This is a genomic window from Akkermansia sp. N21116 (genome assembly GCF_029854705.2).
Classification (GTDB): Bacteria; Verrucomicrobiota; Verrucomicrobiia; order Verrucomicrobiales; family Akkermansiaceae; genus Akkermansia.
Genome location: NZ_CP139035.1, coordinates 1,613,886 through 1,671,556, shown reverse-complemented (window position 1 = coordinate 1,671,556; position 57,671 = coordinate 1,613,886). Strand labels below are relative to the sequence as shown.

Below are 57,671 nucleotides of genomic sequence, written 5' to 3'. Positions count from 1 at the left end.
TGCAAAGAATAGAAAAAATACTTTGATCATGCCGGTGTTCGACAAATCCCGGAAAATTGGGTGAACGAGAAGGAGTATCATCCACCAAGGAAAAATCAAGTTGATAGGGCAATTGCCATTGATGCAGAAAATCGGATGACAACTTGTTTTTGCAGAAAAAAGCATGTGTCGAACATATCTGGGGGGAAAGAAGAAGATTCCTGTCTTCCCGTACCGCAAAGTAATCCAGCAAATCACCCTTTGTCCAACGGAATTCGGGATGAATCACCTCAAGCTGGAACCCCATGACTCCACAGGTTGCCTCACGAAGACGTTCTGCATAAAATTCCAGTCGCCATCTTCCGGCTGGGTTCCAGTGGCATCCCGCATCGCAATAGAATAGCAAGTCTCCGGGCATCAGCTCGTCAAACACGCGACGGATCAAGTAAGGCTTCCATACCCAATAGCCAAATCCTCTGCTTCCAAGATACATTCTCTCCCCGTAGGAAGAACGAAAAGAATCATCCAAATCATGCTCATTACAAACATGGATCTTATCAAAAAAACGCATGCCTTCAGCCTGGATACGCAGACGCTGGACTGCCTTGTACATGCGGGAATCGGCAAAACTCAGAAATACGGTTTTCATCGGAATAGGTATAAATGGGGGGATCAAACAGGTAATCAACCTTGATCCATCATTCCGCATGAACTCTCCGGGAGTCAAGAAACCTCATTTAGCATATCTCACAAACAACTTAATTGAAAAATATTACACAGCTAAACATGTTCCCGTCCCATCTCCGGTACACCAGTTTTTCCAATCGCCTTTCCATTTTCAGATGAACTGATCGGAACAATCAGCGTTCCGACTTACTGTGACGATCCGACCACACCTCTCTAAGGCAAAGAGTCACAAACAACCATAAAGCAGAAAACACACTGATCAGCAAACATAAATTGAATCCTAAAAAGTCCTGGCACCACCATATCCCAACAGTCAACAGGAGGATGGGAATACCGGATATTCTAAAATAAAGCAATTCCCCTTCATATTGGACAAAAGGCGATAAGCTTTTAATCAATAAAAAGCTATCTACCAATTCAAAAAATACAAAAAGCATCGTTCTCATCACAATTTTTTTACGATCATCAATGCATTTTCACTTTTGGGACTTGGGATAAATATGGTTCATCGTCAAATAAAGTCAAACAGGAAAATCGGTTTTCCCCAATCAAGAAAATCGAATCCCTAGAAACGTCGAAGCAGGAATTCCATTCACGCTTCTTCTACGATCCTTTTTTCAATACTCTTCGTAAAATTGTTCTGCGGAAGGGATGAAGAAAGATTGACCTTCCGGATTATTCGCCGGAATGATTACGAAGGTAATCGGCCAGATCGGCAATGGCAACGACAGGGTATCCGTGCGCTTCGGCGAACGCGACGACTTCGGGGAGGCGGGACATAGAACCGTCCTCGTTAGTCAATTCGCACAAGACACCAGACGGAGAACGACCAGCCAGACGAGCTAAATCGACAGTACCCTCCGTATGTCCGGGACGGGTCAGGACACCGCCGGAGCGAGCGCGAAGGGGGAAAATATGACCGGGATGCGACAAGTCTTCCGGACAAGCGCCGGGAGCGACAGCCGCACGAATGGTCGCGATACGGTCGGAAGCCGAGACTCCAGTCGTCACGCCTTCGGCAGCTTCAATGCTAATGGTGAAGGCAGTACCATAGCGGCTCGTATTGTTGGAAACCATAAGAGGCAGCCCCAGTTCATCCGCTTTTCCTTCCGTCAAGCACAGGCAGACGATGCCGCTGCAATGGCGAATCATTTGCGCCATCTGCGGTACAGTCATGCTATCGGCGGCAAAAATCAAGTCTCCCTCGTTCTCGCGATCTTCGTCATCGACAAGAAGAACCCCGCTGCCACGGCGGATGGAATCAACTGCACGCAGGACGCGTTCTTCGGAAGTCAGTCCAAATCGGGAAAGAGGAGAATTCATGACGATCTACAAAGGGTAATAATCCATTCGAAGTTACCGGGAACCGTGCTCCCGAACAAACGCCCCGTCAAGCCGATATCATGACTTGCCTGAATACTTCCCCACCCCTCGCTCCCCCCATTTGATGAACAAGAAGATAATTCCTCATTGAATATTTTGATTATTCAGACATTCTTCAAGATAGATAGCTCTCCGGCATGTGACGTATGGGACAAACGCAAACCGGCAAAGCCAGTTTCGATATATGTCCTCACCTTTCCAACAAATAACCAACCATGCCATGTATTCCAACTTTCAACGCATGCTCCCCTTTTACCTCTTCTGGGGGGGGATTCATCATCCCGGCAATATTTCTGCTCTATTTGGCAGAGCGCCGGATCGACATAATCCATCCATGGATTGCAAGTGCAAAAGCAAGTTCGGCCATTGCACTGATTTTTATGTTATTCTTTTATTTGACCGGCAGGATTGTTCAACTGTCATTCCTGCAAGAAAAAAACAATTGCATTTATCCAGATCTTTCTCTTATTGATCACGTTTGCTGCAAGTATTACTGGAATCTTTATCTGGACAAAAATTTTCTATAAATACGCCCTAAAACAATGCTGACGCTTACACTTTCTTCACGAATCGAGCTCGGTAAATCGTCTTTCCCATACCTTCCCAGTGGAGTTGAAAGTCCGTTTTGGGATAGAAGAAAGCATCTTCTTCCCAGGAGAGGCTGCTGAAAAGACCGCTACGCTCAATATGGTCGAGCACCCATTCATAGTATTCCTCATGATCAGTCTTGAAGAGGAATTCCCCTTCATTAGCCAAGGCGGTGTGAAGAACGGGCATCAGGCTATCCTGAATAAGACGGTTTTTGTGGTGACGCGTTTTCGGCCAGGGATCCGGACAAAGGTAGTGCAAACGCGAAATGGAGCCGGGTTCCAGAAACCACTCCAGAAAATAGGAGCTCTCGATGCGCAGAACGCGCACATTCTGCAATTCCTCCTTTTCCGCCTGAGTACAAACACCCCGCACACGCCCCAGCAAACGTTCGATCCCCAAAAAACGGCGTTCGGGGAAATGGGCCGCCATCTGCAAAAGGAAACCGCCATCGCCACACCCCAAATCAACCTCGAAAGGCTCGGGCGAACCGAATATATCCATCGGTGAATAACGGCAAAAAAAATCGTGAGGGACAAAGGCAACCGGCATCATGCGATAACAAACTGGAAAAAATGGTAATGACGCCCATAAAGTGCAGGACTTCACCCTGCGTGTCAAACAGGAAGATGGACGAACCTATAACGGATGTTCTTTTTGCATTGTGCAAATTCCACAACCGTCTTATACGATAATGGCATGAAAGAATGGCGCATGGTCAGCATCGCAGCCCTGCTGGGCATTTTTCTCCCCTCGTGTTCGTCGTCCCCCAAATCGGAAGACTATCCGGGCTATATGACTCGTCCCTACACGATCCGCGGTAAAAAATATGTACCGATGAGCGTCGAACGTGCCTTGTATTTTTCTCAAACGGGAATCGCTTCCCACTACGACGAATCCGGTTTTTGGGGGTTCAGTTCCGGAGAAACCTCCATCGGAGAAGATGTTCGTCCCTGGCACCTGCATGCAGCACACCCGTACCTGCCCCTTCCCTGCGAAGTTCGGGTCACATCGCTCCGTACCGGGAAATCCGTCAAGGTACGGGTCAACGACCGGGGGCCCTTCGTTAAAGGCAGAGTAATCGACCTGAGTTCCGCTGCCGCCAAAAAACTGGGATTCCGACATGCCGGGCTGGAAAAAGTCCACATTCAGGTACTCTCTGTCGGCGACGGTAAATGGAAACGCAAAAGCCCGGTTTTCCACTGACGTCCATATTTCCGTTTTCCCATCACAACAATTTCATGACCATGAACACGACATCCCCGTTAAAAATCGGCATCCTCGGAGCCGGTTCCATCGCTTCTACCATGGCTCATACTCTCTCCCGGATGGAGGGAGCCGAATGCGTCGCCATCGCTTCGCGAACTCCGGATAAAGCCCGGGAATTCGCGCACGCCCACGGTATAGCCCGTTCCTACGGTTCCTATGAATCCATGATGAAAGATCCGGACATCGAGCTGGTATACATTGCTACCCCCCACTCCCAGCACGCAGAAAACGCCGAGCTCTGCCTTAGCCACGGCAAGCACGTCCTATGTGAAAAAGCATTCACTGTCAATGCAACCGAAGCCGAACGCATCATTGCTCTGGCCCGTGCCCGGGGATTACTCCTTGCTGAAGCCATCTGGACGCGCTACATGCCTTCCCGCCGCATAATCGACGAGATCCTTGCCGGCGGAGCCATCGGCACGGCAACCTCGTTGTCGGCCAACCTAGGCTATTCCCTTGGACATGTCGGACGGCTGCAAGATCCGGCCCTGGCCGGAGGTGCCTTGCTTGATCTGGGTATTTACCCGCTCAACTTCGCCGCCATGTTTTTCGGCCACGACATTCGGGAGACCATCAGTTCCGCCATCATGACCGATCGTGGAGTCGATGCTTCCAACAGCATCACCCTCTGCTACGAAGACGGACGCATGGCCTGCCTCCACAGCAACATGCTGGCCATGACGGACCGCCACGGCTACATCTTCGGAGACAAAGGCTATATCTCCGTGACCAACATCAACAACTGCGAAGGAATTAACGTTTACAACCTCAAGCGCGAACTCTCCGCCCATTACGACGTCCCTCCCCAAATCAGCGGTTATGAGTACCAGGTAGAGGCTTGCGCACAGGCCATCCGAGATGGACGGACGGAATGCCCCGATATGCCCCACGAGGAAACCCTCCGCATGATGTGCCTCATGGATGCAATCCGGGCTTCCTGGGGCATGAGATTCCCCATGGAATAAAGCAGGATTAATTGGAGACGGTCACGGTCATCCCGACCGGACACAGCTCATACAGTTCTCTGGCAACTTCCTGCGGCAAGTGGATACACCCGTGTGACGCCAGCATGGGAGGATCCGGCACTTCTCCTTCATGAAGAGCACAGGAGCCGCTGAACCACATTGTGTACGGCATGGGAGCTCCGGAAAATTTGGCCCCGGCCGGTACGCTGTTCTTCCTCCTGTCCGCATACCGGACGACCTGCTTGCCGTCATCGTTGTAAATGCTGCCGTAAAGGGATGAATAATGAACGAGTTCCTTGCCATAGATTTTGAAGTTCCCCTTCGGGGTGGAGTGACCGGGAATACCCGTACTCAGGGGAAAGACAAGCGCCTTTTTTCCGTCGACGAACAGGGTACCCTTCTGGTTGTCGATCGAAACGTGCATCTTCAATGCTTTGCCGGAAGCATCGGCCATCAGAGCATTATCCCTGTAGTTCCTGCCATGGTAGGCAGGTTCCCCCGGAGAGGTCACCGCCAAGCCATTGTCCCCGTCCGTTCCCACCGAGGAGCAGGAGCTCCATAACACCAATCCCGCCACTGCGGCTACTGTCATCCATGCGTTTTTCATGTTTGATCCCTCCTTAATCAGTTCCAGAGGAAAAAGACCATTATGGCTTTCTCCGCCTACCTCTGAAACAATTTACCGCTATCCGACGTTGAAACCCTGACGCACAACATGACAAAACCCGGTATCATCAAGATACCGGGCTTATCAAACAGAGAGAAAACGTCAGGAGAACTCCTATCTATCAGGATTTCGGCTTATCCAGGCTCCACTCGTCCTTCCACTCGATCTTCATCTGGTGGCCGTCCCACTGAATCGGCAGCCATACATAACGACCATCGATAGCATTGGCCGGACGCCACTGGTCGGCAATGAACACATACTCCATTTTCCCGCGAACAGGAACCGGAAGAATAAACGTGCTTTGTCCTCCGAAAGTCGTATGGGAATTGGGACCTACACAAGGGTTCTTCAACTCTGTCCACGGGCCCAGAATATTTTTCGCATAGGCGGAACGTGCCGTATTGGGCGCCCAGCCCGTACAACCGGAGGCTATCAGGTAATAGAATCCGTCCTTTTTGCAAATGGCGGGAGCCTCCATAAAACGCCCCGGAAACACGCGGACGAACTTCCCGGAATGCGTCGTAAAGTCATCGGATAGTTCGGCAATATGCATCGTCCCGTTTTCCTCGGAGGAGAAAATGTGGTACCCTTTTCCATCCGTATCGACAAACAGGGTCATGTCGCGGGCCATCTGCCCCTTTTCAAAATCCCGTTTGAACATGGCATATTCATTCATGCCATCCGGATAATTGCTCGAATTCAGAGAAGGAGCCTTCGGCGCATTTTCCATGGTCTTCTCCTTCTCGGGCATATTCAGAGGCCATTTGCCCGGATTCGCACGCAGGGCGTGAAGAAATTTGTACGGACCGGTCACTTTGTCACTGACGGCAACCCCGCTCATGGCATCGCCATACCCATGGCCTTTGCGTTCCAGATGGAACCACATCACATACTTGCCGGTCTTTTTATTGTAGATCACCTTGGGACGTTCCAAAATACACCCTTTGGCAATAGGGCTATCCGGGGATTCCTCGACAGCCAGGGCAATCCCTTCATCCTTCCAGTTATACAAATCCCTGGATGAGTAGCAATGCACCCCTACTTGGGCATAATTACCGGCATCGCCTTCCACCTTGTGCTCGCCAAACCAGTAATACGTCTTCCCCACTTTGCAAAAACCGGCCCCATGACCATTAATGGCAACCCCTTTGTCGTCGTACCAAAGCTGCCCCGGTTTGAAAGAGGTATTCCCAACGGAAGGCAATGCGGCAAGACACGGGAGCAAGGAGCCGGCTAACAGAATGAATTGGATGATTTTTCTCATGATCTTGTCAAGATACGATAAGAAAACGGCAACCTTTCACAAGCAGATACGTTAAAATACGGATAAAACAGACACATTCCGGCAAAGTTACAAGCGTCATCAACAACAAACACGACAGGATGAAGCCAACTGGCATTGCCAATGGGAAGTCCTTGTGGTAACGTCAGACACCATGCGATATTGGAACTTTATCATTTTCATGCTGATTGCCATGTTCGGCATGATTCCGAAAGCCGGGGCAACCGAGCAAGACAATGACAACAAGATTTACTACACCGGGAAAGTCGTCGTCATTCCCATCGGTGAAGAAACCTTGGCCAATACTCAGAGCTTCGGCTTCATGAACCGTACCCTGAAACGGGCCAACGACGAACAGGCTGCGGCTATCGTCTTTGAACTCAACACTCCCGGAGGCCTCGCCTGGGAAACCAGCGAACTGATGATGAAAGGCCTCTATCCCATGAAAGTTCCAACCTTCGCCTTCGTCAACACCAAGGCCATGTCCGCCGGTGCCCTTGTTGCGTCCGCCTGCGATTCCATCTATATGGCCCCCGTATCTTCCATCGGCGCCGCAGGTATCGTCAATTCCACTGGTGAAGAAATGGACCCGATGATGCGCAAAAAGGTAGAAAGTGCCTTTTCCGCCTTCACCCGTTCCGTCGTGGAAGAAAAAAATCATAATTCGGAACTCATCCGGGCCATGATGATCCCTGCATCCAAAGACGAAACCTTCGGCCCCGTCAAACTGGCCAAAGGAGAACTCCTTACCCTGACAGGCAAAGAAGCAGTTTCTCCCGGTTCCGACGGCAAACCGTTGCTGGCCAAAGGTATCGTCAACAATGTCAAGGAACTGCTGGAGAGGGAACACATAACAGCCCCAGTCGTTACAGCTACGCCAACCGGATTCGAACGCATTGCCTTGTGGATCGCCTGGGCTTCCCCCTTCCTCATCCTGATAGGGATGGGGGCCGCCTATATCGAAATGAAAACTCCGGGATTCGGAATCGCCGGAGCCATTGCCGCCCTGGCATTTGCCCTCTTCTTTTTCGGCAATCACATCGCCGGCAACCTGGCAGGTTATGAAACGGCGGCATTGTTCGTCGTCGGATGCATCCTGTTGCTCGTTGAAATTTTTCTGGTTCCCGGAACCTTCGTTAGCGGACTGCTGGGCGTCTTGTTAATCATCGCCGCCCTGTTCAGCGGCATGATCAGCCTGGCTGACATCAATTCCCTGTTGCGGTCAGGAGATTTCTCCGTGGAATCCATCGCCAGCGTTTCCCTTCTTCCTTTGACCAAGCTTGCTGTCGGCATGGCGGGAGGCATGGTACTCATCATGTTGCTCATGCGTTTCCTGCCGGATTCCCCTCTCTTCCGCTCCCTGTCCAACAACTCCGTCAGCGGAGGCCAGGACGCAGGTGCCGCAGTCGGCGTCTCCGCTACCGGAGCTACCATCGGTTCTCTCGGAGAAACGGTTACGGAACTGAAACCGAACGGTAAAGCCCTCATTCATGGAGAAATTTACGAGGTTTGCTCTCGACAAGGACTACTCATCAAGGGTACCCCTGTTCGCGTCATTGAAAAACGCGCATTCGACCTCATCGTCGAAGCGGCCGATATCCCCGCGCCCCAACAAGAAGCAGGCAACCAGCCTGAACAATAAAATTACACCTCTCCATCCCTCACACACTACAGCCATGCCAGTTACCGTAGGATTCATCTCCCTTGGATGCGCCAAGAATCTCAACGACTCCGAAATCATGATCGGCCACCTCCAAAAGGCCGGAATGACCATGACGCCCGATCCGGATCTGGCAGATGTCGTCGTCGTCAACACCTGTTCGTTCATCGATAAAGCCAAAAAGGAATCCATCGACACTATCCTCGGAGTCGCCCAGGCCAAGGAACGAGGCGAATACCCCAAGGAACAAAAACTGGTTGTTGCAGGATGTCTCGCCCAGCGCTTTTCCAAGGAACTGCCCGATCTCCTGCCAGAAGTAGACGCATTCATCGGCCTGGATCAGATCACGGCCCTTCCGGACGTCATCACCAGCATCATGACTGGCACACTTGGAGATCGCAATCTCGTCTCCGACAAATCCACCTACATCCCGGACTACGACACCCCACGCTTTCGTCTGACACCCCGGCATAGCGCCTACATCAAAATCGCCGAAGGCTGCAATCACACCTGCACCTTCTGCGTCATTCCCCAAATCCGGGGCAGACATCGCAGCCGATCCCAGGAAAGCATCATCCGGGAAGCACGCATGCTCGTCGAAGCCGGAGTCAAAGAGATCAACCTCATCGCCCAGGACTCCACTTACTACGGCATGGACCGCTGGCAGGACGGCAACCGTCCCACTCCCCGCAGCGGAGTCGACTCCACCAAGGGAGAATCCCTCTCCACCCTGATCCGCGAACTCAATGCCATCCCCGGCGACTTCTGGATCCGCATCCTCTATACCCACCCCGCCCACTGGAGCGACGAACTCATCCGCACCATCTCGGAATGCCCGAAAGTCGCCCGCTATGTGGATATTCCCCTCCAGCACATCTCGGACAACATGCTCTCCTCCATGCAACGCCAAACCAATGGAGACTACATCCGAGATCTCCTCCGCAGAATGCGTTCCGGTGTCCCCGGCATGGCCATCCGGACCACCTTTATCACCGGTTTCCCCGGTGAAACGGAGGACGACCATCGGGAACTTATGGATTTCATCGAAGAATTCCGATTCGAACGTGCCGGCATCTTCACTTACTCCCGCGAAGAAGGCACCAAGGCATACAAAATGCCTAACCAAGTACACCACCGCACCAAAACGCGACGGGCCAACGAAGCCTCGGAACTCCTCGCTCGCATCGCCGACGAAATCGGTCAGGAACAAATCGGCAAAACCATCCGCGTTCTTGTCGAAGCCCCCGGTGTCGCACGTACGGCATGGGATGCTCCGGACATCGACGGCTCCGTATCCGTCCCGGAAGACCTTCCCGTCGGTCAATTCGCCGACGTCCGCATCATCGACGCAGTCGCCTACGATCTCGTCGCGGAAAAAGCCTGAAGCGCTTCTACACCAGATCCTCCATTCCTCATCCCGGTTCCGTTTTGTCCTGTTTGTCGGACGGAATCGGTCTTACTTTTTCTTTCCCTGTTCGTCTTTTACAAAAGAGATATGCCATCCGGAACCGGGACAAAACATGTGCAGTTCCTTTCCAATCAGGGCTAATGCATGGATCTCTCCATTAGATGTACGGAATGAATGGATATTGCCCCGCTCGGAAGATCTCACATAGCTTAAATCCTTATTGGAATAATTCGCCCCCCGGGAGCTATCAACTTTGAGCCACGAACCACCGTTTATCTCTTTCCAGGAGCCCATGAATCTGGGATCCGGCCATTTGGACGCTGAAGCGGCATTCCCCCTCTCAAGCGTCTCCCTGGTTTCGTTGATCAGATTGTTGATTGCAATGGCTCCATCCAAATCGCCGCGGGCGACCGCCTGCTTCTTTTGCTGCTCCAGAGCCGCAAGATATTTCCGATAGAGAGGCATGCATAGCCGGGCGCATTTCCCTGCATATTCAGACTTCAATTGATCCAGTTCTTTCCCACCCGGTCCTGCGGGGGCTTCTGCTACAAGATCCGTCTTTCCCCACTTGGAAAACTGACAGATTTTATCAGGCTCATATCTAAACCACAAACGATTGATCTCGCTACGAAACACCAGAATATCACCTTCCGAAAGCTCCGTATTGATTGAATCTCCACTGGGGCTCAAAGTTTCATGAAGCTTGGCCTGCAAATGAGAACCATCGGCATTAAGGGCGTGTACCAGCTTCGTTGCCTTTTCAAGCCACTGCCCCGGGATCACGAGAGAAGAGCCCGTCGACTTCCACAACGAGTCGGGAGTCGTATTCATGATTTCCAGTTCTGCCTTCAGACTCTTACACATATCGAAGTCGGAAAGAGCCACGTACTTCTGCAGCAATCCCTGCAACTGTTTTTTATATTCGGCAATCACAGGGCCACAAAGTTCGCTGCACTTGGAATTAAACGAAGAAACAAGCTTTGATGTAGCAGGCGGGACTTCGGCCTCCTGGGCTGATACTGTCCACCCCCCAAAGAGAGCTCCTACAACAATAGTAAAAATAACCGGTTTCATCTTCTAAAAATCCTTATCTTTCTAATATATCATTAAAAAATAACGTCAAGATCTTAGTATTCTTCCTCCACATCCCAACGCATCAGTCCGCATACCGTTACGGTACCTTCGTCGCAGTCGTACGCCACCCGGAAGCGGGGATAAACACATACAGACAATCTCCCGCAATGGCAAAAATACGGACTTCCCCCGACGAATGGAGAAAGGTATGGACATTGCCATGTTCGGAAGACTTCACGTAGGAAAACTCTTTGAGCGTTTCCCCATTTTCATTGTACAAGGAAATCGTTCTGGAGGAGTCAATCCTATATGAACACCCACTGTCGGCTTCCTTCCAGAGACCGGCAAGCCGTGAATCCGGCCATTTTTCCCTTGCGGATGCCGCCGTACTGGACAGCACTTTATCTTTCTCCTTCTCGATTCTTCTATGGATTGCCAGGGCGGCATCAAGATTGCCGCGACTTATTTCCTGCTTTCTCGCCTTGTGCAAAGACTGAATGTACTTCACGGAGAGAGGAGTACAAATCCGGGCACAGCGGGCACTGAACTCTGAACGCAATGCCCACAATACGTCCTGTGTCCCGGATTTTGTCTTTTCCATGCGACTGAGGGACCATTTGGTGAACTGGCACATTTTCCCCTGATCATACCTCACCCAAACACGGTTGCACGAACTCTTGAACACAATGACATCCCCCAGGGAAGAATCCGTATCAACAACGTCACCGGATTGCATCGCGTTCCCCTTGCCTTTAATCTGGTAGTGAACACCTCCAGAGACCAACTTATGAAAGATATCCCTATTAACCTCTAGCCACCAACCAGATACACCAAAAGAATCCGACTCCAGCAACAAACCGGGATTCTTGTCCAGTTCCGCTAAGGCGATCTTTGCACGTTTCCCCGTGGTAAAATCGGACGATTCTATGCTCTTGATCATCAAGTCTTGCAACTTCTTCCTATACTCCGCCACAACGGGAGCACTCAAATCATTGCACTGAGCAATATAGGAAGAGGTCATCTTTTCCACAGAAGGAGACATGTCTGCCCAGGACACGGAACTGTTCCCGAATACAAAATAAATAACTGAAACAATGCAACATACGGATTTCATAGGAACAGAACGGATAAAAACTTATTCAAGAAATATGAATTTTTTCACAACATATTTCAAAAAAAACATTCCATCCTACTCATTTTAATCCAAACATTTCGTTGCCGTTGCATGCCAGCCAGACGCACCGGGAGTAAACATGTGCACATTGCCATCCGCAACCCCGGCAATGAGCGTTCCCATTACCCGGTGCTGGAAAAAATGCAAGTCCCCGGCAGGACTTGATTTTTGGTAGGCATATGCTCTGACATACTTGTCCTGGGCATTTTTGACCACCAGGTTCCCTTTATTGTCAAATTGATAGGACCAACCACTCTTTTCTTTCCACGTACCAAGCAAACGTTTGTCCGGCCACGAGAAACCGGGCTTCCCTGCCCCTTCGAAACGAATGCCCCAAGCCTTTTTCAGCGATTCAATATATGTATGAAGCTTCAAGGCTTGATCGCCATGGCCCGCCTGCGACTCTTTTTCCTGTATCTGTAACAGATCTTGAATGTATTTTTCCTGCAAGGGAACACACTGGCGGTTGTACTTTCCCACATATTCGCAACGAAGAGAGGTCAACGGACTGGTTTCTTCCATTCCTCTGGATTTCTGTCTTTCATTTTCATCTTCAATCCGTTGTAGAGTGGAAAAGCTATTCCCGCAAAATTGAGCGACGGACTGATCCCCGTACAACAGCCACACCCGGCGATAATTTCCCGTAAAAACGAGAATTTCAGACGATGATTTGGCGGTATCCACAGACTCGTTCGTCGTCATTTTCTGTCCGTTCCCTCGAATCTGGTAATGAGTTCCCTCCGCATTCACCCAGTGTTTGATATTCAGCCGCTCTTCGTTCCATCGCCCTGTAAAAGCACACGCTGAAGCCTTCATCAAAAAATGGGGATCCTTTGCGGTATTCTCCAATTCATCCTTGATCTGGCGAGCCAAGTCGATATCCGACATCGCTATGCACTTCTGAAGCAAAGCCTGGAGTTTCGCCCGATAATCGGCAGTAATCCTGGCTCCCACTTCATCATATTCCCGATTGAACGATTCCGACAACCGAGAAGCGGACGAAGGGACATCCCCTTCAGCGCCTCGGGAGGCACAACAAAAGCAAAACAGGAACATGAAAAGAAACAGGAAGGATTTCATGATGTCGATTTCATTATCCAATGAACACAATCGGTAATCAGGAAGCGGAATACATGGCAATTCTCTGCCAGAAGGTATTGTTAGGCTCGAACATATACATCTTGTTCCCTACACGGGCAATATAACGGACAGGTTCATACAGGTTCGACCGAACCCGAAACACGTTGCCATGGGGAGATACGCCATCCAAAGTCAACGTCAATTGCGTCTTTCCGTCCTTGGTATGTGCCACCATATTTCCCCTGTTATCCAGTTTGTAATACCAATCGCTGGTTGTTTCCCTCCATACACCTGGGAAAGTTTTACGAAACCTTTCCGCATCGGAAAGAGCCGGGACATAAGCCATATATCGATTCGTCTTCGGCAAATTCTCCATATACCGGGAAAGTTCCATAGCTCCGTCGATATCCCCCCGGACCGCAAGTTCCTTCTGCATCTTTTGCAATAACTGAGTGAATTTGGAGGCCAATGGAGCGCACAGACGGGTGCAAATGGAATAGTGGGATGACAGCAAACCGTCTATATCAGCCATATCTCCCAGCATCGCCTCGGGAGACACCGAACCCGCTTTGCGATTCAAGCGGGTAATCCGATCATTCCCGAACATGACCGAGCGATCCGTTTCAAACCTGATCCAAACACACGATCCCTTTTCAGAGACCAGAATATCGCCCACCGACAAGAAAGGATCCAGCCCAAAATCCGGACGCACATCGGAAGACCATGCCCAATAATCATAATGCATCCGGTCAGAGCCGAGCCTATGTAAGCGGTTATTATGATGCTCCACCCAGTCTCCGCCGAAAAAGCCGGGACCGGCAGCCACATTCCAATAAACGGGATTGATAGGATCTGCCGTCCGTTTATCAAGCAGTTCCTTAATCTTAACCGCCCGATCCATCATTCCAAGAGCTACATACTTCTCCTGAAGAGCCTGCAGTTTGCGTACATGGTCTGCATCCGCCCGGGCACAGACGGAAGCACACCGTCCGATAAATTGAGATTCCAACGTAGCTACCTTCTCCGGAGCTGACTCCCCAGGGAAAGCGGCAACCAAAGCGCAACAGGCTAATATAAGGAATTTGAAATTCACCATGACTTATTATCAATATAGAAAAAAAGCGAGACAGGTCAATAAAAACAGCAAGTCGTTTTGCTCCCTTGGAGATCCCAAAAACAACATGGCATGCCTTGCATTCCGACAGACTCTTCTACATTAAGAATTCATCGTTTAGTGCGCTTAAATCATCAATCTTAGGACAAAAAAGGGACTGACCCGTTTGACGGCATTGAGGAAATACCGGACACGACGGTCAACCAGGAAGCCCTCTACCGTAACGGATACTGGATGAACTTTTAGTTGCTTTCTATGTAAGAAATACATTAACATCGCGTAATTAAAAAACAAAACGGATCTTTCTCTCCTCTGAAACGACACAAAAAAATGAAAAAAAACATATTCATCATCATGCTTGCCGCATGGGCCGTTTCTCCGCTAATGGGACAGGATGTTCAGCAAATTGCAGATACTCTTTCCATTCCGCAGATCAAAGCCGGAACAAAGCGATTTCCTATGCCAGTAGCTCCCGGTGCCCAGATTAAAATTTTGGGAGCTGACTATGAGCAAATCATTAACAGCAAGGGTGATATATCACCCGTCATTTCAGATACACCGGTCAATATCAGCTTCAAAGTAACCAAGGACGGCAAAGAGGCCATCAGCAAAGACTATGAAATCATACTCAAGGCCCCCGAAGCCGAACAGGGCAACCCCAAACCCCATGTCATTCCGGAGATTTTGCAATGGAAGGGAGGCCAGGGAGAATATAAACCGGGCGATACCATCACCATCGCCTGCCGGGAAAATGAGTTTTCGAAACTTGTTGCAGCCGATATGGAAGACGTGCTGGGCCGTAAGGTCAAGCTCGTTTCCCCAGGATCCAAAGCGGACATTTCTTTTTCCCTGTTGAAAGGAAGCAATATCGGCCAGGAAGGCTATAAACTTTTTGTAACTGCCAACGGTATCCGTATTGAAGCGGTTTCCATAACCGGTCTGTACTGGGGAACACGCACTCTTCTGCAAATGCTACGCCAGAATCCTGAAAGCGTGCCTTGTGGCGAAGCCGTGGATTTCCCCCGGTACCAGGTACGCGGATTCATGCTTGATATAGCTCGCACTCCCTACCCTCTCAGCTATATCAAGGAAGTAATCCGCACCATGTCCTGGTACAAGATGAACGATCTTCACCTGGTCATCAACAACAACTACATCTTTCATGAACAATACGTAGACAAGGGACTTGATCCATTCAAGGAAAGCTACTCCGCCTTTCGTCTGGAATCCAATATGAAAGGGAAAGACGGAACGCCCCTCACGGCAAAAGACCTGTTCTACACCAAAAAGGATTTCGCAGAGCTGATTGCTTACGCCAAGCGGCACGGCGTCCATATCGTACCGGAATTCGATACTCCCGGACACGCCCTCTCCTTCACACGGGTGCGTCCGGATCTCATTTACAAAGGCCCTATGAACCATGAAAAGCGCCGCTGCGAGATGTTGGATGCAGCCAATCCGGAGACTCTCGATTTTGTAGGCAAGGTATTTGACGAGTATTTGATGAAAGATCCCAAACTGGGACGTCCGGTGTTTGCCGGGTGCGATGTAGTACACGTAGGAGCAGACGAATTCTACGGAGACAAGGAAGACTACCGCCACTTCGCCGATTTCGTGCTCAATCATGCTCTCAAGCGCGGTTATACCCCGCGTATCTGGGGAAGCCTCAGCGCCAAACCCGGCAAGACGCCCGTCGTAGTCAAGGGCGTTCAAATGAACCTCTGGAGTGCGGGATGGATGAAGGCATGGGAAGCAGTCAACCTCGGTTACAACGTTATTAATACCAACGACGGCGCACTCTACATCGTCCCCTACGCCAACTATTACCGCATGGACAGAAACCACAAGGGAATCTACGAAAACTGGATTCCCAATCGCATCGGTAATGAAACACTGCCCTCCGGCCACCCTCAGCTTATCGGTTCCACCTTTGCCATCTGGAATGATGAAACAGATCTGAAGCATTCGGGATATGCCCCCTATGATATCTGGAACACGATTTCCGGTTCCATTGATGTACTCAGCCAAAAGATGTGGGGAAAAGCCAAAACTCCGGATTCTTTCGAACAGCATCGGGAACTTGTGTCTGCCATCGGAAATGCTCCCCGTACCAATCCACTCTATAAATGGAAGAACGCACAACCGTTCTCCATTACTCCCGGAAAATTACCCCAAAAACTAGCCCGACCCTCTCTCGGCCCCAATTACCACCTTACCATGGAGCTTGAGCTGGCCTCTGCTCCGCAAGGCAAGGAACAAGTCCTGTTATCCGCTCCGGAAGGCGAGTTACTGGCTGTCATGAAAGACGGCACCATCGGTTTCAGACGTGATGATTCCCTGGAATTTTCCTTCGGGGCCAAATTACCCGTCGGGAAAAAAGTCAAACTGGAACTCATCGGAGAGCCGGAGAAGACCCAGCTCCTGATTGACGGCCAGCCTGCCGGCACCATGGTGCTTAAAAGCTTCCGCAATCCGGATGAAAACTTTGCACCTCGGACCAAAGGACTGCGTTCTACCTTTATCCTGCCTCTGCAGGTTCTCGGTTCCTCCTTCCAAGGCAAAGTGTACAACCTCAGTGTTCTGCCATAAAAGTCAAGGCCACTGATTTTACTTGTTTCCAACTACCAACGCCGCTTCACGGAATAAATTCGTGAAGCGGCGTTGGTGCATCTCATAAAAAGCAAAACTCCCACCTTACACAATCTCTGTTTCCCTGCCTGGGTTGCTGCCATATTTTCAGGACATTAGTATTGAGATAGATGCACAGGAAGCATAGAGTTCTTGCCTGTATGAGCAGAATCGAACAATATGCCAATCCGCAAGTGCTGGATCTCGTGGCGTATGAACCGGGAAAACCGATCGAAGAAACAGCCCGCGAACTGGGTCTAAAACCCGAAGATATCGTCAAACTGGCTTCCAATGAGAACCCTCTGGGGCCGTCTCCGAAGGCTATCGAAGCCATTCGAAAAATTGCCGGGCAAGTCCATATCTACCCCGATGGCGCCGCATTCAGACTCCGCTCCGCCATCGCCGACCGTTACGGCGTCCGCTTTGAGGAAACGGCTGTCGGCAGCGGCAGCAGCGAAATCATCGAACTCGTCTGCCATGCCTTCTTGAACAAAGACACGGAGGTCGTTGCCGCCCGTCACGCTTTTTCCATGTATCCCATCATGGCCAAATTGTTCGGAGCCTCCTATGTAGAAGTCCCCAACAAACCGGATTGGACCCACGATCTGCAGGGTTTCCTCCATGCAATCACGGACAAAACGCGTATCGTCTTCATCACCAATCCGACCAATCCCATCGGCACAGTCGTCACCCAACAAGAAATCGACGATTTCATGGCCAAAGTCCCCGATCATGTCGTCGTTTGTTTTGACGAAGCCTACCACGAGTTCTGCGACTCTCCCGCAGACACGTTGAAATATGTCCGAGAAGGTCGCAACGTCGTTGTCCTGCGCACTTTCTCCAAGGTATACGGCCTCGCTGGTCTCCGCATCGGTTTCGGGCTGGCTCCCCAATCCATCTGTTCCCTTCTGCACAAGACAAGAACGCCCTTCAACGCTCATATCGTCGCCCAGGAAGCGGCTCTCGTCGCTCTGGAAGACCAAGAGCATATCCGCAGGACAGTTGACAATAACCGTAAAGAAATGAAGCGCTACGAGCAGGCTTTTGCCGACATGGGGCTGGAATGGATCCCGAGCCAGGGCAACTTCGTCCTCGTCAAAGTGGGAGAAGGTCGCAAGGTCTTCCAGGACATGCTCCGACAAGGCGTCATCACACGTGCCCAGGACGGATACGGCCTACCGGAATGGATCCGCATCACCATCGGCTTGCCGCAGGAAAATACCAAGTGCCTGGAGGTACTTAGAGCTGTCCTCGGCAAATAAGTCGTCATACATTCCCGCCCAACCGAAACAGACGAAAACAGAACCGCTTCCAATCATCCCCGGAGTCCGGCAAGGATCCGGGGATGTTTTTAAGCAGCCGGAGTCGGCAGAATCGTCCCTTTTTCCATCTTCCGAGCCACCAAACCGGCTCCAACCGTTGCCAGTCCACCGATCAGGAACACGGCCTGGGGGCCACCCGTATACGTCCAAATCAGCCCGCCGATAATGCCGTAGGCAATAGATGCCACATGGTTCACGGCGATTCCCGTGTAAATGCAAGAGCTGATATCCTCTGGTTTTTCACTGATGCGGGCCACATAGGTACTGCGGGCCATCCCCATGGCAAACAAGAGGTTGTCCAGAACGAAACAAGCAGTCACCACCCCAACTGCCCACTGATGGGAAAGAACAGACGGGGCAAAAGCATATGCCAGGCAAAGAAGGGAAAGAGCAATGCTATCGAAAATCGTCACATTGCGCTCACCATACTTCTTGATACTCCAACCAATCAACGGTTGAGTCACCAACCCGATGACCCCGGCCAGCAAAAGCGTACGTCCCATCTGAGTTGGGCTCTGTTGCAGAGTACTGACCATCAGCCAGAATCCGAATGTCAGATACAATTGTTTGCGGATACCGTGCAGAATTTCCAGTGAATAATACACCTTGTAGCGCTTGCGGAACATAAAACACTCCCGCCATCCCCTGCGCTTCGGAAACACAGGAGTTTTCACGCGGGAAAGAAACAATGCGGCAACCAGGCACACCAAAGCCGTCACCGTAAAATCAACCCCGAACGAAGTGTTGAATTTCCATTTAATCCACACCACCAGAGCCCCCAGCAATGAGGCAGCCGTTCCCAGCGCCTTCATCTGCCCCAGTCTGAGGCTCCTGTTTTCCGGACGTGCCGTGTGCATGACGATGGAATCAATCGTCCCCATCAGAATATGCTGACCAAGACTCACCAGCATGATCCATGCCGACAACGTCCACATGCTGCACGCATCATCCAGCCGGGAAAGTACCAGCATACCCGCCGTCATCAACAGACACGCCACGGAAGCTATGCGTACCTCATTCATAAAAAACAGGGCACTTGTCACAAATAGAGTCAAAATGCCCGGCAACTCACGGGGCAACTCCAGAAAACCACGTTCCTCGGCATTCAAATGATGAGCGTCACGCAAGAAATTACTAAACACCAAATCGTACATTCCCGCTCCGTACTGACCCAAAAATAAAGCGATCAGGACAAAAACCATCGTTTTGCGAATTACTGGACTGCCGGTCATTGCGGAGCGACTATCCCACAGCATCTTCCGAGAAGCAAAAGTATTTCATACAGCCTAACAGAAAGTCGTCTACCATTGTCTCATTTCCATGAGACTCTGGTCCCTCCATCCATCATACCTTGATTCCGCAGGACTTGTCGCCCTATGGAGGGAGGGGCTTCTCGCCAGGAAAGTCCTCTCCGGAAATACACGAGGCTACCGCAACCATCCTCAATTGGAACGGTTCAAACACCACCCCGATCCCGTCGATCTCCTCGACGGGTACCTCACCTGCGTTTACGAAGAAGCCATCCGCCGAGGATTCCGTTTCAACAAGGATAAAATCCACTGCCATGACCTCACCCGGCACATCCCGCTACCCGGCGGGCAGTTGGACTACGAATTCCGGCATCTCATGGGCAAACTGAAATTTCGCACCCCGCACCAATGGTTTAAACTCAGGGAAATATCCGTTGTACAACCGCATCCTTTGTTCTACATTATAGAGGGTTCCGTCTGCGACTGGGAAATTATCGATAGAAGCCGATCGTCATGAAACTGTTCTCCACCATCCGTTCTTCCATCCGCCGGGCAGGCGTCATCGACATTCATGTCCCGCCCATGCCGGACTTCGACCTGAACCGTTATACAGGGCATTGGTACGAAATCGCCCGCCTGGATCATTTCTTCGAACGCGGACTGGCACGAGTCACTGCCAATTACACCCGGAGGGAAGACGGCAAAATACTCGTCATCAACCGAGGATACGACCCTGTTCAAAAATGCTGGAAGGAAAACCAGGCTACCGCCATCCAACAAAAACCGTCGAACTACTTCCGCGTATATTTCGTCCCCCTCATCGGAGGGGCATATCGCATCCTCGGACTCGACAAGGACTACAAATGGGCCGTCATCTCGGGGGGGAGGTCCGATTATCTGTGGTTTCTCTCCAGAATGCCATCTGTTTCCTCCGAAACCTGGGACACCATGGTGGAAATCGCCAGAAACTCCGGATACAACATTGCCGAACTCATTCCTGTCAGCCAGGGAGCCCAACCGCCTTCCGACATGCCGGAAAACACTCCGTCCCATCGCATGACATAAGGCCTCATTTTGGACTTGTTCCAACCATCCGGGAACCGTAGCTTTCCCTGGTCGAGGACATGAATACTCCCCTTCCACACACCGTTCCCGGGTACTATCGTCTTTCTGCCTGCGCCTTCTACTTTATTCAGGGTCTCGTCTTCGCCAGCTGGGCAAGCCGCATTCCCGACATCAAACAAGCCCTTCATCTCAACGATGCCGCACTGGGCAGCCTCCTCTTCATTATCCCTTTAGGACAAATGACAGCCATGGCCTTTTCAGGTTATGCCGTCGGTAAATACGGCAGCCGGAAAATGGTCACCCTCGCCGCGATCCTTTACCCGGGTACCCTCGTTCTACTGGGGCTGGCACGAAATGTCACTGAATTGACGGCAGCCCTCTTCCTCTTCGGGATGGCGGCCAACCTTAGCAACATTTCCATCAATACACAGGGCGTCGGCGTCGAACGTCTCTACAAACGCAGCATCATGGCAAGATTTCACGGATTGTGGAGTCTGGCCGGATTTATAGGCGGTCTCATCAGTACCTGGATGGTCAGTTGTCATCTTAAGCCTCTGGAACACTTCTGTTTCATCTTTGCCTTCTGTATCGTCCTCCTTCTCGCCATGCATCCCTTCATGCTCCCCCGGGACCCTAAAACAAACGGAGCAACAACACCAAACGGCAAAAAGAAAATCTTCACCAAACCGGACAAATACGTCTTCCTTCTGGGAGTCATTGCTTTCGGCAGCATGGTCTCCGAAGGAACCATGTTCGACTGGAGCGGCGTTTACTTCGAAAGCGTCATCAATCCCGGCCCCGACCTTGTCCGCCTCGGTTACATTGCCTTCATGTGTACCATGGCTATAGGGCGCTTTACAGCCGACCGCCTGATCATCCGTTTCGGCGTCATCCCCATCCTCCAGATCAGCGGCGTCACCATAGCCGCCGGTCTCATTCTTTCCGTCCTTTATCCTCACATCATTGTCTCGTCGCTCGGATTTGCCCTCGTCGGCTTCGGCACGTCATCCATTATTCCCATGTGTTACAGTCTGGCCGGACGTTCCAAAGCCATGATCCCCAGCGTCGCCATCGCAACCGTATCCAGCATCGGTTTCCTGGGATTCCTGATCGGCCCCCCCATCATTGGCTTCATCGCCCATGCCTCCAGCCTCCGCTGGTCCTTTGTCCTGATTGCTGTCATCGGCTTCATGACCACGCTCATCGCGCCGAAACTCAGGAAGTTTTAAAACATGGGGACATACCCATGACGCAGTTTCGAGGTATCCATGCAAGATTTGTTTGGCCCGAGCCCAGTTCATGTGCTAATAACAAGAAGAGACATCCGTATCTTGCCCCTTACAATGAAAAACTCCCTATTTACACTCACACTGCTTGCCTCGTGCTCCATCGCATCGCAGGCAACCGCCTCATCCGACCATCCCACTTCCAACTACCTTTGGTACGAGCAACCCGCCAAGCTTTACGGACATTCTCCCATGGGACGGGAAAATTTAAAGACTGCCGGTAACAACAACGGGAATCCATGGGAATCCGAAGCCCTGCCTATTGGAAACGGGCGCATCGGAGCCATGGTCTTTGGAGGCGATAAAATCGAACGGCTCGCCCTCAACGAAATCAGTCTATGGACCGGCGGAAGCGTATCCACGGATGCTTACAACTATGGTCCCAAGTCCGGAAAGGAAGATTTTGGTGCTTACCAACCCTTCGGAGACCTGCTCATCACTTTCCATAACGACCAGCCCACCGAAAACTACGAACGCAGCCTCGACCTTACCACCGGCATCGCAAAAACAAGTTACACCAGCAACGGAGTCAATTACACCCGCGAAGTCTTCGCCAGCTATCCCCACCAGGTCATCGTCATGACCTGTAAAGCCGATAAACCCGGTCAGCTCAACGCCGACTTCATCCTCAAACCCGCTCACGACGCCAAAGTCACAGCCGTCAGCTCCGGGCAAAACAACAAGCTCACCATCTCCGGAACCCTGGCAAACGGAGAAGAATTTGAAGGAGTCGTCAGCATTATCCCCAAAGGAGGTACCGTTACTGCTACCGGCGGATCCAAAAACGTTTCCGTCACATACGAAAAACGTTACGCCGAATGCAATCTGGATACCATCCCCAAACTTGTCGTCAAAAACGGCAGCGAATGCATCGTTATTCTTTCCATGGCAACCGACTACGTCATGGACCATTCCAAAAACTGGAAAGGCGAATCGCCCCAGAAGAAAAATAACTTTTATATGGCAAAAGCTCTGCGAACCCCTATTGCCGAGCTAAAGAAAGCCCACATCGACAACTACAAAGCTCTCTTCGACCGCGTCAAACTTAACCTCGGCAAAACCGACGCCGAACTTGCCTCTCTTCCCACCGACAAGCGCCTGAAAGCTTACAAAACCCGCCTGGATAACAACACCACGAAGGGAGCTGGTCAAGAACGCCTCTATACGGTGGAAACCAACGATCCGGAACTAGAGGAAACTCTCTTCCAGTACGGACGCTACATGCTCATCTCCGGTTCTCGTCCCGGAAACCTCCCCGTCAACCTGCAAGGTCTTTGGAACGATATGGTCTCGCCTCCATGGGCCAGTGACTATCACAATAACATCAACGTCCAAATGTGCTATTGGGGAGCAGAACCGGCAAACCTCTCCGAATGCCATATCCCGCTTGTCAACTACATCAACGCGATGCAGGATCCGCTCCGCAACTTCACCAAAAAGCAATTCAAGCCTGAAAACGGCAAAGAAACGCGCGGATGGACCGTCCGTACCTCCCAAAACATCTTCGGAGGACACGCCTGGCAATGGAATATTCCCAGTAACGCATGGTACGCTCGCCACCTCTGGGATCATTTCGCCTTCACCTGCGACAAAAATTACCTTAAAAATGTCGCCTATCCTATCATGAAGGAAGTTTCCGAATTCTGGGAAGACAATCTCAAAGAACTCGGAGACAAGGGTGAAGGTTTCTTCAGTGCCGAAAAAAATATCAATCGAGAAGAACTTGCCGACATCAAAAAAGGCACTCTCGTCGCTCCGAAGGCATGGTCTCCGGAACACGGGCCGCGTGAAGATGGAGTCTCCCACGACCAGCAACTCATTTGGGATGTCTTCACCAATACTATCACCGCCGGCAATGTCCTCGGAGGAAACCAGGCTTTCTCCAAAGAACTCGCTGAAAAACGCGACCGCCTTGCCAAGCCAAAAATCGGCAAGGAAGGCAATCTTCAGGAATGGATGATCGACCGCATCGCCAGAACCGACCACCGCCACACATCCCATCTGTACGCTGTTTATCCCGGCAACGAAATCAGTATGGAAAAAACGCCCGAACTCGCCAAAGCAGCCCGCAATTCCCTCGAATGGCGCGGTACGACCGGCGACTCCCGCCGTTCCTGGACCTGGCCATGGAGAACAGCCCTCTGGGCTCGTTTCAAAGAAGGCGACCGCGCCCACGATATGGTCGCAGGCCTCCTCCATCACAATATTCTTCCCAACATGCTGGCTAACCACGCCCCCATGCAAATGGACGGTACCTATGGTATCACCGGAGCCATGTGCGAAATGCTCGTCCAGTCCCACACGGGAGATTTCACTAAAATGCCTGAAATATCCCTCTTGCCCTCCCCAGCCAAATCATGGCCAAGTGGTTCAGTCAAAGGCCTCAAAGCCCGCGGAAACATCACCGTCGACTTCGAGTGGAAGGATGGAAAAGTGACCACCTACAAACTCACGTCCCCTCTTCGCCGTCCTGTCAAGCTCACCGTCAACGGCGAAACTAAAACAGTCACACCCGAAGAATCGAACATCAAGAAGTAACGACTTCACAGTCTCACACTTCCACTCTCATCCACAAGAGCTGCCCCTCCCATCCTCGGAGAGGCAGCTCTTTCTGTTTTTGTAAACCACCCAACAATTTTTATATCATTCAATGTCACAAATCGAACCACCAAACCGAACCACCTAGCCACATTCCCCGAAAAGGAAAAGCCCATAAGCTGTTGAACTTACGGGCTTTATGATGGCATCTCCTGCTGGATTCGAACCAGCGACCCACTGCTTAGAAGGCAGTTGCTCTATCCAACTGAGCTAAGGAGACGTTGAACGGGAGATAATATACAGAAGAGAAAGTCGGATGGCAAGTCTGAAGCCAGGGGCATGAAGTTTCGTATTTTATGCAGTCGTCCAAGGCGAATAGAGAAGAACCAGGGGTTCTTGATAGGAGAACATGAGGGAACGCTCTTCGGGGGTGGCATCCAGATATCCTTGGAGATGAAGAAGGCCGTGGACCATGTAACGGAACAATTCCCGCTCCCAGGGTTCTCCGAAAGTTGCGGCCTGACGAAAGGCAGTATCGAGACTGATGATGAGCTCTCCCATTCCATCCCCATGGGGGAAAGTAATAACGTCGGTTGCGGAAGGATCGTTCAGGAATCTGGCATGAATATCGGCAATGGTCTGATCGTCAACGATGGATATTTCCACTGTTTCCAATTCGCCCAGAACATGATCCGGTCCACGGGGCGTTTTGAGAATATCATCCAGGCAATACTCTAAAGCTCGCGCCAAATCCCGCAGCAAGTCACCGGACAAGCAAGAATTTTCAACGTGGGAATAAAGTTCCAGAGCTGGTTTCATCATTCGGATTTACCTCCCGGTATCGGGTAGTTGGCCAAAATGGAAGGATCGCTCTTTCCCGGAGGTACGGAGGATTCTACGGTCTCCGACTTAGACTCCGCAGCAGGGATAGCAAGAGACTCTTTCCCCTCATCTTCCGACGGTTCCGAGGTATTTCCCTTCCCATCTTCTGCATTCAATTTTTCGAGACGGTCCAGAGTCTTGTCTGAGTCAGGAGGAACCTCGTCCTGCCGTTTTTCCTCCAGCGCGATATCAGGATCAACGGATTTTTCTGTCGAGGGAGAAGCATTGGAGGGAGAATCGGATTGTTCTTCTGCTTTTTCCGATGCATCATCCTCTTTGTCGGGAGAATCTTCCACAGATAATGTCTGGGATTCTTGCTTCTGGCTGCCTTTCTTTTCTTCCTGAGGATAGGCAATGCGGCTGTGGCGCATGTTTTTGATTGTGGAGAGGAAAACATCTCGCACGGTTTTCAAATCGCCGAAGGTCAGTCCGCTGGCATCCAGATGACCATCCACAATCCGCGCCTTGATGACCTTGTCAATCATCTCGCGAAGGGCTTCCATCGTCGGCTCATGCAAGGAACGAGTCGCACTTTCCACGACATCAGCAAGGCTGACGATACCAATTTCACGCGTCTGGGGACTGGGACCGGAATAGCGGAAGTTTTCTTCCAGCACTTCGGGGACATCATCGGCATTGGCTTGGCCTTTCTCTACTTTTTCGAGCATTTCCTTTCGGTATTCCATAGCCTTCCTATAGAAGAAATAGGCAAGAGTGGTACCATGGTGCTGCTGGATGACATCGATAATCTGGCGATTGAGTTTGTTTTCCTGGGCTAAGGCAACCCCTTCGGAGACATGTCCCATAATAATTCTGGCACTCATGTTCGGTGTCAGTTCATCGTGTGGATTGGGTTCCCCATCGGAAATATTTTCGATGAAATACTGAGGATATTTTAGTTTCCCGATATCATGGTAATAGGATGCAACACGGCAGTAGTTGGCATTGGCTCCAATCGCTTCCGCAGCCGCTTCGGCCAGCTGGGCCACCATGAGGCAGTGGTGGAAAGTCCCAGGAGCCGTTAATTGCATTTCCTTGAGCAGTTTGTGATTCATGTCGGAAAGTTCCAGCCATGAAATAGGTGTAACAATCTTGAAAAGAGCTTCCATGACGGGCAGAACACCACTAATCAAAATGGCCAGAATAATGCTGACCCCGAAGGAAGCAAAAATTTCATATGCCAGAATATCTATCTCAGACCTTGCGACATTGAAGTTGATTGTATTCAACATGGAGCCCATCAGAAAGACGACGACTCCCGACAACAACCCGGCCCTTAACAACTGAGCCCGGCTGCGTAGATTACGGGAAAGGAGCACGGTAAGCATTCCGCTGAGCATACTCACAGCCATATAGTTCATCCGGTATTCGTCGGAGACAAAGGCAAAACCGAGGAGTGAGACGGCAAAGGTGGCAAATGATCCCATGGCCGGCCCAACCAGGACAGTGGCTACCATAGGAGCCAGGATATACGGCAAGATCATCCGGGAGATAGCCAGAGAACTTTCGTCATTGTCCATCAAACTCCGTATGAGAACGATCAAGCCCAAATGAATAAGAATACTTCCCCATGTAACAGTAAAGACCTTGTTACTCCAAAAACGGGAACCGGACGCAATCCAGTACACGGGCAGCAATGCTACAGACATGCCGAGCAGCCACAAATCGGAACGAATCACCCCCCAGGTCGTCAAGTCCTTGTTAATGGGACTTCCTGTAAAAATGATGAGCAGAAAAGCCATCATGAAGAAAATCTGGGCAAAAAGCAGAATTTTATTCTGGTTCATGCGCTCAGCCCAGCTGTCCCCATACGCAGTGGCAGTATGGGGAGAGGAAACGGATCTTGTTTCCACGGGGTCATTTCCTCCTTTGATCATTGGACTTTGGTGAAACATGGTTTTATAAGTTCGGCAAAAGGAAGGTCAATACTCCATTGCAGAGAGAGACGCTCCATTCGCATTCCGTTCAACGGGACGCTCAATGAGAATCCTCGTTAAGATCGGGTATCTTCCCCAGTCGATCCATTTCCTCTTCGATCATGGGATTGACACCGCACTCCAGCATTTCTTTGGCAACCCGCAAGGCATTGCTGACAGCCAGGCCGGACGATCCACCATGGGCGATGATAGACACACCGTTGACACCCAAAAGAGGGCTTCCTCCCACACTTTCGTAGGAAAGACGATCCTTCATGGCCCGGAAGGCACCGGAGCATATGGCAGCGCCGGCCATACGGATAGGAGATTTCTTGATTTCCCTCTTCAGCCAGTTAGAGAAAGCTTTGGCAGTTGCTTCGCAGGTTTTGAGAAGAACGTTTCCTGTGAAACCGTCCGTCAGAACGACATCCACTTCGTGTTCAAACAAATCATGGCCTTCCACATTGCCGAGGAAGTCGAAAGGCAGGCGTCCCTGTTCTTCCATATGCTTGAGAAGATGGAATGTCGCCTTGGCAAATTCATTACCCTTCTCGTCTTCCGAACCGTTGCTCATCAGACCTACCTTGGGACGAGGCTTTTTGTAAATCTTGTTGGCAAGAACGCTGGCCATCACGGCATAGCCGACCACATGGCGCGGCTTGGCGTCGGGATTTGCCCCCGTGTCCGTTACATTGCAGACTCCGTAGTCATTCGGCAACTGGGAGACGATGCCGGCGCGTTCGACACCTTTAAGCAAACGCAGTTTAATAGTTGAGGCAGCAACGGCAGCCCCTGTATTACCAGCGCTGACAACGGCTTCCGCCTCACCCGACTTCACCAGGTCCACAGCTACCGACATAGATGAATTTTTCTTCTGCCGGACGGCTAGGAGACCGGATTCGTTCATCTCCACCACTTCCATGGCTGGCACGATTTCGATGCGAGGACCGGACAAGCCTGCCGCATCGCAAGCTGCACGAACAACCTCCTCCCGACCAACCATGTAGATTTTATCGATCTTGGGGAATGCGTCCAAAGCTCGTTGGGCGCCTTCAATATTGATACCGGGGGCGTGGTCTCCCCCCATCACGTCGAGTGCTATTTTCATTCAGCCAATAATCCTCTTTGTTCGCGGACGTATAGCAAAAAAACAGGCCGCTATGCAAAGCAAAACGGCCGGAGAGATGAAAAAGAAGCGACGGAATCTCCCGGATCCCGCCGAATAGGTAACAGACAGTACGATCAGGCTTCCGCCTTAACCGTGATTTCCTTGCCTCCGCGGGTCGTATAAGTGCCGCAAACAGGACATGCGGTGTGACCGGGGACGCTACTGCCACACTTGGGGCACTGGCGGAGCTTGGGAGCACGCCAAGCCTGAGCGGCAAGGCGGGATCTCTGCTTCATCTTGGACGTTCTGCGTTTGGGTGCTGCCATGACTTTAAATCGTTAGTTGGTGAATTTACTGGTCACCGAGGGCATCAAGGGCGTCCCATACGCCTCTTTCACCGTTCGGGGCAGAAGTGTTTACACCTGTTTCCCCCTGTTTGTCCACTCCAAAATGCTCATTTTTCATGACACAGGCTTTGGATGTATCGGAATCTTCACAATGCGGGTAGGCTGGGAACTCAAGTATAATCTCTTCCCTCAAGGCATCTGAAACGTCCACAATATTTTGATTATCAATTTCTATACTCGTTGCAAAATCATTCAGGGACAGAGTCATTGGGAAATACTCGAGACACCTGACACAACGAAATTCAAACGGAGCCGAAATTTTACCTTGGAGGAAAAGTTCCCCCTCAAACCGACGGGCTGTCAGGTTAAAGCTCAAATTGCCGATTGAATGGACTTCATCGTCATCAATGCCGAAGATTTCTCCATCCAGCTCACCGGAAAATACCTTGCCTTCTTCCGGAAGGGTTTCTAAATCGATACGAAATCTTTTCATACCTGCTGGGTACACCAAGATAGAGAACTTGGCAAGAAGGGATCATGGCTCAGAGAGCTACCATGGGAAGAATCCCGTCAACATAAACTCAATCCGAGTATAATCATGAGGGGGAAAATTGCTCTTGACGAAGTCTATCTGCACCAGCATAGGTTACAGCAATTCCCTGTCCTTCCGTTCCATGCTTTCCATTCAAGAAATTCTGTGTGTGATGATCAGCGGCGCCATTGGCGTACTGGCTCGCTATCTGATCTCCATCTGGGCCGTCTCGAAAATTGGCACGGGATTTCCGTACGGAACATTCATTGTCAACATTGCCGGATGTTTCATCATGGGGGTGTTCATGGTTCTTTCTACGGAACGATTCATTGCGAGCCCGTATGCCAAACTCATTGTCGGAGTCGGTTTCCTGGGAGGATTGACCACGTTCGGCTCCTTCAGTTACGAGACGCTTTACTTGTTTCAAAACGGCCAGATTCTCAAAGCCGGGTTGAATTTGTTCGGCAATGTCGGCATCGGCTTGTTCGCTACTCTGGCGGGCGCCGCCCTGACCCGGCTGGCCTTGTAAACGAATATGACCGCGGATTTGCCTGCAATCCGCGGTCATAAAGAAACAATCGGCCCGACAACAATCCAGCCGAAACATCTTCCTAGCCCGGAGGCCATTGAAGAGAACGACCTCCCAGAATGTGCAGGTGAAGATGAGGAACAGCTTCTCCGGCATCGGGACCGTTGTTGATCACAACCCGGAAACCACCTTCGTCAAGTCCTTCCTGACGGGCTATATCTCCTACCTTGAGCATCAGATGCCCTAAAATCACCGCATCGTCAGCCGTAGCTTTCTCGATACGGGCAATCGGTTTGCGAGGGACGAGGAGGAGATGAGTCGGCGCTTTCGGATCAATGTCCCGGAAGCAACAGCACATGTCGTCCTGATATACGATGGAAGCAGGAATCTCCCCATCGTAGATTTTTTCAAATAATGTTTTTTCGCTCATAATAAATTGTTTCAGAATATACAATTTTTACTTTGCTCGTTACTTCCGGGAGAAGGAGGCACGTCTCAGGCGATCCATCATCGCCGCACCGAGACCGTTCTCGGGCAGGGATTCCGCCACAATAATGTCTATTGATTCGTCTTCATCCATCTGACGCATCAGTGCAAACAGGCGCACGGCAGCTTCCGACAATCGACCGCTGCCCGGGCTTAATACGTAAACCTTGTCCCATGAACAGGAATCCACCAGGGGAGAGTCCCCTTCGAAAGTCAATAAACCGTATCTGACACCTTCTTCGGGCTCAAAAGCTTCGTCCTTCGGCAAAAGGATCATCTTTTTACCCGGGGCATAATGGCTGGACAACTGCCCCGGTGCATTCAACACGACTTGATTTTCAGGATTTTCCTTCTTCTTGGAGGGTTTCTTGCGAATGACCTTAACCAGGTTCCTAAACTGTTCTCTCGTTACAGGCCCTTCACGAAGGAGTTCCACGGCAGGTTTGCCTTTTTCATCAAGAACGGGTTTAACGATCGTACTTTCCAACCCTTCTGAACAAGCTCCGGCATCAAGGACCATTTCTATCCTGCCACCCAGTTCCTTGATGACGGCAGCAGCACTCGTCGGACTGATACGGCCGAATCTGTTGGCGCTCGGCGCTGCAATAGGATTTCCCAATGCCTTGGCTACACCACGCATCACGGGATGGGCCGATACGCGGACGGCCACCGTATCCAGCCCGCCCGTCACAATATCCGGCACTGCATCCGTCTTGGGAAGAACCATGGTAAACGGTCCCGGCCAAAACTCGCGGGACAATTTTTCGACAACTTCCTTGAGAGCATCAGGAATATTTGCCACGCGCGGCAAATCGCGGGCACTCGCCAGATGTACAATTAACGGATCGAACTTCGGCCGCTCCTTCGTATCGAACACTTTAGCCACCGCATCAGGATTCAGGGCATCCGCTCCGAGGCCATACACGGTTTCCGTTGGAAGGGCGACAAGTTCGCCTTTCCCCAAAGTTTCAGCGGCAAGAACGTAAAGCTTGCGGTTGTCCTCCAGGGAATCTACCTCATAAATCCGGGTTTCCATACGCATATCCATGCATCATGAAGCACTCTGCGTCAAGTCCACTGACACCGAAGAACGGCTTTACCGGCGTTTCTTGATTGACCGTCCGCATCTACTCCATCATCATATTTGAGCATTGTAAATACTCCGCATGAAAAAGACTCCCTTCACAAAACTCATTTTACCTCTTGCCGGAATGGCGGCCTTCCTGGGATTCTCCCAGCTTGCCCGTTCCTCGGAAAGCTTCGAAACCGCTCCGCAAGGAGCGCTATCCAGTTTCCAGTCGCAATATGGGACCATAACCAGCGCTCCGGATAATGCCGCTATCATCGGCAAGGCAAAATCCGGCAAGAATGGCCTCCGCATTCTGGGAGGCACAGGGAAAAGCATCAAACTCGACTTGAAGGACTCTCCCAAAGTCGATGTTTCCATGAATGCCTGGGCCGAACGCTGGACATCCAAACCTCCGTTTCAACTGACTATCACGGCAGAAACGCCATCCGGCGAGAAAACCATTTACCAGAACAGCGACTCCATCAAAACCGGAGGACTCAATTCCAAAATCGAGGCCCAGATTCCCGCAGGAACCAAGTCCCTTACATTCAGCCTGAATTCTGCTGATAACGGAGGCATGATCATGGATGACCTGTATATTGTTCCTTCCTCTCCAATGGTATTCAAGGAGATCTCAAGCAATGCCCCGGTTATTCCCGCCATGATCAGAAGAGACTTTAACCCGGTACTTCGGATCGATATTGCTACAGAAGGCGGTTTGAAGCCTTTGGAATTGACGGATGTCTATCTCAAATTCGACGGAACAACCGACATGAAGGACATTAAATCCGTCCAACTCGTCCGAGGAAATGAAAAACCCGGCGATCAGGCCGGTGAACCTTTCGGCGCGCCCGTCACCCCCAACGGATCATCCAAAGATCTGCGTCTAACCGGCAAAATGCCATTGGAATCGGGTATCAACAGCTTCTGGGTCAATGTCCTGCTCAAGGATACAGCCAATATAGGCCACCATATTTCACTCAAGGCAACAGGTGCTATCGTAGGCCGCAAACCCGCTAAGATCCAAGAACCGGCAGTAGCCAACCAAAGGATCGGCTACACGGTCGCCCAACCGGGAGACAAAGTCACACCTGGAAATAGAGTCTCCAAGTCATTCCGTATCCCGGGCCTCGTCCGTACCAATCAAGGAACACTCATTGCCGTCTACGACATTCGCTACAACCACCATGGTGATCTTCCGGCAGATATTGACGTAGGCATCCGTCGTTCCGAAGACGGGGGACAAACATGGTCACCCCTTCAAATCGCCCTTTCCTGCAAAACTCTAACGGGTAAAAAAACAAGCGACGGATGCGGAGATCCATCCATCCTCGTCGATCGCAAAACCGGCCGTATCTGGGTCGCCGGAGTCTGGAGCCGGGGGTTCCATCCCATCTGGAACAGTAAACCCGGATCTACAGCCCCAGACGATTGTGGACAATTTGTCCTGGCATACAGTGACGACGACGGAAAGACATGGTCTGATCCAATCAATATTACCGAACAAGTTAAAAGCATCGAAACCGGTACCGATTCCGACTGGGGCGCCCTGTTCCAAGGTCCCGGTAATGGCATTTGCCTGAAAGACGGCACTCTCGTCTTCCCCGCCCAATACTGGGCCGTAGACAAAGTCGGCGAAAACAAAACGGCACGCCGAGGACACTCCACCATCGTTTATTCCCAAGATCACGGCAAGACCTGGCACTGCGGAACGGGCTTTCGTCCCAACACATCCGAATGCCAGGTAGTCGAACTTAAGGACGGTTCCATCATGATCAATGCCCGCGATGAATCCCGCAGCGGGTACAGGGTCGTGTACGTCACGAAAGATCTCGGGAAAACGTGGACAGAACACCCGTCCTCGCAAAACAAAAACGGCAAGGGACTCATGGAACCGGGGGCATGCCAGGCCAGCATCGAACGCGTCTTCGACAACGGCCCGGCCAAAGATGCCTTTTTCTTCTCCAACCCCGCCAGCCATAGTGGGCGCAACCATATGACGATCAAAGCATCCATGAACGAAGGCTCTACTTGGCCGGAGAAATTCAGCCATCTTTACGACGAACGCCCCGGCTTTGGTTACTCCGCCCTCTGCCCGGTAGACTCCCAGCACATCGGAGTTTTATATGAAGGCAATAATGGGTTCATCTATTTCCTCAAATTCCCGTACAAGGAACTATTGGCTCAATAAACCGATATCTTATCACAACGTTTCCTCCGGCTCCCTCCAGAGGAAACGTTTTTCACCGGCTTCCTTTCTCAGGCAGATTGCACATGCGATTCATTTCTTTGACACTCACTCGTTTCTGCAGTAAAGAAGCCAGCCATTCATCCGTTTCCGGAAGACGATTGTATTTCACCAATGCTGCCGGATTCGTCAACCGTGTAAACAAAAGTCGTTTACAGGAATCCAAAGAAACGCTCTTCACTCCATATCCCATACCCTGATTGGAAGACCAGAACCGGAGAGTCGGTTTCCCTGCCTTATCCCGTTCCCAACCGAGGAAAACGACAAAATGCCCAAATTCCCGGGATCCTATTTCATCTGTCCAGAAAATCTTAAGGAAATCTCCCGGAGAAGCTTTGGATACATCCGTAAAATTCACGCCGAATCCCAAATCTCTAGCCCATTTCGCCATTCCCGGACCATTGGCATTCATCCTTCCCCAGGCGCCGCAACCATCCGGTTGGGGAAACCTCGGGGCCAAATATTGCCACACATTGCCGGGTAAACGCATCCCGATCGCCTTTTCCCAATGCTGCAGAGTCAGCAGAAAAACAAAATAAGCGGCCTCCGAGCAAAACGACGGAGTCGCCTTCCGGGGATTCAGGCGAAGATTCTCCGCACGGGCATTCCATGAGACCGCCTCCGTACACATCCGTTCCAGAGCTTCCCGGGAAGTGGAGTAGCCTCCTCCCCGGGGCATGGATGCCACCGCCTTGAGTACCATTGCATTCAGATTCACACGCGGAACCGGTTTGGATGCGGCAGTTGCAGTTCTTGAAGAAGTCTCCACGCGAGGAGCCGCCTGTAACTGGACAGACGTCAACAAAACACCTGAGAGGATAACCATGATCAAGCGGACAAAAGACATCAAAATAATCTTATACATCCAGTCTCCATCCACCAAGTCCATTCCGTGCCTTCAGCAATAAATGCAGAACCGAAATAATACGTCAAAAACTCCTTTCCATCCCATTTATCAATTGATATGTTTCCTTAGTAACCGTTCCCGGCGCCGTCATGAAATTATTTACCTCCCTCCTGACATTTGTACTCGTCTTTGCAAATTTCCCCTCCCTCGCACAAACCCGGGATTCCTCATCTACACGGCAAAAGCCCAATATCATTTTCTTCCTCGTTGACGACATGGGATGGCAGGATACATCGCTCCCTTTCTGGTACGACAAGCAGGGTAAGCCCAAAAAGACTTTCCTCAACAAACGGTACAGAACCCCCAATATGGAAAAACTAGGGCAGCAGGGCATGGTCTTCACCAATGCCTACGCACAACCCGTCTGTTCTCCCACACGTGTCAGCCTGATGTCCGGTATGAATGCAGCCCGCCACCGAGTCACCAACTGGACCCTTCAGCGCGACGTCAGTACGGATGCTTCCAGTCCGGTCGTACTTCCCCCCGGTGATTGGAATATCAACGGCATCCAGCCCGCCGGCACCAAACCCAGCGGAAAAACCAAAAAGCCGCTCACGGGAGAGCCTATTTCCTACACAATGAAAAAGCCCTATGTGGCAGCAACCGGTCTCCCCTTCCTCCTCAAGCAACAGGGCTATACAACCATCCACTGCGGCAAGGCCCACTGGGGTACGCGCGACACCCCCGGGGCGGATCCGCTCAACTTCGGCTTTGACTTCAACATCGCCGGCACGGAAATCGGTGGCCCCGCCGACTACAGGGGCTCCCAGAAATACGGGAAAGGGCCCTTCCACGTTTGCGGACTCGACGAAAATAATTATTACGAAAACGATACCTTCCTCACGGAAGCACTCACCCGGGAAGCACTCAGCAGGCTGGATGCCATCCGCAAGGATCCGAATACTGCCAAGAAACCCTTCTACCTCTACATGTCGCATTACGCCATCCATGCTCCATTCGATCAAAGAGGGTATGACAAACGCTTTGCCGACAACTATAAGGATCCCAAGGACGGCAAACCCTGGTCGGACAATGAAAAACGGTATGCCGGCCTCATCGAAGGCATGGACAAGAGCCTGGGAGACATCATGGACTACCTCCGGGCCAACAATCTGGACAAGAACACCATCATCCTCTTCATGGGAGACAACGGCGGCCTTGCCATTAGCGGACGACTGGGCAACCAGCTCGCCAACTTCCCTCTTTCATTCGGTAAAGGCTCCGGAAGGGAAGGAGGCATCCGAGAACCGATGATCGTCTCTTGGCCGGGTGTCACCAAAGCCGGTTCCCGAACCGATACTCCCGTCATTGTAGAAGACTTCTTCCCGAGCATTCTGGAAATGGCAGGGGTCAGGAATCCCCGCACGGAACAAAAGATAGACGGTATCAGTTTCGTGCCGCTCTTGAAGGGACAAAAAACCGCCCAGAACCGCCCTCTGCTCTTCCATACTCCCAACATCTGGGGAGAAGGAGCCTCAAACCACAGTTGTTATTCACCCTTCTCCGCCATCCGGCAAGGGGATTGGAAACTGATCTACTGGCATCCGACCCAGAAGTTCGAACTATTCAACATTGAAGAAGACATCAGCGAAACCAACAATCTGGCAAAGAAATATCCCGATCGCGTGCGCTCCATGGCATCGACCATGACGAAACTGCTCAAAGAGCGCAATGCTCAAATGCCCACCTATAAGGCCGGAAATGCATTCGGGGTTCCAGCCGGAACCCCGGTACCGTGGCCGGACAAAGCTTCCATAAATATCACGAAACCCTAAGTCCTGCCCCTGCTTCTTACAATGACGCAAGCCATGCATCCATAGAATAAGCTCCCGGACCAGTCAGGCACAAGGCAAGTGCAGCTCCTGCAAAAAGGATGTGATACTCGATTCCTTCCCCAGCCTGCTTGCCGGACCAATTGCTGAAAAATCCATTCCGGACATGAAGACGCATGGCCGTCAGCATCAGAATAGCACACCCCAGGGCGGCAAGACGTGTCATTAATCCCAGGACAAGAGCTGCAGGAGCCAAAAATTCCGTCAGCATGGCCACAACAGCCAATGGAGCAGGAATGCCCATATTCCGGGTAAATGCCTCATAGGTGCCGCTCCATCCGCCACCGCCGAACGCGCCCAACACTTTCTGGGCGCCATGAGGCCACAATACAACTGCAAGAGTAATCCTCAAAATGAGTTGCCCTACTGATTCCATATTTCCGAACAAGATTTGATTGAACCATTCCATCGTCATTTTTCTTTCTCCGGTTATCTTGACGGAATAGACATATCCACCTCTCCGGTCGTTCAACGCCTGCTCTTTCTTCCTTCGTATTCTTTTCCGGGCAGAAATGCGCCAGAACGATTATGTCTGAGAAATGGCAATCATCCTGAAGATATTCATGATAGAAAATTCCAAAAGCCCTTCCCCTCGCTTCCGGCAGGCAGGGCAATTATCTTCCCAAGTTTCTTCTTCCCGTATGAACATCACATCTCAAAAACTCGCCTATTGGTTCATCACCAAGGCAGAGTCCATTGACAGGCCCCTGACGCCAGCCAAGTTAATTCACCTGTCAGTCCTGGCCTGCCACGAATATCTGCGCGACTTCGGTATCCCCCTTATGAACGAATCCACCGAAGCATGGGAAAACGGGCCCGTTCTGCCTACCCTCTATCACGAATACAAGGAACAAGGATTCTGCCATCCTATCGAACATACCAGCCGTCGGCAATCGCCCCTCGAACATGACGATCAAATAGAGGCTTTCCTTGAAAGTATCTGGAACAAATACGACAAGTACACAGCACGCCAGTTAGCCCGGGCCTCCACCCGCCCCGGTACTCCATGGGACATCACCATTCATTCCTCGGAATCATTTCGCCATCCTGCAATTGGAGAATCTGCCATCCTTGCTTACTATTCCTCTCTCCGTCCCTGAAAATCACACGAACGCTATCAAGAGCCATGCCAAGAATCATCGAAATCTGCGCCAATTCCGCCCAAAGTTGTCTGGAAGCCGAATTGGGAGGAGCCGCTCGCGTCGAACTCTGCGCCGGAATCCCGGAAGGCGGGACAACACCCAGTTATGGTGAAATCCTGACAACCCGGGAACTGGTCAACCATATCGCTATCCATGTGATCATCCGTCCGCGTGGAGGAGATTTCCTGTATACAGAGGCTGAAATCCGCTCCATGCTGCACGATATCGAAATATGCCGCCAGCTCTGCATCCAAGGAGTCGTGTTCGGTTGCCTCACCAAAGAGGGAGATCTCGACATGCCCCTGATGAAACGCCTCAAGGAAGCAGCCGGCCCCCTCTCCGTCACCTGCCACCGGGCCTTCGACGTTTGCCGGGATCCATTCCAGGCTCTGGAACAACTCATTGATCTGGGATGCGACAGAGTACTGACTTCGGGCCAGCAACCCGACGCCGTCAAAGGCATTCCCATGATCTCCCGCCTCGTACAGCAAGCAGGAGACCGCATCATCGTCATGCCGGGATGCGGAGTCAGGGAGACCAACATCGCTCAAATTGAATCGGAAACGGGAGCCAGGGAATTCCACACTTCGGCTCGCAGTACAATTTTCAGCAAAATGGAATTCCGCAATGAAAATGTTCCCATGGGCAGTTGCGCCGTTACCTCCGAATTTGAAACCGTCGAAACGGATCGCAACAAAGTTGCCGCCTGTGTCAATGCGTAAACAGCCTCGCATTTTCCCGATAAAATACAAAAATGCCGCTATCTTCAGGGTTTCAGCTTGAATCCTGAGCCTCATTAGTCCTTTAATGAGGACGATATGAGATTTATACTCCTTCTCCTGTTGCTCATCTCCGGGGGACTTGGCTATTGGTTCCACGAATCCTACAGGAAAGAAGCGGGCATTCCCGAGCTTCAACTAAAAATCCGACAAGCAGGAAGCGACCTGGAACGCATCGATTCCGATATGAAACGCGTCCACGATGAAATCCTGAAACTCGACAAAGCATTGGCCGAAAAAAAAGAAGAATTCGTCGAACAACGCAATATTCAGGAGATAGCCATCCAGGGCAAACGGGGAAAACTCATCCAAAAACAAAAGTCTCTGGACGAACATCGCCTCCTCGTCGACAAAAAATACAAAAAGCTTCAGGAAAACCTCAATGACAAGATCCAATCCCTCCGCGGCGAACTGGATGCTACTATAGCCAAAGACAGAGAAGCCATCTTCAACCGGGAACGCAGGGAAAACAATGTCTCCCATGCCAGCAAGGTAAATCCAAACTGGCCGGCACAGAAAGCCAGGCTCGTCGCCAATATGAACGCAAAACATGACCGATTGAAGAAGATTCAGGAAAAAGAGGAAAACAAACTGATCTTCCAACTCGAACAAGCCGAAAAGACCTACAGGGCATTCCAGGCAAAAAACAACAGAAACCAGCAGGAGATCTCCAGAGAGATCGACAATCTCTCTTCCATCCAACAGGAGGCGGACGAAACAACCTCTTTCCAACATACAAAAAACCCAGTTCCCTCAGTCAGCTCTCCCCTCCTGCAGAAACGAACCGACCTCGCCCTCCAGCAGAAAAAGCTCCAAAATAAATATGATATCCTCAATCGCGAGGCTAATTACAAAATGCAGAAGGCACTTGAAGAAAAAGAGGCCAAACTCGCCAATATCAAGACATGGACTTACATCATCTGCGGATTTTGGGGACTTCTGACCCTATTCGCCTTCAGCGGAAGCTCCCGCCGAGAAGCATGAAATCACGCCCATAGCAGGCATGAAGAATATTCTATCTAACATTACTCTATCCAACATAAGCGCTCATACACTCCTACACTGTATAGGCGGAAGCCATGCCTATGGATTGAATACCCGTGATTCTGATCTTGATATTCGAGGAGTTTATCAGGCTCCCATCAAGAATTATTTGATGCGACAATATCGGGAGGTCGTTCAAGATCAGAAGTCCGACATCCTGTTTACGGAATTGGGAAAATACCTCAGCCAACTCTGCGACAACACGCCTTCCGCTCTGGAACTGCTGTACACGGAGAAAGATTGCACCAAATACAGGCATCCCTTGTTTGACGAGATGATGAACAACATAGCCATTCTCTCTAAAAAATGCCGGTACACTTATGGACAATATGCTTACATGCAGGTCAAAAAAGCAAATAGTATCAACAAAAAAGCAGTTCATCCAGTCGAGAGATGCAAAGGATTGGATGAATTCTCATATGTTCTGGACAGACAATATACCTATCCTTTCCGCCAATGGTTTGAGGAATATAGACACACTCATCCCGAAGCAACTCAAGAGACTCTGGCACTATGCAAGCTTGATCATGCGGAAAACATGTATTGCATCTATGAATACCCTTCCAAGGGTATTTTTTCCAAGACAAGGGATAATGTTATCCTGACATCCGTACCCTCCGAAAGCAAAATCGTCGGATATATCTCCATCAACTTTCAGGAATATGCCAGACACTGCCGGGAATATCGGGAGTATCAGGAATGGCTGGCAAAACGGAATGAAAAGCGCTTCATTACCAACTGCAATACCATTGTTTCGGGAACATATTATGATACCAAGAACATGATGCATACATTCCGCATCATGGAAACCGCTATCGAAATCGCCCGGGAAGGCAGAATTTTCGTCAATCGATCCCAAGATCGAGATTTCCTTCTATCCATCAGGAACGGACAATACAAATACGAAGAACTTCTGAAAATGATCGACGATAAGAACAAAGAAATGATTGAAGCATTTGAACATTCAACTCTCCCCGAAACACCGGAAACAAACGGTATCAAAGAATATCTTCTAGAGTTTTACGGCCTGTAGTTCGCCCTTGCTTTTTTTCGGCAACTCGTCAAAAAGCCATCTTTCCTCAACTATTCAATTTCTCATAAGAGGAAAATGCAAACAAGCCTGCGACGGTTTCCCGAGCAGGCTTGTTTACACAAAAAATCAAAATAACATAATAAACTTGACTCAACCCTGCTTGCGGGTCTTGTCAATAATGGATGCCACCGTTTCAGAAGGTTGGGCACCCTTAGAAATCCAAGAATCAACCTTGGCAAGATCAATAGTATAGTTAACGCCTTCTTTCATCGGATCGTAAGATCCGACCTGTTCGATGAAACGACCATCGCGACGAGCGCGGCTATCCGTGACGACGATTTTGTAGTACGGGCGATCCTTGGAGCCCTGACGGGTGAGTCTGATTGCTACTGCCATATCAATTATAGTGAAAGATGTTGTCCGCCCACCCATGTTACAGCAATTGCAACACAAGTGTTCAGTTCCTGAGCGGGTGCGAATGTATCGTCTATTCTCGGAGCTTTGTCAATAGCTGAGTTTTTGTTTTTTCCTGACCTCAGATTCAAAATAACCATTAGTTGTTGTCCATAAACAACTTTGAAGTAAATAACAAAAGACCGAAAAGAAGCAGAGCCAAAGCAAATATCCGATCGATCGCCACCGTATACTTCGCATACAAGCACCGAACAGGCGCCCACTGGAAAGCCCAGGCCCACAAAATCCATCCAATGGCACACGTCACAACGGTCAGAGCCACGACAAACACGGTATACCCCGCACTATGGGGGACATTCAGCAAGGGAGCGGAGAGGGACATGAAAAACAATGTGCACTTGGGATTAGTCACATTGCAAATCATGGCATCGCGGTACAACCCCCAGCGGGAAAGGGACGGCTCTTCCGCTTCTTCCGTCGCATCGCCACCAACAAAGGCTCCTTTCTTCGGCCAAATTTTCCATGCAAGATACACCATCCAGCAACCGGCCAAATAGTAAAACAAACTGCCCCATGCACTCTGTAAAAGAGCCGAGCCGACCGTACAAGCCAAGGCAGCCTGAAAAATGGCTCCCGTAGCAATACCGAGCGAAACAGCCACTCCTGCCTTCAGACCATGGGCAAGACTCGTCCGGGTTACCAGCGTTTGATCCGGCCCTGGACTCGCCTGAGACATCAGAAGATAGGCTACAAATGTCAATTCAGGGATGAAATTCATATGGATGCACGAGGATGCGCCATACGATACGCATCCGCCAGCCGGGATCGCGTCACATGGGTATAGATTTGCGTTGTAGAGAGAGATGCATGCCCCAGAAGTTCTTGAACGGAGCGCAAGTCCGCCCCGGCATCCAGCATATGCGTCGCAAATGTGTGTCTCAGTTTGTGAGGAGAGATATCAAAGGGAATTGATGATGCCTTAACGTACTTTTTCAAAAGAAGTTCCACAGAACGACCACTCAGCCTTTTCCCGAGTCGGGAGATGAAGAGGGGGGATGTTTCCGGCAAATGGGCGCGACGGACATATTCATCCAACGCCGCCAGGGCGGGATCTCCGACGGGGAGGATACGCTGCTTGTTTCCCTTGCCTGTCACTCGCAGAATTTTCCGGTTGTGATTGACGCTTCTGACATCAAGAGACACCAGCTCGCTGAGCCGCAAACCACAGGAATAAAACAATTCAAGCACTGCCGCATCACGATAGGGCAGCCAGTCGGGAGACGACGGAGACAGAGGCAGACGGTAAGGCAATTCCAACAATTCCAGCATCTGGTCGATGGAAAGGAAAACCGGCAACTGGACGTGTTTTTTAGGCAGGGACACTTCAGCCATCGGGTTGGTCTCCACATACCCTCTTCTCAACAGGAAACGGAATAACGAGCGCAAAGCGGAAAAACGCAATCGCAACGTTGCAGACGATTTTTCCCCCATCAAACCAGTCATCAGCCATCCTCGGAAGTCATCTGCCGAACATGCCTGCCAGGAGGAAAAACGTTCCCCCATCCATTCCCGGAACAATCGCAAAGACCGGGTATACGTTTCGTGCGTATGCGAACTAGCCTGCTTTTCCACCAGCAGATACCGAAGAAACTCTTCCTCTTCCCGAGACATGGACATTACTATGCAATCCCTTCTCAGGAAAGGCAACCGGGAATTTACTCGTTTTCCTCTTCTTCCGTTTGAAGCAAGGTATAACCTTCCTCCAGGCTTTCCATCAACTCCGTATCGTAGGTTTCTTGAATAAACAGGTCAATGTCATCCATATCGGCACTATCATCCTCCTGTTTCTCACGAATCCGGCGAATGGACTCAAGAGCCGCTTTTCGTTCTTCATCGCTCAAAAGGCCATCACCGTCCTTATCATACAGGGCTAGCATGGCTTTCGCCTTGTCAGCGTACAATTTGCGAGAATCTCTAATCACGACATCCACTTCATCCCGGGACAACACACCATCGCCATCGGAATCATACTTCTTCAGAATCAACGATTGAGCCAGTAAAAACAAGGAAGGCCTGACCAAAAACTTTTTCTTGTGCGAATTTTCTACAACAATCCGGGGAATAGGGGGCGGAGGCAACACATCCCGGCCATTTTCTCCGACGGGACGGGGATGAGTCTTTTTCCCGGCTGTTCCCGCTTCATTCCGGTCTTCCTGGCGAAAATGCACCTCGGCTGCCTGTCTTTGTTGTTTAAATTGATCGTGCAGTTTCTTCTTCTCTTCAACGGAAAGTTTGCCGTCTTTGTCTAAATCAAATTTTTCAATGAACTTCCTGCGAGCTTCCTGGCGATTCTCCTCCGCATCCTTGAGCAGGATTTTCTTTTCCCCGGCATCAATAACGCCATCGCCATTAGTATCGTATTTTTTCAAGATGATATCCCTGATCATCAACAACTGGGCCAATCGGTCGGCACGGGAGGGCGGCGGCGGAGGGCCAGGAACGTCATCCCCCAGAGCCGGCAAAAGCCCGCAACAAGCCAGGATGACAACAGACAGCCTCCAGACGACACGATTTTTCATCAGTTGATTCCTCATGCTCTTGTTTTCGTAAACACCGTAATTGAAGGAGGGTTGCATAAAAAGCAAAATTTGTTCCTATCCTATCCGTGCAATTCCGCCAGCCGAAGCATCAAATGAAAAAGGCCGGTCTCGCCCATGCGAACCGGCCTCAAGATTGATTAAATGATTGCTGGAGGATTACTTCTTGTCATCCTGCTTAAGTTCGGCGTCCTTCTTGATGACGTGAACGATAGCGCTCTTTTCAAACTTCATGTTCACCCCTTCGGCCACCTGGACAGTCACCGTATTGGTATCCACGTAAATGACGGAGCCATGGATACCGGCACTGGTAATGACTTTGTCGCCTTTTCTCAGACTGTTCTGACGTTCCTGCTGTTCCTTCTGGGCTTTGCGCTGGGGACGGATCAGGAGTACCCAGAACAACAAGGCCATGACTACGATAAGAATAACCGGATGGATACCACCACTAGATGCTTGTTCCGAAGCTGAGGCCTGTGCCAGGACAGCGGCTTGTGCTAAGATATGATTCATGAGATTTCGTTATTTTTGTAGCGCGCGATAAAGGCATCCTTGAAGGAGCCGAAGGTTCCGGACACTATGGCAGCACGCGCCTGCGCCATCATCCGCAGATAGAATTCAAGATTTTGGAAAGAAAGCAACCTTAAAGCGAGTATTTCACCCGCTTTGAACAAATGCCTGACATACGCCCGGGAAAAACGAGCCACCGACGGGTGTCCTTCCGGGTCGATCGGGCGGGTATCCGCAGCCCATCTCTGGTTCTTGATATGCATGGGACCATCGGGAGTCAGGGCAACACCGTGCCGTGCCAAACGAGTTGGCATCACGCAGTCGAACATGTCCACCCCGCGGGAGATCATTTCCAGAATCTGAGGAGGCGTGCCCAGCCCCATCGCATAACGGGGTTTGTCCTCCGGCAACCAGGGGACCGCATGATCAATGGCACGGAGCATTTCTTCTTCCGGCTCGCCGACCGAAACCCCTCCGATCGCGTAACCGTCGAAGTTCATGGCAGCCAATTCCTCGGCGCACTGCCGGCGCAAGTCCTCATAGATAGATCCCTGGACAATTCCGAAATGGTGCTGGCGTCCATCACCCGAACGCGGTTTATATTCCTCAATCCACGCCTTGCATCGTCTGGCCCAGCGAAGCGTATAGCCCAGGGATTTTTCAGCGTATTTACGGTCACAGGGATAAGGGGGGCACTCGTCGAAAAGCATCGCGATATCGCTGCCGAGGTTGGCCTGGATTTCCATGGATTTCTCCGGGCTAAGCATCATGTATGCACCGTCCAGATGGTTGGAAAACCGGACTCCTTCTTCGGTAATCTTGCGAAGCTTGGCCAGGGACCAGACCTGGAACCCTCCGGAATCCGTCAAGATAGGCTTGTTCCAGTCGATAAACCGATGCAGCCCCCCCATTTCGCGAACAAGGACATCCCCTGGACGAAGACAAAGATGGTAGGTATTGCCAAGGATAATCTGCGCTCCCAGAGCCTCCAGATCATCGGGATGCAGGGTTTTGACGGAACCTTGCGTTCCTACCGGCATGAAAATGGGAGTTTCCACAACGCCATGGGGAAGGACCAGGCGACCGCACCTGGCTGAACTGGAGGGATCCCGCGCTAGAAGAGTAAAGGACATATGTGATAAAATCGAAGGAGCTATTCCCGGAAACCACAACCGGAAGGTAATCCGGGGAAGTCGTTGTCATTACCTCATTTCGGAGGCAAAAGCAATACCCGGTTTCCCCTGCCCGGCAGGACTCTCCTCTCCGGCATTCACTTCTTTCTGCCGGCGTTCATGTTTTTCAAAGCTTCCTCCGCGAGTTTGCGGCGGTGTTCCATCCGTTCGGCAATCCGCTGTTCAAGCCCGTTGGTCGTTGGCGTATAATAGTGGCGGCCTTCAGGCAAATAAGCCTGTGGAACATAACCTTCCGGAAAGTCGTGGGCGTAAAGATATTGCATTTTTGCTTCATCGGTTCCTCCGGCTGCAGCCAGTTTTTTTCGAGTCGGCGTCCTCAAATGTTCCGGGACGGCCAGAGTCGCCCCATGTCTCACATCCTCCAGAGCGGCGGCAATGCCCATGTAGGCAGAGTTACTCTTGGGGGCGGTCGCCAGATAAACGGCGGCATGGGCCAGAGGAATGCGGGCTTCCGGCATGCCGAGCATCTCTGCAGCCCGGGCGGTATCAATGGCAACGCGCAAAGCATTCGAATCCGCCAGACCTACATCTTCCGAGGCGGCAATGACGATACGCCGGGCAATAAACCGGACATCTTCTCCGGCTTCCAGCATTGTTGCCAGCCAATACAGGGCGGCATCGGGATCGGAGCCACGCATGGATTTGATAAAAGCCGAAATCGTATCGTAATGCCCGTCTCCTGCACGATCGTATTTAATCGCCTTCCGTTGGATGGATTCTTCGGCTGCAACCAAATCGACATGAACCGTACCATCCGGCCCGGGTGACGTCGATAGAACAGCGACTTCCAGTGCCGTCAACGCCTTGCGGACATCGCCATCCGCCATTGCAGCCAAGTGTTCGAGAGCATCAGTATCCACAACCGGGTTGAACGAAGCCAGTCCTCGTTCCTTGTCACTCAAGGCACGAACGAGCAAGGCTTTCAGATCATCGGAGGGAACGGATTCCAAGGGGAACACCTGCGAGCGAGACAAAAGAGGGGAATTGATCGCAAAATAAGGATTTTCCGTCGTCGCTCCAATAAAACGCACAGTTCCCTTTTCCAAATAAGGAAGGAGGACATCCTGCTGAGCTTTGTTGAAGCGATGAAGCTCATCTACAAAAAGAATCGTTTTCTTTCCCTGGACACTCATCCGCATTTGCGCCTGGGCAATGCGCTCCCTCACTTCGGCCACATTGGACTCCACACCGTTGAGCATGACGAAAAACGAATCCGTCGTTCTGGCAATAACCGAAGCCAGAGTCGTCTTCCCCACACCGGGAGGGCCGTACAGGATCAGAGATGTAAATCTGTCCGTTTCAATCGCCCTCCGAAGCAACTTACCCGGGGCCAATACGTGCCTCTGCCCCGCCACTTCCTCCAAGGTACGGGGACGCATCCTCGCAGCAAGAGGCATCGGGGGCAAAGCATCGCCGGGCTTGCTCTCTTGCTCCTCCGGCTCATCATTCAAACTGAACAGATCCATCCGGAGGGAAACCTAGCATGTCCCCCCGCTCCGGACAAGCCGATTAGAGGACTGTCCGAAGCAGAAGGAGAAAAAATAAGGCGTTATTTCTTCAAAAGGCCCTGTTCGATCGGGCGGCCCGTCCAGACTTGAGGCTGCTTGAGTTCAAGCAATTTGGCAATCGTCGCAGTGATATCATATACCATCGTACTGTCCGTGATCTTTTCATTTCTCTTAATCCCGGGGCCAGCCATGATGAAGGGAGTTCTGACTTCGCTCAATGTAATTCCTCCATGGTTTTTGCCTTTACCGCCATGGTCGGAAGCGAAAAAGATAGCCATTTTCCCGTTCATCGGACTTTTTTTGACAGCTTGAACCAGCTCTCCCACTACCTTGTCCGCCGTCTTGCAGGCTTCTTCATACTCCTTGCTTTCCCAGCCATACTTGTGCCCGGCGCCATCGGTAATGTCCAGATGGATAAAAATAAACTGAGGGTTCCGCTTCAGGAACGACTCCGTCAACTTGACAATTTCATCGGGTTTGGCGTTCTTGGATTCGGAAATAGCATCCTCTTCCATCAAATACTTGATACCTTCCCAATCGTAGAAACATCCAGTCACGGCAGTTGGCCGCTGGTCACGAAGAATACCGAAAATACCTGGGTACTGTCCGTAATTGCCAATTTCCCGAGAAGGAAGTTCCGGAGACTTACTACCCCATTTCGTAAAACCATGGAGTTCCGTCGGCGAACCGGAAAGCATCGACTTCCAGTTGATGGCACTTGAAGAAGGCAACACGCTCCGCATCTCCGTGGTAGATGCACCGCTCTTCTCCAACGCCGTCAGATTGGGCAGATCTTTCTTGTACTTGTTATACATTTCGGCACTGAAGCCATCAACGCCGATCAGGATAACAGGAGTCGGAGCCGCCATGGAAACACTCCCCAGACAAAGAACCGCCAAAACGGTCATTGTTACATGTTTAATATTCATATTAAAGCAATCTACGAATGTGAACACCGACACCTTTCAGTAAAAAATCATTTTTTTGGGACTCGGGTAAATTGGCACTAAGTTGTCGGTCTGTTCACGAATCTATTTTTACCCCCGTCCATGCGATACAGCACATATAAATACCGGAATAGGGCAGAATTTCCGTATGGCTACTTGTCAAACCGGATGCATTCGGGCAGGATGCCCCCAGTCATGCGCAAACGACGAGTAGTCATCTTAGGATCGACAGGATCCATCGGGACCAGTGCCCTCAAAGTCGCCCGCGACATCCCCGACCGCATGGAAGTCGTCGGGCTTGCCGCCTGTTCAAGCGTCAAAGCCCTGGCAGAACAAATTCATGAAACGGGAGTCAAGAGGGTAGCCCTTTTCGATGCTACCAAAAAAGAGGAACTGGCGGCATTAATCTCCCCGGACGTCACGATTTTCACAGGGGAAGAAGGACTCTGTGAACTGGCTCGTACAGAAGAAGCCGATATGGTGCTGATCTCCATTATCGGCACAGCAGGATTACAACCTGCACTAACCGCCATTGAAGCCGGCAAAGATCTTGCCATCGCCAGTAAGGAAATCCTGGTAATGGCTGGAGAAGTAGTCATGACCGCCGCTCGCAAGGCCGGTATCAACGTCTTGCCCGTAGACAGCGAACACAATGCCATCTACCAGTGCCTGCAGGTGGATCACAGAGGCCCCGACCAGGTGTCGCGCCTCATTCTGACGGCATCCGGAGGACCATTCCGCACTTGGGATAAAAACGCCCTTGTCTCCGTCACTCTGGAACAGGCATTGCAACATCCCACTTGGAACATGGGACGCAAAATAACCATAGACTCCGCCACCATGTTCAACAAGGGGCTGGAAATGATCGAAGCCCGCTGGCTTTTCGATATTCCAATGGACCGCGTGGACGTCATCGTCCATCCCCAAAGCATCGTTCACTCCATGGTAGAATACGTCGATGGCTCCGTCATCGCCCAAATGAGCGAATCCGATATGTGTTTCCCGATCCAGTATGCCGTCACCTGGCCGGATCGAGTCTCCAATACCCTCACTCCGCTGGATTTCCGCCAACTTGGCAGCCTCGTTTTCGAAGCACCACGAGAAGACGCTTTCCCGGCGCTGACACTCGCCCGCCGGGCGGGGGAACTCAGCGGAACCATGCCGGCCGTCATGAACGCAGCCAACGAAATCGCCGTCGAAGCCTTCATGAACCGCCGTCTCGGATTCACTCAAATCTGGGACGTCGTCGGCCAGGTCATGAACGCCCATGATCCAATTGACCCCATGGGACGCCTGGAACCGATCCTGAAAGCCGATGCCTGGGCTCGCTCCACCGCTGCCGGCATCTGCGCCTCACTTGCCACATCCAGCGTCTGAACACTGCTCTTCCATGAACTCTCCGGACGGACGTCTGCCACGCATTGATTTTTTGGACGCACTCCGGGGGCTGGCCCTGCTGGGTATCGTACTCGTTCATGCGCACGACCACTTCAACCTTTACGTCTATCCGCCCTGTCCGGACGGATGGCTTGGGGAAGTCAACCGCTGGGCCGAGTTCGTCTATTCCACCTTTCTGGTCAGCAAAGCATTTCTCCTCTTCGCCTTCCTGTTCGGGATGAGTTTTTTTCTGCAACTGGACCGAGCCGGAAAAGCCGGTGTGGACTTCCGGAGTAAATTTATCTGGCGATTGGCCCTGCTGTTCTGCATCGGTCTGGTTCACTGTCTCTTCTACGACGGAGACATCCTGACCGTCTTCGCCGTTCTGGGGCTTCTGCTCATCCCATTGTATTCCGTCAGATCATGGATTCTGCTTGCTCTGGTACTCGTCCTTACAGCCAGGTTACCCCTCATATTAGATATCATTCATGGATTGATCTCTCCGGACTGGACACCGGAACACACCTACAACGGATTCTTTCTGCTCCATGACCATATGACCGCCCCCTCCCGGGAAAGCGTGTATGCCGGAAATTCCCTAATCGCAACCATCAAGTGGAATTTCATCTACGGACAAGAGGGCAAATGGGCCTTTCTCGTCAATAGTCCTCGCGGCATTCAAACCATCGCCATGTTCATCCTGGGACTTTGGTGCGGTAAAATGAGGTTTTTCGAAAACCTGGGAACACGCACACGCATGTTCCGCAATGCCGCCTGCATCTTCTTGGCATGCTGGATTTTCCTTACCGTAATACCCATGCCCCATGTGACATCTACCGAAATAGATAGGTACCTTGTCGATTTGACGACAAGTTGGGCCAACCTGCTCTACTCGGCCGGATTCGTCTGTTCCCTGGCCTGCTTGAGCGGCCTTGGAAAGACTACCCGCATGATACGTCTGCTGGCTCCCATCGGCAAAGCCACCCTCACCTGCTACGTCAGCCAGACACTCATCCTGACGTTCTTCATGTTCGGATGGGGTCTCGGGTTGGCTCCCCGATGGAATGCACTGGAATCCATGTGTGCCGGAGCAGCAGTCTTTGCCATCCAATGCCTCTTTTTCCGCGTATGGTTCAAATATTATCTGTACGGCCCTTTGGAATGGCTTTGGAGATCGGGCACGCGCCTGGAGTGGCAACCTCTACGACGCCCCAAAAGCCCCCGAAGTTAATGAAAAAACAGGGAGAGGAAGGGATGAGATGCCTCATATCACCCCGGTCTTCTCCGTATTACGGATCCAGACTGTCATCAACCAAGTCGGCAAACGCCTTGCGAAGACGCATCGTCGTCGCGCCCGGAAAGAGCCGACGGCCATCAATCATGGCCACCGGTTGAACCTCGCACAACGACGAGGTCAGAAAGACTTCTTCCAATGATTGGAGAGAGGAAAAGGGTTCATATGCCTCTACGCATGCAATCCCCAAAGACCGGCATAATTCCATGACAAGCCCCCGCGTCACCCCCGGAAAGGCCCCTCCCTCCAGCGGGCATGTCTTCACCACCCCGTCCTGCACCCAGAACACGTTGGAGATGGTACCGGAACAAATCTGTCCGGAAGTATTCGCCAGCAAAGCTTCCCCCATGCCCTTCCCGACAGCTTCGGCAAGAATCATCATGTTTTCAATATAGGAAAGAGTCTTGATCCCCTTGAAGGGACTCTTGTCATTGCGCATATAGGAAGAAGTCATTACGGAACACGTATCGCCCTGGCGTCCTCCGGGAACAGCGGCCACCATAACGGTACAGGGAGCCCCGCAGCGCAAGAGTCCCAGCAGAGAAAGACCGGAAGTCACCGCAATACGGATACACATGGGATCAGCCAATTTGTTCCTCTCAATCACCGTACGGACAGCCTGGAAAAGTTCCTCCTTGGACGGGATACTATCCACATTCATGCCCATCGCCTCGGCGGAAGCCATCAATCGCGCGTGATGACGGGAAAAAGCGAACGGCATCCGGTCATACGTCACCAAGGATTCAAAACAGCCGTCGCCAACGGAAAACCCCAAGTCAAAAGGAGAGATACGCGCTTCGTCTTCGGAAAGAATTTCCCCGTTGAGCCATACGATTCGGTTGGATGCCATAGTTGAGTTCTGTAAAAGTTCGATTTTTTCCATTGGAGCTTAAAATGGACGACTATTCAAGCGAGTTATGATCCAATTGAAAGAAAAGTTGCGTTCTTCTTACTTGCCACCTCCACCCGTCAAGGTGTAAAGAATGTTACCCCGTCCACAATCCGGGCACTACCTCGCACAAGAAACTATCCTCCCACCAACTCAACCATGCTCGAATTTTTAAGAAAACACACGCTCGTCGTCATGGGCGCCATGGTTCTGGTCTTTTTTGGACTGGTCTTTATCGAATCCCGCACGAACACTACATTTTCCACCGGAGGACCCGCTCGCGTCAAGGTTGGCAATATCTCCTATACTGACAAGGATTTGAACAGAATTGCCGAGATGGGCATTCGGGTTGCCAGTCAGGTTCCCAGCCTATTCAATTTCATCCAGCTCCTGGTGGCGGCTCCCAGCAATGAAACCGGGGCTTACGATGCATCACTCGCTTTCCTTGCCAACTACGGCATTATTAAACAGGAAGCGGAACGCTACGGCATCTACCCCAGCTCCGAGGAAATCGACGAAACGATCAAGGGCATGCCGGAATTCTGCAAGGAAGATGGAACTTTCAACCCCGAAGCCTACCGGGAACTTGTCTCTATGCGCGGTAAAAACGCCATCGGCGAAGTGGAAGAATCCCTGCGGGAAGTCGTTGCCACATGGATTCGTTTCAACCGCCTGGAAAGCATCCTGACGGATGGAATCTCCATGAACGAAGAATTCGTCAAAGACTACATCCAGTCCATGACCCAGGACATCACCGTCAACGTCGCCACTCTCAACAAGGAAGACTTCCGTCCCAAGACCGAACCAGGCGAAGAAGAGATCAAAGCCTTTTGGGAAAAGCGCAGCAAAAATTACCTCAGCGACGAAATTCGCGATCTGACCGTGTACATCTTCACACCCAAGGCCAAAATCGTGGACAAGGCCGATACCAAAATTCCAGCGGCAACACTGGAAGTACTCAATGTGGTCGAACCCCTCTGGGAAAAGATCACTGACGCCAATGGCAAAAATCTCGATGAAGTCATAACCTCCGCGACCAAGGATTTCGAATCCCTAATGACGGTCTCTCGTGAACAATTCGAAAACATCACGATGGACAATGCCCCCGACTCACTCAAACTGCCCCTGAATCCGGCTGCCGGAGCCATGCAAAAGAGCCTTATCGAAACGGCGTTCTCCATCGACAAGCACATTGACGCGGAACCGCCCACTCCCATCGCAAACGATGCTTCCGGAGCGCCTGCCATTATCAAAAAGAAAAAGCCGGACGCAGAAGGTATTACGACCGAACGCATTTCCAACACCCTTGTTCTTGACGACGGTCGTATCGCCCTCGTCTGCGTCAACAAGATTGTTCCGATAGCCCCCCTGCCCTACAATCAGGCCCGTGCCGCCGCCCGCGCCGACTACTTGGACCAACTCACGACAACAACCATGGAAAACGCGGGCAAAGCCTTGAAGGAAAAACTTGATCAGGAAGGGACCGACATTGAAAAGTTCAAAGCTGCCGCTACCGCAGCCGGAGCCAAACTCTCTTCCTGGGGGCCGTACAACAAACAACATATTCCCGACAATATGCCTGACGGTCTTACCATTTTCGATGCCGTTCGTAAGGTCAATGTCGGAGAATCCACGGAACCCGTTACAGTGGGAGGTTCCGTCATTATTGCCCAGTTAACCAAGAAGACAATCACGGATACCCCGGAAAACAAAGCCATTGAAACTTACATGACCCATGGCTTCAATGACGTCATTAAAAGAATGATCCTCATGGACTGGCTCGCCAACTGCTATACACGCTACAAGGTCACCTTCCAGGCCAGAGGGAATTATTAAACCCGTCAACACCATTTGCCCCCCATCATGAGCTTCCTTCCCTACCAAGCACGCTTTATCGTCGGAACGGAAGCTTGTGAACGTTTCAGTTTTTACGGACTCAAGAGCATTCTGGCCCTGTACATGGTCGGTGCTCTGGCTCTTTCCGAGGAATATTCCATCGCGACGGTCCATTTGTTCGTCGCCATCGTTTATTTGACGCCTTTGATCGGAGCCTGGATTGCCGACAACCTGCTGGGACGTTATAAAACCATTCTCACCATCTCCCTGCTTTACTGCATCGGCCACGGCGTACTTGCCATGGCCGATCTTTTCCCGGACATTGAATCCCGCCGGATGATTCTTTACATAGGACTGATTATCATTGGCTTGGGAGCAGGAGGCATCAAACCCTGCGTTTCCGCCTTCATCGGCGACCAGATCACGGACAAGTCGCCAAAAATGATGACCCGTGCTTACAATGTCTTCTACTGGTCTATCAATCTGGGTTCCCTGTTTTCCTTCATTGTCGTCCCGGCAGTCAAAGACGAATTCGGCTGGAGCTGGGCTTTCGCCATCCCCGGCATTTTCATGGCCTTGGCTACATTCTGTTTCTGGAGCGGGCGGAAGCACTACGTCATGTATCCGCCTACCAAACAGAGAGAAGGAGCCAGCCGTACAAGCATGTGGAAAGTACTCTTCCATGCCATTTCCCATAGAGGTTGGAATTCGGCCATCACCACCTTCGGACCAACACCGGTCAAGGACTTACGGCAGATTCTCAATATCCTGACCATTTTCATTTTCGTGATTCCGTTCTGGTCCCTGTTCGACCAAACAGCATCTTCCTGGGTCATTCAGGGAAGTAATATGACCCCCATGCACATTCCCTTGCCATGGGGTACCTGGTCCGTAGGTCCGGAGCAGATCCAATCCGCCAATCCGTTGATCGTCATGATCCTTGTTCCGGTCATTTCAACGTTGATCTACCCCTACATCGGCAAATGGGTGCGCCCGCTGTTCCGCATGGGGAGCGGCATTTTTCTTTCCTCCATTTCCTTCGTCATTGTTGCATGGATTCAAAGTCGCCTCGATCAGGGAAAACAGCTCTCCATCGCCTGGCAGCTTCTTCCCTATGTCATCCTGACCGTTTCGGAAATTCTCCTGAGTACGACCGGACTCGAATTCGCCTATACCCAGGCGCCGGCTCGAGTCAAAAGCATCATCTCCAGTTTCTGGAATCTGACGACTTTTGCCGGCAACATGCTCGTCTTCATCATCACGTATATCATCGCCTTTGTGACGGATAGTCATGCGGTATCCGTCGAGGGATTCATGACATATGCAGCCATGGCTGCCCTAGTCAGCGGCTTTTTTGCCATCTCCGCCAAGTTTTACATGAAGAGGAAGCAGACCATCGACGCCATTCCGGAAGACGCGGAAGTTTAAGGACTCCCAATTTCCCAGGATCTCACTTACTCCTCGGAAATTCCTTGAAGGTGAAAGAATTTCCCGTTCTTTTCGTATTTCTTCGTGTTATGCGATACTATTCTCTGACACGACTGGCCATGAGCGTCATGGTCGCAACCTCGTTGACAGGGCTCATTCCTGCAGCACATGCGGAAAAAGAAGCCACGCTCAATGATCAATTGATCGTCAACAATCCCGGTCCGGCAGCGCTGGTTGCCCCAAGCCAGGCTCTCTTCTTCCCTCCCATGCTGAAGTGGGAAAGCTGGGATTACTCTCCCATGTGGTCCAAAAAACCACAGGCTATTTCCAAGGACTTGCCGAAGGGCTGGAAAACAAAAGTCGATTTTGATGTCGCCTACGGACGCTCACAGGCAATCGTCAAAATTCCCGAAGGGACCGATCTATACGGGCAGGGGCTCGTCACCGGCCCACTGCGCCGCAACAACACCAAAATAGCAGTCTGGAACACAGACAACTACGGCTACGGTACCGACCACGGACGGCGCCTCTACCAAGGCCATCCCTGGGTTATGGGAGTTCGCCCGGATGGAACGGCATTCGGCGTCCTGGCGGACACGACATGGCGTTCTATTCTGGAAACGACGGACAAGGAAATCATTTTCGACTCGGAAGGCCCAGTCTTCCCCGTTCTCGTCATTGAGGGCAACAACCCTCTGGACGTTCTGCGCCAGCTGGCCGATCGTACCGGACATACGCCCATGCCCCCCCTGTGGTCGCTCGGATACCAGCAATGCCGTTTCTCCTACGAAAACGAATCCAAGGGACTTAACATCGCCCGCGAATTCCGCAAGCGCCAAATACCCGCCGACGTCATCTGGATGGATATCGATTACATGGATGACTACCGTGTTTTTACTTTCAGCAAAAAGGGATTCCCCAATCCAAAAGCCTACAGCGACGCTCTGCACGAACTGAACTTCAAAGGTGTCTGGATGATTGATCCGGGAGTCAAAAACGACCCGAATTACTCTGTTCTCAAATCCGGTGACGAACAAGACGTCTGGGTCAAAAAGCCCGATCAGAAAACAGACTTCATCGGTCCTGTCTGGCCCGGCGATTGCAAATTTCCCGATTTTACCCGTGAAGGTACCCGTATCTGGTGGGCCGGGTTGTACCACGATTTCATCCGGAACAACGGCGTTGACGGCATCTGGAATGACATGAACGAACCGGCTGTCTTCAATTTCCCGGGACATACCATGCCCGTGGACAATTTCCACCGGGGCGACAAGAACATCCAACCCGGTCCCCATCTTAAATATCACAATATCTACGGCATGCTCATGATGTCCGCCACGCGGGACGGCATGATGCAGGCCAGTCCGGAGAAGAGGCCCTTCCTGCTTTCCCGCTCCAATTTCATGGGCGGACAGCGCTATGGCGCCACCTGGACCGGAGATAACCTGTCCAACGCCGGACATATGCGGATGTCCATCCCGATGACACTCACCCTCGGCCTTTCCGGGCAGCCCTTCAACGGACCGGACATGGGGGGATTCGGCAACAATGCCTCCAAGGAAATGTACGAACAGTGGGTCAGTTTTGGCACGATGTTCCCGTTCTGCCGCAACCATGCCTGTAAAGGTACCCAAAACAAAGAACCATGGGCCTATGGACCTGAAGCGGAACAAGTAGCCAAAACGGCCATTGAACGCCGTTATCGCCTGCTTCCCTACATGTACACTCAGTTCTGGCGTTCCACCCAGGACGGACGTCCCGTCATGCAGCCGACCTTCTTTGCCGACCCGTCCGACAAATCGTTGCGCACCGAAGAGTCTACCTTCCTCGTCGGTGGTGATTTGCTCGTCATCCCGACCATTGCGGAAAATCCTGCCTTACCCAAAGGCAACTGGCTTCCGGTAAACATCCTGGAAACGCAGGAAGACGCCAGCCCCAAACAGGCCACAGTCAAAGTGAGGCCCGGTGCTATTGTCCCTCTTGGTAAAGTCGTACAGCATACGGCGGAACCCATGCTGGAAACAACAACTCTCGTCATCAATCTTGATGAAAATGGCAAGGCTTCCGGCGAACTCTACCAGGATGCCGGAGACGGCTACGGATTCCAGGACGGAGATTATTGCCTGACTGCCTACACGGCGGAAAAGACACCTGAAGGAGTTATCGTCACTACTGAGATCAAAGAAGGCAAACGCCCGACCTCTACTCAAAAAATTGTAGCCCGTCTGCTGACTCCCGAAGGAGAAAAACGCGCCGAGAGTGTCCCTGGGCAGAAACTCCTCATCAATCTCTAATGTCATTTTCCTTCTTCGAAGGTTAACGACTTCCTCAAAACCCGCATTCCTCCAACTTGGGAATGCGGGTTTTTTCGAGTCTGTACTTTCCGAATCATTCAATTCTTTGTGAGGCTGCCCCGTTTTTTGCTTCATGACGCAACTCGATCCCTCCAGCCAATCCCAGAATCCCCCCTTGCCTGGGTAAAATAAATATGATATACTAAGGGAGAGGGTTTGTCCATTTCTGGACTACCCTCTTTCCCATCATGAACTCTGATCACGTTATCCTCATCAAACGCATATTTGTCTATAGTCTGGGTCTTTTCATATTAGCGCTCGGCGTATCGTTCTCCATCGCATCCAATCTGGGAGTTTCTCCCGTCAATACGGTTCCCTATGTCATCAGCCGAATTACGCACTTGGAGATGGGAATATGTACTACGGTTGTATTCATAGGGTTCATCCTTCTGCAATTCTTCATTCTGGGGAAAGAGTTCAAGCTCCAAAGTATTTTTCAAATCATCTGTGCTGCCTTGTTCGGTTCGTTCGTTTCCCTGGCGCAATTGTGTACATCGTGGCTTCCCGAATGCACCGGATACGGGCTGCAAGCTCTGTATCTTGCCATCAGCATGATCCTGGTTGCCCTGGGAATTCTGTTTTACTTGAGCGCCGGGATTTTATCCCTGCCGGGAGAAGGGGTCATGCAAGCAGTATCCCGGAAAACCGGTCTGCCCCTTTCAACGTGTAAAATCATGTTCGACACCGTATCCGTAGCAGCCTCGGCAGCCCTGTCCCTTTTCTTTTTCACCTATCTGGACGGCATCCGGGAAGGGACTGTTCTGGCAGCCTTCGGAGTCGGCTGGTTCCTCAAAATCTTCGCCAACCAATGGAAGGAAAATATCCTGCGTTTTCTCGAGAAAACCGGGCAGTCGGAAGAAAGCGCATCCGCTTGATTCCCCGCATACGGCTTGACCTTGCCTTCCTGTACATGTAAAAATAACATAAAGTAATAATTGTATGAAACCAGTCACATTCAACTGTACCGTTCTGCGAGACGGGCATCAGTCCCTGGCAGCAACCCGCATGCCCACTGAAGTCATGCTGCCTATCGCTTCCATCCTCGATACCA

General features: G+C 51.2%; 52 protein-coding genes and 1 tRNA gene (2 of these 53 cut by a window edge). 24 read left to right on the top strand and 29 right to left on the bottom strand.

The genetic code is table 11. The features are described 5' to 3' along the window. The 3 genes from QET93_RS06445 to trmB all read right to left on the bottom strand — a co-directional run. Positions 1–628, bottom strand: partial view of a hypothetical protein gene (locus tag QET93_RS06445; RefSeq protein ID WP_280131810.1) — the 5' portion only. The gene continues 104 nt to the left of window position 1, outside the view; 628 of the gene's 732 nt are visible here — the first part of the coding sequence; the start codon lies at positions 626–628; its stop codon lies beyond the left edge, outside the window. A 713-nt stretch (positions 629–1,341) separates the two neighbouring features. Beyond that, on the bottom strand, positions 1,342–1,989 hold the full coding sequence (gene ribB, locus QET93_RS06440) for a 3,4-dihydroxy-2-butanone-4-phosphate synthase (RefSeq protein WP_280131809.1): 648 nt from the start codon (positions 1,987–1,989) through the stop codon (positions 1,342–1,344). 612 nt (positions 1,990–2,601) lie between these two features. After that, the gene (trmB, locus tag QET93_RS06435; protein ID WP_322190152.1) at positions 2,602–3,192 is read right to left on the bottom strand and encodes a tRNA (guanosine(46)-N7)-methyltransferase TrmB; all 591 of its coding nucleotides are present in this window, start codon (positions 3,190–3,192) and stop codon (positions 2,602–2,604) included. A gap of 144 nt (positions 3,193–3,336) precedes the next feature. Between trmB and QET93_RS06430 the strand changes: the two genes are divergently transcribed. Then, positions 3,337–3,843 (top strand): septal ring lytic transglycosylase RlpA family protein, encoded by a 507-nt coding sequence (locus tag QET93_RS06430; RefSeq protein WP_280131806.1) that lies wholly within the window; start codon positions 3,337–3,339, stop codon positions 3,841–3,843. A 41-nt stretch (positions 3,844–3,884) separates the two neighbouring features. Then, a complete protein-coding gene (locus QET93_RS06425) occupies positions 3,885–4,871 on the top strand; it encodes a Gfo/Idh/MocA family oxidoreductase (protein ID WP_280131805.1) in 987 nt (328 codons plus the stop codon). A 7-nt stretch (positions 4,872–4,878) separates the two neighbouring features. Here QET93_RS06425 and QET93_RS06420 read toward each other — a convergent pair whose 3' ends face one another. Next, positions 4,879–5,478: a L,D-transpeptidase family protein gene (locus tag QET93_RS06420; RefSeq protein WP_280131804.1), complete on the bottom strand. Its 600-nt coding sequence runs from the start codon at positions 5,476–5,478 to the stop codon at positions 4,879–4,881. 181 nt (positions 5,479–5,659) lie between these two features. After that, a complete protein-coding gene (locus QET93_RS06415) occupies positions 5,660–6,802 on the bottom strand; it encodes a glycoside hydrolase family 43 protein (protein ID WP_280125240.1) in 1,143 nt (380 codons plus the stop codon). A 154-nt stretch (positions 6,803–6,956) separates the two neighbouring features. Here QET93_RS06415 and QET93_RS06410 point away from each other — a divergent pair, with 154 nt between their 5' ends. Both QET93_RS06410 and rimO read left to right on the top strand, forming a co-directional pair. After that, positions 6,957–8,462: an NfeD family protein gene (locus QET93_RS06410; protein ID WP_322190151.1), complete on the top strand. Its 1,506-nt coding sequence runs from the start codon at positions 6,957–6,959 to the stop codon at positions 8,460–8,462. Positions 8,463–8,496: 34 nt separating this feature from the next. Further along, positions 8,497–9,864, top strand: a complete 1,368-nt coding sequence (rimO, locus tag QET93_RS06405; RefSeq protein WP_280131803.1) for a 30S ribosomal protein S12 methylthiotransferase RimO — start codon at positions 8,497–8,499, stop codon at positions 9,862–9,864. A gap of 72 nt (positions 9,865–9,936) precedes the next feature. Here the strand turns inward: rimO and QET93_RS06400 are convergent, their stop codons facing one another. The 4 genes from QET93_RS06400 to QET93_RS06385 form a co-directional block, all read right to left on the bottom strand. After that, positions 9,937–10,962, bottom strand: coding sequence for a hypothetical protein (locus QET93_RS06400; protein ID WP_280131802.1), 1,026 nt, complete (start codon positions 10,960–10,962; stop codon positions 9,937–9,939). 97 nt (positions 10,963–11,059) lie between these two features. Next, entirely contained in the window at positions 11,060–12,019 is a 960-nt protein-coding gene (locus QET93_RS06395) for a hypothetical protein (protein WP_280131801.1), read from the bottom strand. A 141-nt stretch (positions 12,020–12,160) separates the two neighbouring features. Beyond that, positions 12,161–13,216 (bottom strand): hypothetical protein, encoded by a 1,056-nt coding sequence (locus tag QET93_RS06390; RefSeq protein WP_280131800.1) that lies wholly within the window; start codon positions 13,214–13,216, stop codon positions 12,161–12,163. A gap of 37 nt (positions 13,217–13,253) precedes the next feature. Further along, positions 13,254–14,225 carry a hypothetical protein gene (locus QET93_RS06385; protein ID WP_322190150.1) on the bottom strand — a complete coding sequence of 324 codons (972 nt, stop codon included), beginning with the start codon at positions 14,223–14,225 and terminating at the stop codon, positions 13,254–13,256. A gap of 435 nt (positions 14,226–14,660) precedes the next feature. Between QET93_RS06385 and QET93_RS06380 the strand changes: the two genes are divergently transcribed. Next, complete coding sequence (locus QET93_RS06380) at positions 14,661–16,919, top strand: family 20 glycosylhydrolase (RefSeq protein WP_280131798.1); 2,259 nt, start codon at positions 14,661–14,663, stop codon at positions 16,917–16,919. A 200-nt stretch (positions 16,920–17,119) separates the two neighbouring features. Continuing rightward, entirely contained in the window at positions 17,120–18,220 is a 1,101-nt protein-coding gene (gene hisC, locus QET93_RS06375) for a histidinol-phosphate transaminase (protein WP_280131797.1), read from the top strand. Between the two features lie 89 nt (positions 18,221–18,309). Here hisC and QET93_RS06370 read toward each other — a convergent pair whose 3' ends face one another. Further along, positions 18,310–19,482: an MFS transporter gene (locus QET93_RS06370; RefSeq protein ID WP_322190165.1), complete on the bottom strand. Its 1,173-nt coding sequence runs from the start codon at positions 19,480–19,482 to the stop codon at positions 18,310–18,312. A 118-nt stretch (positions 19,483–19,600) separates the two neighbouring features. On the opposite strand from QET93_RS06370, the gene QET93_RS06365 reads away from it, so the two are divergent. The 4 genes from QET93_RS06365 (at position 19,601) to QET93_RS06350 (ending at position 24,419) form a co-directional block, all read left to right on the top strand. Continuing rightward, on the top strand, positions 19,601–20,047 hold the full coding sequence (locus QET93_RS06365) for a pyrimidine dimer DNA glycosylase/endonuclease V (RefSeq protein WP_280131796.1): 447 nt from the start codon (positions 19,601–19,603) through the stop codon (positions 20,045–20,047). Then, positions 20,044–20,595 carry a lipocalin family protein gene (locus QET93_RS06360; RefSeq protein ID WP_280125462.1) on the top strand — a complete coding sequence of 184 codons (552 nt, stop codon included), beginning with the start codon at positions 20,044–20,046 and terminating at the stop codon, positions 20,593–20,595. The genes QET93_RS06365 and QET93_RS06360 overlap by 4 nt, the downstream gene beginning before the upstream one ends. A gap of 59 nt (positions 20,596–20,654) precedes the next feature. Beyond that, a complete protein-coding gene (locus QET93_RS06355; RefSeq protein ID WP_280131795.1) occupies positions 20,655–21,824 on the top strand; it encodes an MFS transporter in 1,170 nt (389 codons plus the stop codon). 114 nt (positions 21,825–21,938) lie between these two features. Continuing rightward, the gene (locus QET93_RS06350) at positions 21,939–24,419 is read left to right on the top strand and encodes a glycoside hydrolase family 95 protein (protein WP_280131794.1); all 2,481 of its coding nucleotides are present in this window, start codon (positions 21,939–21,941) and stop codon (positions 24,417–24,419) included. Between the two features lie 203 nt (positions 24,420–24,622). Here the strand turns inward: QET93_RS06350 and QET93_RS06345 are convergent. The 6 genes from QET93_RS06345 to QET93_RS06320 all read right to left on the bottom strand — a co-directional run bounded on the left by QET93_RS06345 (position 24,623) and on the right by QET93_RS06320 (position 29,165). Then, positions 24,623–24,699: transfer RNA gene (locus tag QET93_RS06345), tRNA-Arg, on the bottom strand. A gap of 74 nt (positions 24,700–24,773) precedes the next feature. Beyond that, the gene (gene ybeY, locus QET93_RS06340; RefSeq protein ID WP_280131793.1) at positions 24,774–25,241 is read right to left on the bottom strand and encodes an rRNA maturation RNase YbeY; all 468 of its coding nucleotides are present in this window, start codon (positions 25,239–25,241) and stop codon (positions 24,774–24,776) included. Then, positions 25,238–27,154, bottom strand: a complete 1,917-nt coding sequence (locus QET93_RS06335) for an HDIG domain-containing metalloprotein (RefSeq protein WP_322190149.1) — start codon at positions 27,152–27,154, stop codon at positions 25,238–25,240. The genes ybeY and QET93_RS06335 overlap by 4 nt, the downstream gene beginning before the upstream one ends. 124 nt (positions 27,155–27,278) lie before the next feature. Then, complete coding sequence (gene plsX, locus QET93_RS06330) at positions 27,279–28,325, bottom strand: phosphate acyltransferase PlsX (protein ID WP_280125467.1); 1,047 nt, start codon at positions 28,323–28,325, stop codon at positions 27,279–27,281. Positions 28,326–28,459: 134 nt separating this feature from the next. After that, the gene (gene rpmF / locus QET93_RS06325; protein WP_280125468.1) at positions 28,460–28,651 is read right to left on the bottom strand and encodes a 50S ribosomal protein L32; all 192 of its coding nucleotides are present in this window, start codon (positions 28,649–28,651) and stop codon (positions 28,460–28,462) included. A 25-nt stretch (positions 28,652–28,676) separates the two neighbouring features. After that, positions 28,677–29,165: a hypothetical protein gene (locus tag QET93_RS06320; RefSeq protein WP_280131791.1), complete on the bottom strand. Its 489-nt coding sequence runs from the start codon at positions 29,163–29,165 to the stop codon at positions 28,677–28,679. Positions 29,166–29,289: 124 nt separating this feature from the next. On the opposite strand from QET93_RS06320, the gene crcB reads away from it, so the two are divergent. Next, a complete protein-coding gene (crcB, locus tag QET93_RS06315) occupies positions 29,290–29,733 on the top strand; it encodes a fluoride efflux transporter CrcB (protein WP_280131790.1) in 444 nt (147 codons plus the stop codon). A gap of 82 nt (positions 29,734–29,815) precedes the next feature. Here crcB and QET93_RS06310 read toward each other — a convergent pair whose 3' ends face one another. After that, positions 29,816–30,163: a histidine triad nucleotide-binding protein gene (locus QET93_RS06310; protein WP_280125471.1), complete on the bottom strand. Its 348-nt coding sequence runs from the start codon at positions 30,161–30,163 to the stop codon at positions 29,816–29,818. Between the two features lie 39 nt (positions 30,164–30,202). Continuing rightward, on the bottom strand, positions 30,203–31,255 hold the full coding sequence (locus QET93_RS06305) for an L-threonylcarbamoyladenylate synthase (RefSeq protein WP_322190148.1): 1,053 nt from the start codon (positions 31,253–31,255) through the stop codon (positions 30,203–30,205). A gap of 130 nt (positions 31,256–31,385) precedes the next feature. On the opposite strand from QET93_RS06305, the gene QET93_RS06300 reads away from it, so the two are divergent. Then, positions 31,386–33,479 carry an exo-alpha-sialidase gene (locus QET93_RS06300; protein ID WP_280131788.1) on the top strand — a complete coding sequence of 698 codons (2,094 nt, stop codon included), beginning with the start codon at positions 31,386–31,388 and terminating at the stop codon, positions 33,477–33,479. Positions 33,480–33,531: 52 nt separating this feature from the next. Here the strand turns inward: QET93_RS06300 and QET93_RS06295 are convergent, their stop codons facing one another. Continuing rightward, positions 33,532–34,401, bottom strand: a complete 870-nt coding sequence (locus tag QET93_RS06295; RefSeq protein WP_322190147.1) for a hypothetical protein — start codon at positions 34,399–34,401, stop codon at positions 33,532–33,534. Positions 34,402–34,532: 131 nt separating this feature from the next. Between QET93_RS06295 and QET93_RS06290 the strand changes: the two genes are divergently transcribed. Next, entirely contained in the window at positions 34,533–36,218 is a 1,686-nt protein-coding gene (locus tag QET93_RS06290) for a sulfatase (RefSeq protein WP_280131786.1), read from the top strand. A gap of 16 nt (positions 36,219–36,234) precedes the next feature. Here QET93_RS06290 and QET93_RS06285 read toward each other — a convergent pair whose 3' ends face one another. Continuing rightward, the gene (locus tag QET93_RS06285; protein WP_280131785.1) at positions 36,235–36,651 is read right to left on the bottom strand and encodes a DoxX family protein; all 417 of its coding nucleotides are present in this window, start codon (positions 36,649–36,651) and stop codon (positions 36,235–36,237) included. Positions 36,652–36,916: 265 nt separating this feature from the next. On the opposite strand from QET93_RS06285, the gene QET93_RS06280 reads away from it, so the two are divergent. The 4 genes from QET93_RS06280 to QET93_RS06265 all read left to right on the top strand — a co-directional run bounded on the left by QET93_RS06280 (position 36,917) and on the right by QET93_RS06265 (position 40,273). Continuing rightward, complete coding sequence (locus QET93_RS06280) at positions 36,917–37,375, top strand: type II toxin-antitoxin system antitoxin SocA domain-containing protein (RefSeq protein WP_280125477.1); 459 nt, start codon at positions 36,917–36,919, stop codon at positions 37,373–37,375. Between the two features lie 26 nt (positions 37,376–37,401). After that, positions 37,402–38,139, top strand: coding sequence for a copper homeostasis protein CutC (locus QET93_RS06275; RefSeq protein WP_280125478.1), 738 nt, complete (start codon positions 37,402–37,404; stop codon positions 38,137–38,139). Between the two features lie 96 nt (positions 38,140–38,235). Beyond that, a complete protein-coding gene (locus QET93_RS06270) occupies positions 38,236–39,180 on the top strand; it encodes a hypothetical protein (RefSeq protein ID WP_280125479.1) in 945 nt (314 codons plus the stop codon). Positions 39,181–39,199: 19 nt separating this feature from the next. After that, positions 39,200–40,273: a nucleotidyltransferase domain-containing protein gene (locus QET93_RS06265; RefSeq protein ID WP_280131784.1), complete on the top strand. Its 1,074-nt coding sequence runs from the start codon at positions 39,200–39,202 to the stop codon at positions 40,271–40,273. Between the two features lie 150 nt (positions 40,274–40,423). On the opposite strand, the gene rpsP is transcribed toward QET93_RS06265, so the two are convergent. From rpsP to QET93_RS06225, 8 genes are all read right to left on the bottom strand, one after another. Further along, on the bottom strand, positions 40,424–40,669 hold the full coding sequence (rpsP, locus tag QET93_RS06260) for a 30S ribosomal protein S16 (RefSeq protein WP_280131783.1): 246 nt from the start codon (positions 40,667–40,669) through the stop codon (positions 40,424–40,426). Between the two features lie 157 nt (positions 40,670–40,826). Further along, complete coding sequence (locus QET93_RS06255) at positions 40,827–41,465, bottom strand: LysE family translocator (protein ID WP_280131782.1); 639 nt, start codon at positions 41,463–41,465, stop codon at positions 40,827–40,829. After that, a complete protein-coding gene (locus QET93_RS06250; protein ID WP_280125483.1) occupies positions 41,462–42,358 on the bottom strand; it encodes a tyrosine recombinase XerC in 897 nt (298 codons plus the stop codon). Before QET93_RS06250 ends, QET93_RS06255 begins: the two co-directional genes overlap by 4 nt. A gap of 44 nt (positions 42,359–42,402) precedes the next feature. Continuing rightward, positions 42,403–43,323 carry an EF-hand domain-containing protein gene (locus QET93_RS06245; protein ID WP_280131781.1) on the bottom strand — a complete coding sequence of 307 codons (921 nt, stop codon included), beginning with the start codon at positions 43,321–43,323 and terminating at the stop codon, positions 42,403–42,405. Positions 43,324–43,443: 120 nt separating this feature from the next. Beyond that, complete coding sequence (gene yajC / locus QET93_RS06240; RefSeq protein ID WP_280125485.1) at positions 43,444–43,797, bottom strand: preprotein translocase subunit YajC; 354 nt, start codon at positions 43,795–43,797, stop codon at positions 43,444–43,446. Next, positions 43,794–44,927 carry a tRNA guanosine(34) transglycosylase Tgt gene (tgt, locus tag QET93_RS06235; RefSeq protein WP_280125486.1) on the bottom strand — a complete coding sequence of 378 codons (1,134 nt, stop codon included), beginning with the start codon at positions 44,925–44,927 and terminating at the stop codon, positions 43,794–43,796. Before tgt ends, yajC begins: the two co-directional genes overlap by 4 nt. A gap of 137 nt (positions 44,928–45,064) precedes the next feature. Further along, the gene (locus tag QET93_RS06230) at positions 45,065–46,453 is read right to left on the bottom strand and encodes a replication-associated recombination protein A (RefSeq protein WP_280131780.1); all 1,389 of its coding nucleotides are present in this window, start codon (positions 46,451–46,453) and stop codon (positions 45,065–45,067) included. Between the two features lie 83 nt (positions 46,454–46,536). Beyond that, positions 46,537–47,424: an alkaline phosphatase gene (locus QET93_RS06225; protein ID WP_280125488.1), complete on the bottom strand. Its 888-nt coding sequence runs from the start codon at positions 47,422–47,424 to the stop codon at positions 46,537–46,539. Between the two features lie 213 nt (positions 47,425–47,637). Between QET93_RS06225 and dxr the strand changes: the two genes are divergently transcribed. Then, positions 47,638–48,819, top strand: coding sequence for a 1-deoxy-D-xylulose-5-phosphate reductoisomerase (dxr, locus tag QET93_RS06220; RefSeq protein WP_280131779.1), 1,182 nt, complete (start codon positions 47,638–47,640; stop codon positions 48,817–48,819). Positions 48,820–48,832: 13 nt separating this feature from the next. Further along, positions 48,833–50,050, top strand: a complete 1,218-nt coding sequence (locus QET93_RS06215) for a DUF418 domain-containing protein (RefSeq protein ID WP_280125490.1) — start codon at positions 48,833–48,835, stop codon at positions 50,048–50,050. A gap of 58 nt (positions 50,051–50,108) precedes the next feature. Here the strand turns inward: QET93_RS06215 and QET93_RS06210 are convergent, their stop codons facing one another. Beyond that, positions 50,109–50,963 carry an aminotransferase class IV gene (locus QET93_RS06210; protein WP_280131778.1) on the bottom strand — a complete coding sequence of 285 codons (855 nt, stop codon included), beginning with the start codon at positions 50,961–50,963 and terminating at the stop codon, positions 50,109–50,111. A gap of 198 nt (positions 50,964–51,161) precedes the next feature. Between QET93_RS06210 and QET93_RS06205 the strand changes: the two genes are divergently transcribed. From QET93_RS06205 to QET93_RS06185, 5 genes are all read left to right on the top strand, one after another. Beyond that, positions 51,162–52,838: a peptidylprolyl isomerase gene (locus tag QET93_RS06205; protein ID WP_280131777.1), complete on the top strand. Its 1,677-nt coding sequence runs from the start codon at positions 51,162–51,164 to the stop codon at positions 52,836–52,838. Positions 52,839–52,865: 27 nt separating this feature from the next. Continuing rightward, a complete protein-coding gene (locus QET93_RS06200) occupies positions 52,866–54,266 on the top strand; it encodes an MFS transporter (protein WP_280131776.1) in 1,401 nt (466 codons plus the stop codon). An 89-nt stretch (positions 54,267–54,355) separates the two neighbouring features. Next, positions 54,356–56,560: a TIM-barrel domain-containing protein gene (locus QET93_RS06195; RefSeq protein WP_280131775.1), complete on the top strand. Its 2,205-nt coding sequence runs from the start codon at positions 54,356–54,358 to the stop codon at positions 56,558–56,560. 248 nt (positions 56,561–56,808) lie between these two features. Continuing rightward, positions 56,809–57,495: a DUF6198 family protein gene (locus tag QET93_RS06190; RefSeq protein WP_280131774.1), complete on the top strand. Its 687-nt coding sequence runs from the start codon at positions 56,809–56,811 to the stop codon at positions 57,493–57,495. A gap of 64 nt (positions 57,496–57,559) precedes the next feature. Beyond that, positions 57,560–57,671 carry the beginning of a pyruvate carboxylase subunit B gene (locus QET93_RS06185; protein ID WP_280131773.1) on the top strand. The gene runs 1,337 nt beyond the window's last position, so the window shows 112 of its 1,449 coding nt (coding positions 1–112); the start codon lies at positions 57,560–57,562; its stop codon lies beyond the right edge, outside the window.

Bases quoted from the DNA above. Each gene is read 5' to 3' on its own strand.
- QET93_RS06305 (WP_322190148.1), bottom strand. From the start codon at position 31,255: ATGGAAACCCGGATTTATGAGGTAGATTCCCTGGAGGACAACCGCAAG.
- ybeY (WP_280131793.1), bottom strand. From the start codon at position 25,241: ATGATGAAACCAGCTCTGGAACTTTATTCCCACGTTGAAAATTCTTGC.
- QET93_RS06415 (WP_280125240.1), bottom strand. From the start codon at position 6,802: ATGAGAAAAATCATCCAATTCATTCTGTTAGCCGGCTCCTTGCTCCCG.
- QET93_RS06380 (WP_280131798.1), top strand. From the start codon at position 14,661: ATGAAAAAAAACATATTCATCATCATGCTTGCCGCATGGGCCGTTTCT.
- QET93_RS06295 (WP_322190147.1), bottom strand. From the start codon at position 34,401: ATGTATAAGATTATTTTGATGTCTTTTGTCCGCTTGATCATGGTTATC.
- plsX (WP_280125467.1), bottom strand. From the start codon at position 28,325: ATGAAAATAGCACTCGACGTGATGGGGGGAGACCACGCCCCCGGTATC.
- QET93_RS06350 (WP_280131794.1), top strand. From the start codon at position 21,939: ATGAAAAACTCCCTATTTACACTCACACTGCTTGCCTCGTGCTCCATC.
- QET93_RS06320 (WP_280131791.1), bottom strand. From the start codon at position 29,165: ATGAAAAGATTTCGTATCGATTTAGAAACCCTTCCGGAAGAAGGCAAG.
- QET93_RS06215 (WP_280125490.1), top strand. From the start codon at position 48,833: ATGAACTCTCCGGACGGACGTCTGCCACGCATTGATTTTTTGGACGCA.
- QET93_RS06210 (WP_280131778.1), bottom strand. From the start codon at position 50,963: ATGGCATCCAACCGAATCGTATGGCTCAACGGGGAAATTCTTTCCGAA.
- QET93_RS06270 (WP_280125479.1), top strand. From the start codon at position 38,236: ATGAGATTTATACTCCTTCTCCTGTTGCTCATCTCCGGGGGACTTGGC.
- QET93_RS06360 (WP_280125462.1), top strand. From the start codon at position 20,044: ATGAAACTGTTCTCCACCATCCGTTCTTCCATCCGCCGGGCAGGCGTC.
- QET93_RS06310 (WP_280125471.1), bottom strand. From the start codon at position 30,163: ATGAGCGAAAAAACATTATTTGAAAAAATCTACGATGGGGAGATTCCT.
- QET93_RS06300 (WP_280131788.1), top strand. From the start codon at position 31,386: ATGAAAAAGACTCCCTTCACAAAACTCATTTTACCTCTTGCCGGAATG.
- rpsP (WP_280131783.1), bottom strand. From the start codon at position 40,669: ATGGCAGTAGCAATCAGACTCACCCGTCAGGGCTCCAAGGATCGCCCG.
- dxr (WP_280131779.1), top strand. From the start codon at position 47,638: ATGCGCAAACGACGAGTAGTCATCTTAGGATCGACAGGATCCATCGGG.
- QET93_RS06290 (WP_280131786.1), top strand. From the start codon at position 34,533: ATGAAATTATTTACCTCCCTCCTGACATTTGTACTCGTCTTTGCAAAT.
- tgt (WP_280125486.1), bottom strand. From the start codon at position 44,927: ATGTCCTTTACTCTTCTAGCGCGGGATCCCTCCAGTTCAGCCAGGTGC.
- QET93_RS06425 (WP_280131805.1), top strand. From the start codon at position 3,885: ATGAACACGACATCCCCGTTAAAAATCGGCATCCTCGGAGCCGGTTCC.
- trmB (WP_322190152.1), bottom strand. From the start codon at position 3,192: ATGATGCCGGTTGCCTTTGTCCCTCACGATTTTTTTTGCCGTTATTCA.
- QET93_RS06280 (WP_280125477.1), top strand. From the start codon at position 36,917: ATGAACATCACATCTCAAAAACTCGCCTATTGGTTCATCACCAAGGCA.
- QET93_RS06275 (WP_280125478.1), top strand. From the start codon at position 37,402: ATGCCAAGAATCATCGAAATCTGCGCCAATTCCGCCCAAAGTTGTCTG.
- rpmF (WP_280125468.1), bottom strand. From the start codon at position 28,651: ATGGCAGCACCCAAACGCAGAACGTCCAAGATGAAGCAGAGATCCCGC.
- yajC (WP_280125485.1), bottom strand. From the start codon at position 43,797: ATGAATCATATCTTAGCACAAGCCGCTGTCCTGGCACAGGCCTCAGCT.
- QET93_RS06255 (WP_280131782.1), bottom strand. From the start codon at position 41,465: ATGAATTTCATCCCTGAATTGACATTTGTAGCCTATCTTCTGATGTCT.
- QET93_RS06230 (WP_280131780.1), bottom strand. From the start codon at position 46,453: ATGGATCTGTTCAGTTTGAATGATGAGCCGGAGGAGCAAGAGAGCAAG.
- QET93_RS06205 (WP_280131777.1), top strand. From the start codon at position 51,162: ATGCTCGAATTTTTAAGAAAACACACGCTCGTCGTCATGGGCGCCATG.
- QET93_RS06200 (WP_280131776.1), top strand. From the start codon at position 52,866: ATGAGCTTCCTTCCCTACCAAGCACGCTTTATCGTCGGAACGGAAGCT.
- QET93_RS06245 (WP_280131781.1), bottom strand. From the start codon at position 43,323: ATGCAACCCTCCTTCAATTACGGTGTTTACGAAAACAAGAGCATGAGG.
- QET93_RS06265 (WP_280131784.1), top strand. From the start codon at position 39,200: ATGAAGAATATTCTATCTAACATTACTCTATCCAACATAAGCGCTCAT.
- QET93_RS06190 (WP_280131774.1), top strand. From the start codon at position 56,809: ATGAACTCTGATCACGTTATCCTCATCAAACGCATATTTGTCTATAGT.
- QET93_RS06365 (WP_280131796.1), top strand. From the start codon at position 19,601: ATGAGACTCTGGTCCCTCCATCCATCATACCTTGATTCCGCAGGACTT.
- QET93_RS06390 (WP_280131800.1), bottom strand. From the start codon at position 13,216: ATGAAATCCTTCCTGTTTCTTTTCATGTTCCTGTTTTGCTTTTGTTGT.
- QET93_RS06430 (WP_280131806.1), top strand. From the start codon at position 3,337: ATGAAAGAATGGCGCATGGTCAGCATCGCAGCCCTGCTGGGCATTTTT.
- QET93_RS06250 (WP_280125483.1), bottom strand. From the start codon at position 42,358: ATGTCTCGGGAAGAGGAAGAGTTTCTTCGGTATCTGCTGGTGGAAAAG.
- QET93_RS06420 (WP_280131804.1), bottom strand. From the start codon at position 5,478: ATGAAAAACGCATGGATGACAGTAGCCGCAGTGGCGGGATTGGTGTTA.
- hisC (WP_280131797.1), top strand. From the start codon at position 17,120: ATGAGCAGAATCGAACAATATGCCAATCCGCAAGTGCTGGATCTCGTG.
- QET93_RS06285 (WP_280131785.1), bottom strand. From the start codon at position 36,651: ATGGAATCAGTAGGGCAACTCATTTTGAGGATTACTCTTGCAGTTGTA.
- QET93_RS06355 (WP_280131795.1), top strand. From the start codon at position 20,655: ATGAATACTCCCCTTCCACACACCGTTCCCGGGTACTATCGTCTTTCT.
- QET93_RS06370 (WP_322190165.1), bottom strand. From the start codon at position 19,482: ATGGTTTTTGTCCTGATCGCTTTATTTTTGGGTCAGTACGGAGCGGGA.
- QET93_RS06195 (WP_280131775.1), top strand. From the start codon at position 54,356: ATGCGATACTATTCTCTGACACGACTGGCCATGAGCGTCATGGTCGCA.
- ribB (WP_280131809.1), bottom strand. From the start codon at position 1,989: ATGAATTCTCCTCTTTCCCGATTTGGACTGACTTCCGAAGAACGCGTC.
- rimO (WP_280131803.1), top strand. From the start codon at position 8,497: ATGCCAGTTACCGTAGGATTCATCTCCCTTGGATGCGCCAAGAATCTC.
- QET93_RS06225 (WP_280125488.1), bottom strand. From the start codon at position 47,424: ATGAATATTAAACATGTAACAATGACCGTTTTGGCGGTTCTTTGTCTG.
- QET93_RS06400 (WP_280131802.1), bottom strand. From the start codon at position 10,962: ATGAAACCGGTTATTTTTACTATTGTTGTAGGAGCTCTCTTTGGGGGG.